Source organism: Thioclava kandeliae, from assembly GCF_040297545.1.
GTDB classification, from domain to species: domain Bacteria; phylum Pseudomonadota; class Alphaproteobacteria; order Rhodobacterales; family Rhodobacteraceae; genus Thioclava; species Thioclava kandeliae.
The window spans coordinates 57,180-112,730 of record NZ_JAYWLC010000012.1 but is presented as its reverse complement, the minus strand read 5'-3'; the positions used below and the strand labels follow the sequence as shown (position 1 = coordinate 112,730).

56 protein-coding genes (2 of these 56 running past the window's edge) are annotated in these 55,551 nt (G+C 62.1%); 37 read left to right on the top strand and 19 right to left on the bottom strand.

Translation table 11 applies throughout. The annotated features are described in order from the left end of the window. A protein-coding gene (locus VSX56_RS14200) for a multidrug effflux MFS transporter (protein ID WP_350938036.1) crosses the window boundary here: on the bottom strand, window positions 1–231 show its start. 1,002 nt of this gene lie to the left of the window's left edge; only the first 231 of its 1,233 coding nucleotides appear in the window; its start codon is at window positions 229–231; its stop codon lies beyond the left edge, outside the window. Between the two features lie 150 nt (window positions 232–381). On the opposite strand from VSX56_RS14200, the gene VSX56_RS14195 reads away from it, so the two are divergent. The 5 genes from VSX56_RS14195 (at window position 382) to VSX56_RS14175 (ending at window position 3,780) form a co-directional block, all read left to right on the top strand. Next, a complete protein-coding gene (locus VSX56_RS14195) occupies window positions 382–963 on the top strand; it encodes a TetR/AcrR family transcriptional regulator (protein WP_350938034.1) in 582 nt (193 codons plus the stop codon). Window positions 964–1,123: 160 nt separating this feature from the next. Then, the gene (locus tag VSX56_RS14190) at window positions 1,124–1,255 is read left to right on the top strand and encodes a hypothetical protein (RefSeq protein ID WP_350938032.1); all 132 of its coding nucleotides are present in this window, start codon (window positions 1,124–1,126) and stop codon (window positions 1,253–1,255) included. Next, window positions 1,252–2,001 carry a metal ABC transporter ATP-binding protein gene (locus VSX56_RS14185; RefSeq protein WP_350938029.1) on the top strand — a complete coding sequence of 250 codons (750 nt, stop codon included), beginning with the start codon at window positions 1,252–1,254 and terminating at the stop codon, window positions 1,999–2,001. Before VSX56_RS14190 ends, VSX56_RS14185 begins: the two co-directional genes overlap by 4 nt. Next, entirely contained in the window at window positions 1,998–2,870 is an 873-nt protein-coding gene (locus VSX56_RS14180; RefSeq protein ID WP_339115351.1) for a metal ABC transporter permease, read from the top strand. The genes VSX56_RS14185 and VSX56_RS14180 overlap by 4 nt, the downstream gene beginning before the upstream one ends. 16 nt (window positions 2,871–2,886) lie before the next feature. Further along, window positions 2,887–3,780: a metal ABC transporter solute-binding protein, Zn/Mn family gene (locus tag VSX56_RS14175; RefSeq protein WP_350938026.1), complete on the top strand. Its 894-nt coding sequence runs from the start codon at window positions 2,887–2,889 to the stop codon at window positions 3,778–3,780. Window positions 3,781–3,812: 32 nt separating this feature from the next. On the opposite strand, the gene VSX56_RS14170 is transcribed toward VSX56_RS14175, so the two are convergent. Next, entirely contained in the window at window positions 3,813–4,289 is a 477-nt protein-coding gene (locus VSX56_RS14170; RefSeq protein ID WP_350938024.1) for an Lrp/AsnC family transcriptional regulator, read from the bottom strand. Between the two features lie 136 nt (window positions 4,290–4,425). On the opposite strand from VSX56_RS14170, the gene VSX56_RS14165 reads away from it, so the two are divergent. The 3 genes from VSX56_RS14165 (at window position 4,426) to VSX56_RS14155 (ending at window position 7,039) form a co-directional block, all read left to right on the top strand. Next, window positions 4,426–5,445: a 1-aminocyclopropane-1-carboxylate deaminase gene (locus VSX56_RS14165; protein WP_350938022.1), complete on the top strand. Its 1,020-nt coding sequence runs from the start codon at window positions 4,426–4,428 to the stop codon at window positions 5,443–5,445. 131 nt (window positions 5,446–5,576) lie between these two features. Then, window positions 5,577–6,497, top strand: coding sequence for an XdhC family protein (locus VSX56_RS14160; RefSeq protein ID WP_350938020.1), 921 nt, complete (start codon window positions 5,577–5,579; stop codon window positions 6,495–6,497). Beyond that, on the top strand, window positions 6,494–7,039 hold the full coding sequence (locus VSX56_RS14155; RefSeq protein ID WP_339115346.1) for a nucleotidyltransferase family protein: 546 nt from the start codon (window positions 6,494–6,496) through the stop codon (window positions 7,037–7,039). The genes VSX56_RS14160 and VSX56_RS14155 overlap by 4 nt, the downstream gene beginning before the upstream one ends. Window positions 7,040–7,079: 40 nt before the next feature. On the opposite strand, the gene VSX56_RS14150 is transcribed toward VSX56_RS14155, so the two are convergent. The 6 genes from VSX56_RS14150 to VSX56_RS14125 form a co-directional block, all read right to left on the bottom strand. Beyond that, window positions 7,080–9,278 carry a molybdopterin cofactor-binding domain-containing protein gene (locus VSX56_RS14150; protein ID WP_350938018.1) on the bottom strand — a complete coding sequence of 733 codons (2,199 nt, stop codon included), beginning with the start codon at window positions 9,276–9,278 and terminating at the stop codon, window positions 7,080–7,082. Continuing rightward, the gene (locus VSX56_RS14145; protein WP_350938015.1) at window positions 9,275–10,294 is read right to left on the bottom strand and encodes an FAD binding domain-containing protein; all 1,020 of its coding nucleotides are present in this window, start codon (window positions 10,292–10,294) and stop codon (window positions 9,275–9,277) included. The genes VSX56_RS14150 and VSX56_RS14145 overlap by 4 nt, the downstream gene beginning before the upstream one ends. After that, a complete protein-coding gene (locus tag VSX56_RS14140) occupies window positions 10,291–10,797 on the bottom strand; it encodes a 2Fe-2S iron-sulfur cluster-binding protein (protein ID WP_350938013.1) in 507 nt (168 codons plus the stop codon). Before VSX56_RS14140 ends, VSX56_RS14145 begins: the two co-directional genes overlap by 4 nt. Window positions 10,798–10,941: 144 nt before the next feature. Beyond that, on the bottom strand, window positions 10,942–12,129 hold the full coding sequence (hpxO, locus tag VSX56_RS14135; protein WP_339115342.1) for an FAD-dependent urate hydroxylase HpxO: 1,188 nt from the start codon (window positions 12,127–12,129) through the stop codon (window positions 10,942–10,944). Between the two features lie 141 nt (window positions 12,130–12,270). Further along, complete coding sequence (locus VSX56_RS14130) at window positions 12,271–13,275, bottom strand: NAD-dependent epimerase/dehydratase family protein (RefSeq protein ID WP_350938010.1); 1,005 nt, start codon at window positions 13,273–13,275, stop codon at window positions 12,271–12,273. 61 nt (window positions 13,276–13,336) lie between these two features. After that, window positions 13,337–15,394 carry a methyl-accepting chemotaxis protein gene (locus tag VSX56_RS14125; protein ID WP_339115340.1) on the bottom strand — a complete coding sequence of 686 codons (2,058 nt, stop codon included), beginning with the start codon at window positions 15,392–15,394 and terminating at the stop codon, window positions 13,337–13,339. A 393-nt stretch (window positions 15,395–15,787) separates the two neighbouring features. On the opposite strand from VSX56_RS14125, the gene VSX56_RS14120 reads away from it, so the two are divergent. Further along, window positions 15,788–17,104: a DEAD/DEAH box helicase gene (locus VSX56_RS14120; protein ID WP_339115339.1), complete on the top strand. Its 1,317-nt coding sequence runs from the start codon at window positions 15,788–15,790 to the stop codon at window positions 17,102–17,104. Between the two features lie 39 nt (window positions 17,105–17,143). On the opposite strand, the gene VSX56_RS14115 is transcribed toward VSX56_RS14120, so the two are convergent. Beyond that, window positions 17,144–17,815: a hypothetical protein gene (locus VSX56_RS14115; protein WP_349295214.1), complete on the bottom strand. Its 672-nt coding sequence runs from the start codon at window positions 17,813–17,815 to the stop codon at window positions 17,144–17,146. 478 nt (window positions 17,816–18,293) lie between these two features. Between VSX56_RS14115 and VSX56_RS14110 the strand changes: the two genes are divergently transcribed. Continuing rightward, complete coding sequence (locus tag VSX56_RS14110; protein WP_350938007.1) at window positions 18,294–19,601, top strand: AAA family ATPase; 1,308 nt, start codon at window positions 18,294–18,296, stop codon at window positions 19,599–19,601. Continuing rightward, on the top strand, window positions 19,598–20,701 hold the full coding sequence (locus VSX56_RS14105) for a ParB/RepB/Spo0J family partition protein (protein WP_350938005.1): 1,104 nt from the start codon (window positions 19,598–19,600) through the stop codon (window positions 20,699–20,701). Before VSX56_RS14110 ends, VSX56_RS14105 begins: the two co-directional genes overlap by 4 nt. A gap of 77 nt (window positions 20,702–20,778) precedes the next feature. Here the strand turns inward: VSX56_RS14105 and VSX56_RS14100 are convergent, their stop codons facing one another. Beyond that, window positions 20,779–21,453 (bottom strand): GntR family transcriptional regulator, encoded by a 675-nt coding sequence (locus tag VSX56_RS14100; protein ID WP_350938003.1) that lies wholly within the window; start codon window positions 21,451–21,453, stop codon window positions 20,779–20,781. A gap of 202 nt (window positions 21,454–21,655) precedes the next feature. Between VSX56_RS14100 and aroQ the strand changes: the two genes are divergently transcribed. From aroQ to VSX56_RS14085, 3 genes are read left to right on the top strand one after another with little or no spacing between them, the layout of a single operon-like run. Beyond that, the gene (gene aroQ, locus VSX56_RS14095; protein ID WP_350938000.1) at window positions 21,656–22,093 is read left to right on the top strand and encodes a type II 3-dehydroquinate dehydratase; all 438 of its coding nucleotides are present in this window, start codon (window positions 21,656–21,658) and stop codon (window positions 22,091–22,093) included. Window positions 22,094–22,096: 3 nt separating this feature from the next. Then, complete coding sequence (locus tag VSX56_RS14090) at window positions 22,097–23,200, top strand: AMP-binding protein (RefSeq protein WP_350937998.1); 1,104 nt, start codon at window positions 22,097–22,099, stop codon at window positions 23,198–23,200. Next, complete coding sequence (locus tag VSX56_RS14085) at window positions 23,197–24,258, top strand: thiolase family protein (protein WP_350937996.1); 1,062 nt, start codon at window positions 23,197–23,199, stop codon at window positions 24,256–24,258. The genes VSX56_RS14090 and VSX56_RS14085 overlap by 4 nt, the downstream gene beginning before the upstream one ends. Here the strand turns inward: VSX56_RS14085 and VSX56_RS14080 are convergent. Genes VSX56_RS14080 through VSX56_RS14065 form a run of 4 tightly spaced genes read right to left on the bottom strand, consistent with a single transcriptional unit; the run spans window position 24,255 to window position 26,848 of the window. After that, the gene (locus VSX56_RS14080; protein ID WP_339115331.1) at window positions 24,255–24,932 is read right to left on the bottom strand and encodes a nitroreductase; all 678 of its coding nucleotides are present in this window, start codon (window positions 24,930–24,932) and stop codon (window positions 24,255–24,257) included. The two genes, VSX56_RS14085 and VSX56_RS14080, sit on opposite strands and share 4 nt — an antisense overlap. Window positions 24,933–24,962: 30 nt before the next feature. Then, on the bottom strand, window positions 24,963–25,508 hold the full coding sequence (locus tag VSX56_RS14075) for a biotin transporter BioY (protein WP_339115330.1): 546 nt from the start codon (window positions 25,506–25,508) through the stop codon (window positions 24,963–24,965). Further along, window positions 25,498–26,145, bottom strand: a complete 648-nt coding sequence (locus VSX56_RS14070) for an energy-coupling factor transporter transmembrane component T family protein (RefSeq protein ID WP_349295209.1) — start codon at window positions 26,143–26,145, stop codon at window positions 25,498–25,500. Before VSX56_RS14070 ends, VSX56_RS14075 begins: the two co-directional genes overlap by 11 nt. Continuing rightward, on the bottom strand, window positions 26,120–26,848 hold the full coding sequence (locus VSX56_RS14065; protein ID WP_350937992.1) for an energy-coupling factor ABC transporter ATP-binding protein: 729 nt from the start codon (window positions 26,846–26,848) through the stop codon (window positions 26,120–26,122). Before VSX56_RS14065 ends, VSX56_RS14070 begins: the two co-directional genes overlap by 26 nt. 318 nt (window positions 26,849–27,166) lie before the next feature. On the opposite strand from VSX56_RS14065, the gene VSX56_RS14060 reads away from it, so the two are divergent. From VSX56_RS14060 to VSX56_RS14050, 3 genes are read left to right on the top strand one after another with little or no spacing between them, the layout of a single operon-like run. Beyond that, window positions 27,167–28,333 (top strand): Gfo/Idh/MocA family protein, encoded by a 1,167-nt coding sequence (locus VSX56_RS14060; RefSeq protein WP_350937990.1) that lies wholly within the window; start codon window positions 27,167–27,169, stop codon window positions 28,331–28,333. 47 nt (window positions 28,334–28,380) lie between these two features. Further along, on the top strand, window positions 28,381–29,412 hold the full coding sequence (locus tag VSX56_RS14055) for a Gfo/Idh/MocA family oxidoreductase (RefSeq protein ID WP_339115327.1): 1,032 nt from the start codon (window positions 28,381–28,383) through the stop codon (window positions 29,410–29,412). A gap of 4 nt (window positions 29,413–29,416) precedes the next feature. Continuing rightward, window positions 29,417–30,340: a TIM barrel protein gene (locus VSX56_RS14050; protein ID WP_350937988.1), complete on the top strand. Its 924-nt coding sequence runs from the start codon at window positions 29,417–29,419 to the stop codon at window positions 30,338–30,340. A gap of 23 nt (window positions 30,341–30,363) precedes the next feature. Here VSX56_RS14050 and VSX56_RS14045 read toward each other — a convergent pair whose 3' ends face one another. Beyond that, the gene (locus VSX56_RS14045; RefSeq protein WP_350937986.1) at window positions 30,364–30,705 is read right to left on the bottom strand and encodes a zinc ribbon domain-containing protein YjdM; all 342 of its coding nucleotides are present in this window, start codon (window positions 30,703–30,705) and stop codon (window positions 30,364–30,366) included. 264 nt (window positions 30,706–30,969) lie between these two features. Here VSX56_RS14045 and queD point away from each other — a divergent pair, with 264 nt between their 5' ends. The 8 genes from queD to glnT all read left to right on the top strand — a co-directional run bounded on the left by queD (window position 30,970) and on the right by glnT (window position 38,600). After that, the gene (gene queD / locus VSX56_RS14040) at window positions 30,970–31,323 is read left to right on the top strand and encodes a 6-carboxytetrahydropterin synthase QueD (RefSeq protein WP_350937984.1); all 354 of its coding nucleotides are present in this window, start codon (window positions 30,970–30,972) and stop codon (window positions 31,321–31,323) included. Next, window positions 31,320–32,045 (top strand): 7-carboxy-7-deazaguanine synthase QueE, encoded by a 726-nt coding sequence (gene queE / locus VSX56_RS14035; RefSeq protein ID WP_350937982.1) that lies wholly within the window; start codon window positions 31,320–31,322, stop codon window positions 32,043–32,045. Before queD ends, queE begins: the two co-directional genes overlap by 4 nt. Before the next feature lie 60 nt (window positions 32,046–32,105). After that, the gene (gene dgt / locus VSX56_RS14030; RefSeq protein ID WP_339115322.1) at window positions 32,106–33,449 is read left to right on the top strand and encodes a dGTP triphosphohydrolase; all 1,344 of its coding nucleotides are present in this window, start codon (window positions 32,106–32,108) and stop codon (window positions 33,447–33,449) included. A gap of 63 nt (window positions 33,450–33,512) precedes the next feature. After that, on the top strand, window positions 33,513–34,148 hold the full coding sequence (locus tag VSX56_RS14025) for a helix-turn-helix domain-containing protein (RefSeq protein WP_350937980.1): 636 nt from the start codon (window positions 33,513–33,515) through the stop codon (window positions 34,146–34,148). 167 nt (window positions 34,149–34,315) lie between these two features. Next, a complete protein-coding gene (locus tag VSX56_RS14020) occupies window positions 34,316–35,203 on the top strand; it encodes a class II glutamine amidotransferase (protein WP_339115320.1) in 888 nt (295 codons plus the stop codon). Window positions 35,204–35,206: 3 nt separating this feature from the next. After that, the gene (locus VSX56_RS14015) at window positions 35,207–35,890 is read left to right on the top strand and encodes a GXGXG domain-containing protein (protein WP_350937978.1); all 684 of its coding nucleotides are present in this window, start codon (window positions 35,207–35,209) and stop codon (window positions 35,888–35,890) included. Window positions 35,891–35,901: 11 nt separating this feature from the next. Then, window positions 35,902–37,227: an FMN-binding glutamate synthase family protein gene (locus VSX56_RS14010; protein WP_339115318.1), complete on the top strand. Its 1,326-nt coding sequence runs from the start codon at window positions 35,902–35,904 to the stop codon at window positions 37,225–37,227. Window positions 37,228–37,295: 68 nt separating this feature from the next. Further along, window positions 37,296–38,600 carry a type III glutamate--ammonia ligase gene (gene glnT / locus VSX56_RS14005; protein ID WP_350937975.1) on the top strand — a complete coding sequence of 435 codons (1,305 nt, stop codon included), beginning with the start codon at window positions 37,296–37,298 and terminating at the stop codon, window positions 38,598–38,600. Window positions 38,601–38,631: 31 nt separating this feature from the next. On the opposite strand, the gene VSX56_RS14000 is transcribed toward glnT, so the two are convergent. Beyond that, window positions 38,632–39,582, bottom strand: a complete 951-nt coding sequence (locus VSX56_RS14000) for a GlxA family transcriptional regulator (protein ID WP_350937973.1) — start codon at window positions 39,580–39,582, stop codon at window positions 38,632–38,634. Window positions 39,583–39,692: 110 nt separating this feature from the next. Between VSX56_RS14000 and VSX56_RS13995 the strand changes: the two genes are divergently transcribed. From VSX56_RS13995 to nrdF, 9 genes are all read left to right on the top strand, one after another. After that, window positions 39,693–40,943 carry a sarcosine oxidase subunit beta family protein gene (locus tag VSX56_RS13995; RefSeq protein WP_339115315.1) on the top strand — a complete coding sequence of 417 codons (1,251 nt, stop codon included), beginning with the start codon at window positions 39,693–39,695 and terminating at the stop codon, window positions 40,941–40,943. Between the two features lie 10 nt (window positions 40,944–40,953). Next, on the top strand, window positions 40,954–41,223 hold the full coding sequence (locus tag VSX56_RS13990) for a sarcosine oxidase subunit delta (RefSeq protein WP_350937971.1): 270 nt from the start codon (window positions 40,954–40,956) through the stop codon (window positions 41,221–41,223). After that, complete coding sequence (locus VSX56_RS13985) at window positions 41,220–44,165, top strand: sarcosine oxidase subunit alpha family protein (RefSeq protein WP_350937969.1); 2,946 nt, start codon at window positions 41,220–41,222, stop codon at window positions 44,163–44,165. The genes VSX56_RS13990 and VSX56_RS13985 overlap by 4 nt, the downstream gene beginning before the upstream one ends. Beyond that, on the top strand, window positions 44,158–44,712 hold the full coding sequence (locus VSX56_RS13980) for a sarcosine oxidase subunit gamma (protein WP_350937967.1): 555 nt from the start codon (window positions 44,158–44,160) through the stop codon (window positions 44,710–44,712). The genes VSX56_RS13985 and VSX56_RS13980 overlap by 8 nt, the downstream gene beginning before the upstream one ends. Window positions 44,713–44,796: 84 nt before the next feature. After that, on the top strand, window positions 44,797–45,681 hold the full coding sequence (gene purU, locus VSX56_RS13975; protein WP_350937965.1) for a formyltetrahydrofolate deformylase: 885 nt from the start codon (window positions 44,797–44,799) through the stop codon (window positions 45,679–45,681). A gap of 630 nt (window positions 45,682–46,311) precedes the next feature. Continuing rightward, complete coding sequence (nrdH, locus tag VSX56_RS13970) at window positions 46,312–46,536, top strand: glutaredoxin-like protein NrdH (RefSeq protein WP_349295193.1); 225 nt, start codon at window positions 46,312–46,314, stop codon at window positions 46,534–46,536. 10 nt (window positions 46,537–46,546) lie between these two features. Then, window positions 46,547–46,969 carry a class Ib ribonucleoside-diphosphate reductase assembly flavoprotein NrdI gene (nrdI, locus tag VSX56_RS13965; RefSeq protein ID WP_339115309.1) on the top strand — a complete coding sequence of 141 codons (423 nt, stop codon included), beginning with the start codon at window positions 46,547–46,549 and terminating at the stop codon, window positions 46,967–46,969. After that, window positions 46,945–49,080 (top strand): class 1b ribonucleoside-diphosphate reductase subunit alpha, encoded by a 2,136-nt coding sequence (gene nrdE, locus VSX56_RS13960; protein ID WP_349295192.1) that lies wholly within the window; start codon window positions 46,945–46,947, stop codon window positions 49,078–49,080. The genes nrdI and nrdE overlap by 25 nt, the downstream gene beginning before the upstream one ends. Before the next feature lie 23 nt (window positions 49,081–49,103). Further along, window positions 49,104–50,072, top strand: a complete 969-nt coding sequence (gene nrdF / locus VSX56_RS13955; protein WP_349295191.1) for a class 1b ribonucleoside-diphosphate reductase subunit beta — start codon at window positions 49,104–49,106, stop codon at window positions 50,070–50,072. Between the two features lie 198 nt (window positions 50,073–50,270). Here the strand turns inward: nrdF and VSX56_RS13950 are convergent, their stop codons facing one another. Then, window positions 50,271–50,531, bottom strand: a complete 261-nt coding sequence (locus VSX56_RS13950) for a hypothetical protein (protein ID WP_339115306.1) — start codon at window positions 50,529–50,531, stop codon at window positions 50,271–50,273. 500 nt (window positions 50,532–51,031) lie between these two features. Here VSX56_RS13950 and VSX56_RS13945 point away from each other — a divergent pair, with 500 nt between their 5' ends. Together VSX56_RS13945 and VSX56_RS13940 are read left to right on the top strand one after the other, a co-directional pair. Then, window positions 51,032–51,556, top strand: a complete 525-nt coding sequence (locus VSX56_RS13945; RefSeq protein WP_339115305.1) for a VOC family protein — start codon at window positions 51,032–51,034, stop codon at window positions 51,554–51,556. 134 nt (window positions 51,557–51,690) lie between these two features. Continuing rightward, complete coding sequence (locus VSX56_RS13940; protein WP_350937960.1) at window positions 51,691–53,577, top strand: PhoX family protein; 1,887 nt, start codon at window positions 51,691–51,693, stop codon at window positions 53,575–53,577. 57 nt (window positions 53,578–53,634) lie between these two features. Here VSX56_RS13940 and VSX56_RS13935 read toward each other — a convergent pair whose 3' ends face one another. Continuing rightward, the gene (locus VSX56_RS13935) at window positions 53,635–53,967 is read right to left on the bottom strand and encodes a DUF2322 family protein (protein ID WP_339115303.1); all 333 of its coding nucleotides are present in this window, start codon (window positions 53,965–53,967) and stop codon (window positions 53,635–53,637) included. Between the two features lie 55 nt (window positions 53,968–54,022). After that, window positions 54,023–54,895, bottom strand: coding sequence for a DMT family transporter (locus VSX56_RS13930; RefSeq protein WP_350937957.1), 873 nt, complete (start codon window positions 54,893–54,895; stop codon window positions 54,023–54,025). A gap of 283 nt (window positions 54,896–55,178) precedes the next feature. Between VSX56_RS13930 and VSX56_RS13925 the strand changes: the two genes are divergently transcribed. Continuing rightward, window positions 55,179–55,551: the 5' end (the start) of a GTP-binding protein gene (locus tag VSX56_RS13925; RefSeq protein WP_350937955.1), read on the top strand. Its footprint extends 842 nt past the window's final position; 373 of the gene's 1,215 nt are visible here — the first part of the coding sequence; it begins with the start codon at window positions 55,179–55,181; its stop codon lies beyond the right edge, outside the window.

The window sequence follows — 55,551 nt, the reverse complement described above, 5'->3', positions numbered from 1 at the left end:
CGGCACCTTGCGGCCATATCCCTCGATCAGCGGTCCCATCATCAGCTGCCCCGCGCATAGCCCGAGAAAGAAGAGCGAGAGCGACATCTCGACCCCGGCTGCAGAGGCGTTCAACACTCCCTCCAGCTCGTGCATCGCCGAGAGATACATATCCGTCGCAAGCGGCGGGAAGATGGTGAGAAGGGCAAGCACGGTGACAAAGACCCAATAGGGGGGATGGCGGTCTGACATGATCTATCCAGTCGGAAGGCGCCACCAACGGGCGGTGCGCCAAAGGGGAGGGACCGATTCCATTTGATCGGCGGGTTTGGAACCGATATTAGGAGACTTGGGTCTCGTATCAATACGAAACTCGCGTCTCTTAAACGATGCAGGGCAGATATGACTCAAACGCCTCCCCCCGCCGGACGGCCACGCAACCGCGATACCGGCCCCGCCCTTCTGGCCGCGGCCCACAGGCTCGTCGCGCAGCACGGCTATGAGGCGGTGTCGATCTCGCAGATCATCGAGGAGGCAGGCGTCTCCCGCCAGAGCCTCTACCGGCGCTGGCCGACCAAGGCCGATCTTGTCCTTGACAGTTTCCATGCGATGTCGGCCCCCCTGCCTCCGCTCGATCCGCATTGCTCGGGGCGCGAGACGCTGGAGCTGTTCCTGACCCAGATCTTCCACAATCTCGCGGATATGGGCAGCGCCCTGACCGCGCTGATTGCCGCCGCCCAGACGGATCTGCAGTTCCGCGCCCATTTCGTGCAGAGCTTCGTGAAGCCCCGCGAAGAGCTGATGCTCGAGATCCTGCGCCACGCGCGGACCCGCGGGGAAATCGGGGGGGGAAGCGACCTGCAGATCCTGTCGGACATGATCCATGGCGCGTTCTGGTATCGGGTGCTCAATGGCGATCCGCTCGACGAGCAGGTCGTCACGCGGTTGGTCGCGACCGTTTTTGCAAGCGCAACCTCTGGCTAGCATCGCGACCCGACCGAACATCGCGGACCTCTTCCACCGGATAGTCCCACCAGAAAGATCCCACCTCAAGCGGACGTGATTTTCTTCCCGAGAGATTTTGCATCATAGGCGTCTTACAAATAAGTTATAGTATAACATATCAACGTAAGCCCGAGTTCCGATGCCCCGAAATGCCCCTATAGAATTGCGCGCCTCGACCCTGTCGATCAGCGCGGCCAGACGTATGGTCTACGCCGTGATCGTGATCGCTCTCCTCTGGGGCCTGATCGCCTGGGCCGTCACCCTGCCATGACCACGCCCATCACATTCGACAATGTCACGCTCAGCTATGACCGGCGTCCGGCAGTCCACCATCTGTCTGGCCGTTTCGCGCAAGGCAGCAAGACCGCCATCGTCGGCCCCAATGGCGCGGGCAAATCCACCCTGATGAAGGCGCTGATGCGTCAGCGTCTGGGCGTCGAGGGCCGGATCGATTTCGGCGGCCTCAGCCCCAATGATTTCGGCTATCTGCCTCAGCTGGCCGAGATCGAGCGCGGCTTCCCGATGACCGTCTCGGATGTGGTGGTCATGGGCGCATGGCGCCGGATCGGGGCTTTCCGCAGCATCGGCAAGGGCTTTGCGCAGAAGGTGGCCGCGGCGCTCGAGGCGGTCGGAATGAGCGGGTTCGAGAGCCGCATGATCTCGTCGCTTTCGGGCGGGCAGATGCAGCGCACGCTTTTTGCGCGGCTGATCGTGCAGGATGCGCAGGTGATCCTGCTCGACGAGCCTTTCACCGCCATCGACGAGGCGACAACCCGCGACCTGCTCGACATCATCGCCCGCTGGCATGGCGAGGGCCGGACGGTGATTGCCGTCCTGCATGACATCCAACAGGTGCGCGCGGCCTTCCCCGAGACGCTTCTGATCGCGCGCAGGATGATCGGCTGGGGCTCAACGCCACAGGTGCTGACCGAGGACAATCTGCGCATCGCCCGTAATACCACCACCGCATGGATGCCCGATGCCGGCCCCTGCGAACCGAAAGATGCCACAAGATGAGCCTCTATTCCGCGGTCCTCCAGCCCTTTGTCGATTATGGCTTCATGCGCCGCGCCCTTGTGGCCTCCATCGCCCTCGGGCTGGGTTCGGGGCCGGTAGGCGTGTTGCTGATGCTGCGCCGGATGAGCCTTGTGGGCGATGCGATGAGCCATGCGGTCCTGCCCGGCGCCGCGATCGGCTTCCTGCTGGCGGGCGGGCTATCGCAGCTCGCGATGGGGGTCGGCGGCGCGGTCGCGGGGCTGAGCGTCGCCGTGCTGGCAGGGCTGGTCACCCGCGGCACCCAGATCAAGGAAGATGCGAGCTTTGCCACCTTCTATCTCACCTCGCTGGCGCTTGGCGTGCTGATCGTCTCGCTTAAAGGCTCCAATATCGACCTTCTCCATGTGCTTTTCGGAACGATCCTGTCGGTCGATGCCAAGGCGCTCTACATGGTGGGCGGGATCACCAGCTTCACGCTGATCGTGCTGACGCTGGTCTATCGCCCGCTGGTGATGGAATGTTTCGACCCGAACTTCCTGCGCTCGGTCGGCGGGCGTGGCAGCCTCTATCATCTGATCTTCCTCTTTCTGCTGGTCATCAACCTCGTGGCGGGCTTTCAGGCACTCGGCACGCTGATGGCCGTGGGGCTGATGATGCTGCCCGCCGCCTGTGCCCAGCTCTGGGCACGCACCCTGCCCGCAATGGTCGCGGTCTCGGCGGCCATCGCCATGGTCTCGGGCTTTCTGGGGCTTCTGGTCTCCTACCATCTGGGCTTTGCCTCCGGCCCCACGATCATCCTCACCGCCAGCTGTTTCTACGCCATCTCCCTTCTGGTCGCGCCGCAAGGCTTTCTGGCCCGAGCCCTTCACCGCCCCCATCTCGCGGGCTAATCAAAGGATAACCGCAATGACACATCTCTTCCGCCCCACGCTTTCGGCGCTGGCCATCACCGTCGCCACCATCGGGGCCGCCCATGCCGATACGATCAATGTCGTCGCCAGTTTCTCGGTTCTGGGCGATGTCGTAAAAAACGTGGGCGGCGCGCATGTGACTGTGCGCAACCTCGTGCCCGCCAATGGCGACCCCCATGACTACTCCCCCACCCCCGAGGATGCGAAGGCGCTCAAAGCGGCACCCGTGACCTTCCTCAGCGGCGAGGGCCTCGAGACATGGTTCAAACGTCTGGCCAAGGCCTCGGGCACCGACAAGGAGCCGGTCATCGTCTCCGAGGGCATCAAAACCCATATGTTTGATGAGGACGGCAAGCAGGTCACCGACCCCCATGTCTGGAACTCGATCCCCAATGTCATGATCTGGGTCGATAATATCGAGATGGCTCTGACATCGGCCGATCCTGCCGATGCCGCTGGTTTCAAGGCCAATGCCGCGAGATACAAGGACCAGCTGCGTGCGCTGGATGGCAAGATCCGCGAGGAGATCGGCGAGACACCCACCGGTAAACGCCAGATCCTGACGAGCCATGACGCCTTCGGCTATTTCGGCGAGGCCTATGGCGTGACCTTCCTTGCGCCGCAGGGCGTATCCACCGAGACCGAAGCCTCCGCCGCAGATGTCGCCCGCATGATCGACCAGATCAAGGCGGATGGTGTGAAGACCTATTTCGTCGAGAACTCGAACGACCCGCGTCTGGTCAAACAGATAGCAGAAGCCACTGGCGCGCAGCCGGGCGGCGAACTCTATCCGGAATCGCTCTCGGGCTCCGACGGCCCGGCGCCAACCTATCTGGATCTGATGCGTTATAATGCGGACCAGATCGCCACGGCGATCTCGCAGAAGTAATCCATCGGGGCGGCGCGCAAGCCGCCCCATTTTCAGAATTTCAGGGCCGCGTCATCCTTCACTTCCTTGATGGCAAAGAAGGTCCGGATCTGGCGCACCCCCGGCAGGGTGATCAGCTCGCGCCCGTGCAGGCGGTTGAAATCGCGCATATCGCCCACGCGGATCTTCATCAGATAATCGAAATCCCCTGCAACGAGGATACAGTCGAGCACCGCAGGCATCTTCTGCACCGCCGCCTCGAATTCGGCAAAACTCTCGGGCGTCGAACGGTCGAGCACCGCGCCCACCATCACCAAGGCCCCGAGCCCCACACAATCGGGCGCGATCCGCGCGCGCACATCCGAGATGACGCCCGTCTCGAACAGCCGCTGCGTCCGCCTGTGGCAGGTGGCGGGCGAGATATTGCACCGCGCCGCCAGCTCCGCATTGCTCAGCCGCCCGTCGGACTGCAATAGCCGCAGGATCGACAGATCGATTCTGTCCAGATCTACTGTGGAAGGATCTTCCAAAATATCACCCTTTATCTTCCTGTTTCACGACAACAGGAGAATTTTGAGAGAGATCCTGCAAATCTGCAAGCCAAGTTAGAGAGCACCTTTCACAGACTTCTCGCTAGCCTGTCTCCATCACCAAACGGAGACCCAGATGAGCCTACTCGACAAATTCCCCCGTTATCCGCTGACCTTCGGCAAGACCCCCATCGAGCAACTGCCCCGCCTGAGCGAGGCGCTTGGCGGCGGCATCGAGATCTATGCCAAGCGGGAGGATTGCAATTCCGGCCTCGCGATGGGTGGCAACAAGTTGCGCAAGCTGGAATATATTGTCCCCGACGCCATCGCCTCGGGTGCCGATACGCTGGTCTCCATCGGCGGCGTGCAATCGAACCACACCCGCATGGTCGCGGCCACGGCCGCCAAGCTCGGCATGGGCTGTGTCGTGGTGCAGGAGAAATGGGTGCCCCATTATGACGCCGTCTATGACCGCGTCGGCAATATCATGATGACCCGCCTGATGGGCGCCGACTCGCGGCTGGTGGAGGACGGCTTCGATATCGGCATCCGCAAGAGCTGGGAGGATGCGATCCAGTCGGTCAAGGATCGTGGCGGGAAACCTTATGCCATCCCCGCCGGAGCCTCGGTCCATAAATATGGCGCGCTCGGCTATATCGGTTTTGCCGAAGAAGTGGCCGAGCAGGAGAAGGAGCTGGGCTTCACCTTTGACTATATCGTTGTTTGCGTGGTGACCGGCTCGACACAGGCGGGGATGATCGTGGGCTTTGCCGCGCAGGACCGCGCCGACCGGGTGATCGGCATTGATGCCTCGGGCACACCCGAGCAGACCCGCGCGCAGGTGCGCGAGATCGCGGATAATGCCGCAAAGCTCGTGGAACTCGGGCGCGGGATCCGCGAGGACGAGATCGTCATCAACGAGGATTACGCCTATCCCGCCTATGGTGTCCCCTCGGAAGAAACCAACGAGGCGATCCGCCTTGCCGCCCGCACCGAGGCCATGATCACCGATCCGGTCTATGAGGGCAAATCCATGCAAGGCCTGATCGACCTGACGAAAAAGGGCTTCTTCCCCGAAGGCTCGAAGGTTCTCTATGCGCATCTGGGCGGTGCGCCCGCGCTCAACGGCTACAGCTATTACTATCGCGAGGGCTGAGCGCCCAAAGATTGCGCCTTCTGCGCGGCCCGACACCGTTATCGGGCCGCAATAGACATTGCGCAATGGTCAGGGCTAGGATTCGCAGCCGCGCGATTTACATGGGAAGCAACACAAAACCGGACCTGACCATGACCACCACCGAACGCACCGCCTCCCAGAGCCGGTCCTTCTCCCTCGCCCAGTCGGACTTCCCGCTCGCACCTCTCGCCAGCGGGCAGGCCGATGTCCTGGCGCTCATCGTTGACACCGAAGGCCCATCCTACCGGCCCAAAGGCGCCGGCATGGCGATCACGCCCGAAGGTCGCCGGACGGGGTCGCTCTCCTCGGGCTGCATCGAGGAGGATGTGGTGCTCCATGCCGCCTCGATCCGCGCCAGCGGCACGCCCCGCGTGATCCGTTATGGCCGCGGCTCGCCCTATCCCGATCTGGCCCTGCCCTGCGGCGGCGGGCTCGATATCCTCCTGATGCCGGTCTCCACGCCCGAAACCCGCGCGCCCTTCATCGCCGCGCAAGCGCAGCTGGCCGCACGCCGCCCCGCCGCACTGCGGCTGCCCCTCCCTGATGCCTCGGGCGAGGTCGCGCTGACCCTCACGCCAGATCTGCGGTTTCTGGTCTTCGGCAAGGGGCCCGAAGCACGGATTTTTGCGGGGCTGACCCATCTGGCAGGCTATCCGACCGAACTCTTCTCACCCAGCGAAGAAACCATTGGCAAGGCCGAGGGCCATCCCGCGCGCCACCTCGTTTCGGCGCGCTGGCCCGAAGGCCTGCAGACCGACCCCTATACCGCCGTCACGCTCTTTTTCCACGATCACGACTGGGAACCCCCGATCCTTACGCACGCGCTGGCCAGCGACGCCTTCTATATCGGGGCGCAGGGCAGCCTGCGCACCCATGAGGCCCGATGCGCCACGCTGGCAGATGCCGGTGTGCCCCCCGAACAGATCGCGCGGATGGACCGCCCCTTCGGGCTGATCCCTTCGGCGCGCGACGCCCGCACATTGGCGGTCTCGGTTCTGGCCGATGTGCTGGCCGAGGCGCGGATCACATGATCACCGGACTTCTTCTGGCCGCAGGCGCCTCGCGCCGCTTCGGGCCCGAGGACAAGCTTCTGGCCGAGTATCGCGGTATGCCTCTGGTGCTGCATATGGCGCGGGCCTTGCGCCAGTTGACCCGCGACACGATCGCCGTAACCTCCAACGAGAGGGTCGCGGACCTTCTGGCCCCGTCGGGCTACCGGATCATCCGCATTGCCGCAGGCCAGCCTCAATCGGAGAGCCTGAAAGCAGGGCTGGCCGCGCTCGGGACGCCCACCCGCAATATCCTCATCACGCTCGGCGATATGCCCGCCCTCACCCGCAAGGATCTGGCGCGGGTGGCAGAGGGCACAGCCCCCGCCTGTGCCTGCGCGGGTTCGGACGACCCGATCATGCCGCCAGTGCTGATCGCACCGCAGGATATTGCCGCATTGAGGGAGGTGACAGGCGATCAGGGCGCAGGACGCCTGCTGCGCCACCGCCCCGATCTCAGGCGGGTCATTCTGCCTGCCGCGCATCTGCGCGATATCGATTTTCTGGCAGATCTGATGGAATAAGGGCGGCCCTGAGGCCGCCCCTATTGTCGTTTTTCTGTCCTTAGCCCTCGAGGGCTTCGAGCCCCGCCACAATCTTGTCGGGCGTGGCTGGCACATCATAGACCCGCACGCCGCAAGCGTTGTGAATGGCGTTCAGGATTGCGGCCCCCGCACCCGAAATCCCCAATTCGCCAATACCCTTGGTCTGGATCGGGTTGGCCTGATCATCGCGCTCCTCCAAAAAGACCACATCCATCTTCCCCGGAATATCGGCATGGGAGGGGACGTGGTAATTGGCAAGATCGCGCGAGACCAGATGACCGGTGCGCGGATCATGGGCAAGCTCTTCGTTGAGCGCCGTGCCCACGCCCCAGATCATGCCACCCACAGCCTGCGAGCGCGCGGTCTTTTCGTTGAGGATCCGCCCCATACCGAAGACCCCGAGCATCCGCCGCACACGGGTCTCGCCGGTCCAGCGATGCACCGCGACTTCGACAAAATGCGCACCGAAGCCCGAGGATAGGAACTCTTCCGAGGTCTTGCCGCCCTCGATGGCCCCCTCTGCCGAGATCTCGCTCTCGATCAGCTCGGAAAGTGGTTTCTCCAGATTGCCGCCCCGCGCGATCCCGTCTTTCAGCGTGAGATCCGCCACATCGCAGCCAAGCTTGCCCGCAACCTCCTCGCGCAGTTTCTTGGCCGCGAGGAATACCGCCGAACCCGCCGAATTGGCCCCGAAAGAGCCGCCCGAGCCCGAGGCCCCCGGCAGGTCGGTATCACCCAGACGCACCTCGACCTTTTCCATCGGCAGACCCAGCATCTCCGCCGCGATCTGTCCCAGGATCGTGTAGCTACCGGTGCCGATATCGGTCATATCGGTCTCGACCACGGCACCATCCCCGCGCAGGATGACACGCGCTGCCGAGGGCACCAACAGGTTCTTGCGCGCGGCAGAGGCCACGCCCATCCCGATATACCAATCGCCCTCCATCCGCGAACGCGGTGCCTGACGCTGGTCCCAGCCGAACTGCTTGGCCCCCTCACGCAGGCTCTCGGCCAGCGACCGCGCCGAGTAGGCAAGCCCGTCCACCGGATCGGCATCGGGGATGTTCTTCAGCCGCAACTCCACCGGATCCATGTCCAGCTTCTCGGCCAGCTCGTCAAAGGCGGCCTCAAAAGGCACCATCCCCACAGCCTCGCCCGGTGCGCGCACCGAGCCCGTGGGCGTGCGATGCACCTGCGCCACCGTCTGCAGGAAATGCAGTGTTTCAGCACCATAGAGGAATTGCGACGCCTGCGAGCACGGCTCGGCAAAGCCCTCATCCGACAGGTTCGTCACCAGATCGTCATGACCGATCGCCAACAGCTTGCCCGATTTATCGGCGGCAAAGCGCAGCCGCTGGACGGTCTGGGTCCGGTGCAGCACCGCGTCAAACACGTTCTGGCGCGTCATCACCACCCGCACGGGGCGCCCGAGCTCCTTGGCGGCCAGACAGGCTGCCACGGCCTCCGCGCCCACGCCGAGCTTGGACCCGAACCCGCCGCCCACATAGGGCGAGAGCACCCGCACATATTTCGGGTCGATCCCAAGCGAATCCGCCAACTCGTTGCGGTTGAAGCGCAGCATCTGCAGCGAACCATGCAGGATCACATGCTCGCCCTTCCACTCGGCCACGGCGGCATGGGGCTCCATCGCGGCCGCCACATGGCCCGCCGTGGTGAAGGTCAGATCGACCGCAGCATCCGCCGCCGCCATCACCTTGTCGATCTCGCCCTTGATGACCGCGCCGTCATTGTCGGGCGCATGACAGGCCTCATCGAGCGGATCGACCGAGACCTCCTCGGCCTCATAGCTGATCTTCAGGTTCAACGCGCCGTCACGGGCCTGCTCGAAGCTCTCGGCCACGACCAGCGCTACCGGCTGACCGTAGTAATCGACCCGCGTATCGGGCTGCGAGGGAGCCTCGTCCGCCATGCCCTGCGCGGGGTTGCGCAGGAATTTCGGGCCGTGGAACACGCCCAGAATCCCCGGAAGATGCGCAATCGAACTCTCGTCGATGCCTGTCACCTTCCCCTTGGTGATCGTGGCGCGCACCAAGACCCCATCGACCCGACCGGGCAGTTTGACCTCGGCGGCATAGGTGGCAAGACCCGAAACCTTCAGCGCGCCCTCGCTCCGGTCGAGCGGTTTTCCCAAAACCCCCTGCTGCATCTCGTCGAGAAGGCGGGGTTGGGCTTTGTCCATACGGAAGACATCATTCATGCGGCAGTCCTCGTTTTATCGGTGCCAGCCGAGGCCGGTGCGAGGCCCGCGGCCTCCCGCAGCACGGCCATCAGGCTGCGTTTGAGAAGGGGAAGTTTGAACTCGGTCTCGGAATGCGGATTGGCATCGCGGCAGAGCGCCTCGGCCACCTTTGCGAAGAGCGCGTCACTTGGCTCCTGCCCCACCAGCATCCCGTCCACGGTGGCGTTCTTCCACGGGCGCACGCCCACACCGCCAAAGGCCAGCGAGGCCTGCGCAATCTTGCCGTTCTCCAGCGTGATCACTGCCGCCACCGACACCAGAGCGAAAGCATAGGATGCGCGGTCGCGCACCTTGCGATAGGCCTGAACCGAGCCTTTGACCGGCGCGGGCAATACCACCGCCGTGATCATCTCGCCCGGCTTGAGCACCGTCTCCACATCCGGGCGATCCCCCGGAAGGGTGTAGAACTCATCCATCGCAACCAGACGCGCGCCATTTTCGCCCGTGACCTCGATCTGTGCCTCGAGCACCCGCATCGCCACGGCCATATCTGACGGATGCGCCGCCATGCAGTCCTCGGAGGTGCCGAAAATCGCCAGCATACGCCCGACACCGCCCTGCGCCGAACAGCCGGTGCCCGCCTCGCGCTTGTTGCAGGCCATCGAGGTATCATAGAAATACGGGCAACGCGTGCGCTGCAGCAGATTGCCGCCCGTGGTGGCCTTATTGCGGATCTGGCCCGAGGCCCCTGCCAGAATGGCGCGAGACAGGACCGGATAAAGCGCGCGGATCTTCGGATCGGCGGCCAGATCGGCATTGGTCACCAGCGCGCCAATCCGCACGCCCCCGTCCTGCGGCTCGACCTTGTCCAGACCTGCCACGCGGGAAATATCCACGAGCGCCTGAGGCACTTCGACCTGAATTTTCATCAGATCCAGCAGGTTGGTCCCGCCCGCAATGGCGCGCGCGCCATTGCCCATCGCCGCGATTGCGGCGGCCTGATCTTCGGCACGGCTATAGGTGAACTCCCTCATTTCTTCACCTCCGCCGCCATTGCGATTGCTTCACGAATAAAGGGATAGGCCGAGCACCGGCACAGGTTGCCGCTCATCCGCTCGGCGATCTCGGCGTCGTCGAGGCTGACCTCGCCCGCCAGATCCGGCGACACATGTGACGGCGCCCCCGCCTTGGCCTCTTCCATCATCCCGGTGGCCGACATGATCTGACCGGGCGTGCAATACCCGCACTGATAGCCGTCCTTCTTTACAAAGGCTGCCTGCAGATCGGACAGGTTCTCGGGATTGCCCAGCCCCTCGATCGTGGTCACCTGATCGCCATCATGCATCGCGACCAGCGACAGGCAGGCATTCACCCGACGCCCGTTTACCAGAACCGTGCAGGCTCCGCATTGTCCATGATCGCAGCCCTTTTTGGAGCCGGTCAGCTCCAGATGGTCGCGCAGCGCGTCGAGTAGTGTCAGGCGAGGATCGTGATCCAGCTTGTGGGTCGTTCCGTTGACCTTCAATTCGGTATGCATGGTGACTCCCGTCGGGGTTGGATAAGCCGACCGGCGCTGCCGGTCCGCGGTCTCTAACTCCCCCAACGAGTCGGGCGCTGGCTGGTTCCAAAGAAATCCTTATAAACCGGCCTGACCCAGTGTCAGCGTGATGCCTGACCTTAGTCAGGCGAATTCCGCATAAACCGGCGAACCTTCGACTGTCTTGGAAATTCCCGACAAAATCGCCTCGCCGGTTTCCTGCCGCAGCTCTGCATACCACGCCTCGGTCACCGCCATATCCACACCATGGGTCACATCACACCGCGCCCGCGCCCTCAGCACCAGATCGGCGCAGCGCTCGGCCCGTGCCGCCTGATAGGCCTGCAGCGCAGCGGGAATATCCGCATGCGCCGCCAGCATATCCTCCAGCACAACCGCATCCTCGATCGCCATGCAGGCCCCCTGCCCCAGATCGGGCGTGGTGTTATGCGCGCTGTCGCCCAGAATACAGATCCGCCCCTTGGCCCATGTCATGAACGGATCGATATCATGGATCTCGACGCGGTTGATTGCCCCGCCATCGGCCGCCGCAATCAGTTTTTGCACAGGCTCGGCCCAACCGGCAAAACTCTCCTGCAACAGCGCCCTGTATTCGGCCCGCTCGGGGGCCACGCCCGACGGCATCGGCTGGTCGAAGAAGAAATAGAACCGCCCCTCGCCGTCATCTCCCGCTCCGATCGGCATGACAGAGGCGCGTTTGCCCTCGGCCACGAAGGTCGTCCAGCGGTCGGCAGGCGCAATCGCCGTATCGACCTCGACAATGCCGTTCCAGTTCACATAGCCCGCATAGCGGCGCGCCTTCGGACCCAGAAGATGCTCACGCACAAGGCTATGCGCCCCATCCGCCCCGATCAGAAAATCGCCCACCACCTCGGTGCCATCTTCGAACCGCGCGACAACCGTCTCGCCCAGATCCTCGACGCCCACCAGCCGCATCCCGAGCGCGATCTCCTCGCGCCCGAATTCGTCCATCAGCATCTCCTGCGTGGCAGCCCGCGCCACCGGATAGCCGCGCTGGCCGGATTTCTCCCACAGCGGCGTCAGCGGAAAGGCACACATCGTCTCGCCGGTCAGCCCGTCGATATAGGCCATATCCTCCATCATCCCGCCAAGCTTGGCGATCTGTTCGCCCAGCCCCAGATGGTTGAGGCACTGGATCCCGTTGGGCCAAAGCGAAAGCCCCGCCCCGACCGGGCGCACCTCGCGCACCTTCTCGAAGATCTTTACGTCAAACCCCTGACGGCGCAGCGCAATTCCCGCGCACAGCCCACCAATCCCTGCTCCGATGATGATGACTGTCTTCTGGGCCATGGCCTGCTCCTCCTTGGAAATCGATTTTCTCGAAGGCTAGCGGCTTGACTACGAGATCGCCAGATGGTTGCGCGGGCCGATGGTGCGAATTTGCGCCGCTGCCGCTTTTCCGTGCAGGCATCGCAGACGCTCTGGCGGATTTCAGAGCTTGTAATAACCGCGATACCAGTCCACAAAGGCCTTTACGCCCTCTCGCACCGAGGTTTTCGGTGCATAACCGGTCAGGGATTTCAACAAACCCGCATCCGCCCATGTCGCAGGCACATCCCCCGCCTGCATCGGCATCAGGTTTTTTTGCGCTATCCGCCCCGTCGCTTCTTCGATTGCCGAAATGAAATCGGTCAGCTGGACGGCGTCATTATTGCCGATATTCACCACGCGGAACGGCGCAACCGGCGAGAGGCTGTCGCCCTCGGGGACCGCGTCCAGCCGCGCGGGAACCGCATCCACCAGTAGCCGGATGCCCTCGACGAGATCCTCGATAAAGGTGAAGTCGCGTTTCATATCGCCATGATTATACACGTCGATCGGCTTGTTGTCGAAAATCGCGCGGGTGAATTTGAACAGCGCCATATCGGGGCGGCCCCACGGACCATAGACCGTGAAGAAGCGGAACATCGTCACCGGCAGACCGAAGAGATGGGCATAGGAATGCGCCATAGACTCGGTCGATTTTTTGGTGGCGGCATAGAAGCTCATCTGGTGATCGGCCCGATCGGTCTCGCGATAGGGCATCTGCGTATTGGCACCATAGGCCGAGGAGGTGGAGGCCAGCAGCATATGTTTTGGCGGATGGGCGCGCGCGGCCTCCAGCAACTCGAAGGTTCCGATGATATTGCCTTCGAGATAGGCGCGCGGGTTGTCGATCGAATAGCGCACACCGGCCTGAGCGGCGAGGTGGATCACCACATCGGGCGTCTCTTCCTCGAACAGCCCCATCAGCAGACCGGGCGTCTCGACCATACCCGTCACTTCACGGAAATTCCCGTCAGGGCGGAGCTGGTCGAGCCGCGCCTCTTTCAGCGTCACATCGTAATAGTCGGTCATGCCGTCAAGGCCGACAACCCGCCAGCCTTCCGACAGGAACCGCTGGCAGACAAAGGACCCGATAAAGCCGGCAGCGCCGGTGACGAGAATGGTGGGCATGATCAACCTCCGCTTTTACGGGCTCGTTATTGCCCCTAAGGCGGCGCGGGGGCAAGCCTTGTCAGCTTGCCATCCGGTCCTCGGATGCCGTGGGTACAGCCTCGCCACAACGGAAATACCCCACATTCTCGCTCATCGTGTCGATCCCTTTCTGCAGCATCTGTACGGCTGCGGAGCTCTGTTCGGCCATGGCTGCGTTCTGCTGCACCGCGCGGTCAAGATCGCTGACGGCGGTATTCATTTCGTTCAGGCCGTTGCTCTGCTCCTGCGCCGAGGACGCGATCTGCTGGATCGAATCGCGAATGCCGGTGATCGATTCGTCGATGGATTGCAGCGCCTCCCCCGCCTGACCGACAAGCTCGACGCCGCGCCCGACCTGACGGGTCGAGGCCTCGATCAGATTGGCAATCTCGCGCGCCGCATCCGAGGAGCGCTGTGCCAGCCCGCGCACCTCGGAGGCCACGACGGCGAAGCCGCGTCCCGCATCGCCTGCCCGCGCGGCCTCGACACCCGCGTTCAGCGCCAGAAGATTGGTCTGGAAAGCGATATCGTCAATCACCGAGGTGATCCGCGAAATCGACTGCGAACTGGCCGCGATCTCGTTCATCGCGGTCACCGCATCATTCACCACTACACTCGAGCGGTCGGATTGCTCCTTCGCCTTCTCGGCCTTGGAACGCGCGGTCAGCGTCATCTCGGCGGCGCCCCGCACCGAGGTCGTCAGCTCTTCAAGCGCTGCGGCACTCTGCTCGAGTGTTGCCGCCTGCCGCTCGGAACGGCGCGACAATTCGGTGGTGCCCGCGGTGATCGAGGCCGCTTCCTGCGCGATCTGTGCGGTCTGTTCGAGGACGCTGACCACCACCTGTTCGATCCGGCCGACCGCCTCGTTGAACTGCACGCGCAGATTGTCGAACTCGCCCAGATCGGTATCGATCCGCGTTCCCAGATCGCCCTCGGACAGCCGCTCGAGACAGCTCTCCATCGCATTGTTCATACGCATGTAAGGGGTCGTATCAACGGCGAATTTCACGACCTTCACGACCTTGCCCGCCGCATTGCGAATCGGGTTGTAGCTTGCGCGGATATGGACTTCCTTCCCGCCCTTTCCAATGCGGATGAAATCGCCCTCGATCGTCTCGCCCGCGCGCAGACGCTTCCAGTGGGTGCTATACTCCGCACCATTCACCTGATCGGCCGGCATGAACATGCTATGGGGTTTGTTGAGGATCTCGGAACGCTCGTAACCCATAGCTTTGCAGAACAGGTCATTGGCCGACGTGATCGTGCCTTGCGGATCGAATTCGATCACCGCCTGCACCTTCTGGATCGCTGCAATCTGGCCCTCGGCATCCGCAGCCATATTGCGCGCATCCGTGATATCGAACGCATATTTCACAACCTTGAACGGCCGTCCCTCCGGATCGATCAGCGTCTCGTATGCCGCCTCGAGCCAGAGGATCTCTCCGTGTTTGTTCACCCGCCGCACGCGGCCCGCTTCCGAGGAACCCAGTTCCAACCTATGCCAGAAGTCACGATATTCCTGGCTATCGGCCTCACCTTTCGGCATGAAGATCCGGTGCGGCTTACCTCGGATCTCGTCGATCTTGTAATCCGTCGCGGTCAGGAACCGTTCATTCGCATCAAGAATATTGCCCTTCAGGTCGAATTCGATCACCGCCATCGAACGTTTGAGCGCATCGACTTGACTGCGGTTATCCCTGCGCCGCAGATGCATCGTCGTGATCTCGCGCGCGGCAATCAGCACATGCTCGGTGACCCCGTCCTTGCTGCTGATCGGCGAATAGGTCGTATCGAGCCAGATTTCCTCGCCCCTTGCATTCAGGCGCGGCACGATCCGGTTGACGGGTGTCCCGAGTTTCAGGATGCGCCAGATATCGTTGAAATCCTCCTGATGCAGATCCTTATCACGCACCAGTTTGTCATAGGGCTGCCCTAGGACATCTGTCGTCTTGAATCCGAACATAGTGGCGAATATTTCATTAATATACAAGAATTTACGGTCAATACTAACCCGCGCGACCGCATGGGAGTTCTCGAATGCATTCACTTCGCGACGCAGGTCTTCTAGCTCTTGGCGAAGTTTTTTTGAATTGAACATAGATGCTCCATAGCCGGCGGAATCATATCACTTTCCCGACCCTAGCCTGCACAGGTTAATCCGAGGTTTCTCTGTCTGGTTATCATGAGCATGACCCAAATCCGGCGCTTCTCCGCAGAACCTTCCCTGCGGGGAAGACGCGAATAGACCGAATTGACAAATGCAGAAATATGGCTCATATATAGAGTAATACTGCGCTGCCGCGTGAGCAAGCCGCGTCCCGTTTGACGCAGCAGTATGACACCCACCCGTTCCCCATCACGCAGGGTTCGTATCGTCCGGCCAAGGCCTGCGGGATGCGCCCGTGGCTTTCGAGGTTGCGGCGTCACACCCCTCAGGCCGCCTCCCCGCGGTCGCGCCCAGCCATGATGGTTACGGGCACAAAGGATATTCATGTTCGATTTCGATATGCTGGGGCTTTCCCCCGCACTTAAAGACGCGCTGAGCGCGCAAGGGTTCAAAGAACCGACCCCCATCCAGAACAAGGCCATTCCGCTGGCCATGCAGGGCCATGACATTCTGGGCCTTGCCCAGACCGGCACCGGCAAGACGCTGGCCTTCGGCCTGCCGCTGATCGACCAGCTGCTGCAGGCGCCCTCCAAACCCGCGCCCAAAACCGCCAAATCGCTCATCCTCGCACCCACCCGTGAGCTGGTGAACCAGATCGCCGACGGGCTGCGCACGCTGACCAAAGGCACCAAGATCCACATCATCACCGTCGTCGGCGGCCAGTCGATCAACCGCCAGATCGGCGCGCTGCATCGGGGCTGCGATATCCTCGTCGCCACCCCTGGCCGTCTCATCGACCTGATGGACCGCGGCTCGGTCGATCTGTCGCAGACCAAGCATCTCGTGCTCGACGAGGCCGACCAGATGCTCGATCTCGGCTTCATCCACGCGCTGCGCAAGATCGCACCGCGTCTGGGCACGCCGCGCCAGACCATGCTGTTCTCGGCGACCATGCCCAAGCAGATGGAAGAGCTGTCCAAGGCCTATCTCAACAATCCCCAGCGCGTTCAGGTGAGCCCGCCCGGCAAAGCGGCCGATAAAGTCAGCCAGTCGGTGCAGTTCATGGACAAGGCCGAAAAGCCCAACCGACTGCGCAAGATCCTCTCGCAGGACGAGGGCGCGCTGACTCTGGTCTTCTGCCGCACCAAGCACGGTGCCGAGAAACTGATGCGCTCGCTCGAGAAAGACGGCTTCCCCGCCGCCTCGATCCACGGCAACAAAAGCCAGAACCAGCGCGACCGCGCCATCGAGGGCTTCCGTGCCGGCACGACCACCATTCTGGTCGCCACCGACGTGGCCGCCCGCGGTATCGACATTCCGGGCGTGGCCTATGTGATCAACTTCGACCTCCCCGAAGTGCCTGATAGCTATGTACACCGCATCGGCCGGACCGCGCGTGCGGGCCGCGAGGGTCAGGCCATCGCCTTCTGCTGCGAGGAAGAGGTCGAGCTTCTCGACCAGATCGAGAAGCTGATGAAGATCGAGATCCCCGTGGCCGCGGGCTCGCGCCCTGCCGGTGTCTCCCCTGCCCCGCGTGGCCGTCGTCGGGGTGGCCCGCCGAAATCGGGCGCCGTGCGGGCGTTCAAACCTGCGGGTGAGGGCAAACCGAATGGCCAGAACCGCCGCCGCAAACCGCAAGGCTCGGGCAAACGGGGTCCCGCCGATGCCGGGCCCGCAAAGCGCCGCGCGCCACAGCACTGACCAGATACACGCCCTGCCGGTCTTCCGGCGGGGTGCTTTTTAATGCGCGACAATCTGCACGCGCGTAATTTCGGGCGCCACGCTGCGGATCACCGCCTCGAGCGTGCTGCGCAGATGCGTCTCGATATAGCTGGCCTGAAATTCCGATCCCGCCCGCAGAACGAGGCTCTCGCGGGTTTCTGAGACCACTGTCAGCTGTGCGAACCACGCCCCCCAGAAGGTCGGGTGATGGCTCTGCAAACGGCGCGCCACGTCCGGCCAGATCCCGTTGCTCGGCAGATCGGCGGCCCTGAGTGGCACCACATTCGTTTCCGGCGCTGCAGGTTCGCTCGGAGCGAGCCGCTCGACCAGATCGGGTCCGATCTTTGCCCAACCCTCCCGTGTATCCTCGAGGATCTGTGCCACGTTCAGACCATAAAGGGCCACCCTGCCCCGCGCCGCAGGACGCTTTTCGATCAGCCAGCGACGTTGGCGTAGCGCCGCCATCTCGCGCTTGACCGTGCGCACATCGACAGACCACAGCTTCGATATCTCGGCCTGCCCCATCGATAGCTCGTCATTTTGCCAATTATATCGCGCTGTTATCAGGCAGATCAGCCGGAGCGCCTGCTTCTGGATATACTTGTCCTGTGAAAGTGCATAGCTTCCAAGGACGGACAGCAAATCGTATTTACGCGCGGCCGCACCGCGACCCACTGCCTTTTTCATCATGCCACTGCTCCGGCGCATTTGAGCGCTTCATTGTTCGGGCGTCATTTCGCGCCTCATTTGCCGAGAGTATCACGGTTAGCCACATCAAGCCAACGCTTTCCTCTCGATGTTGGCCATTTGCGTCCGGAAATTCGATTCTGTCAAGCAGATGGGTTTTTCACCCTTCTTCCAATCCTCTTTTGATCAGAAAAAATGGTAATCATAGGTTAAGGGGGACATATAGGCTGTCACCCTAATTGGGTGGAAATGTCACCCTAATTGCCCGGAATGGCCCGATATTGTCCCCTCAAGGAATCGCCCGCGACTCGGTCCACATGGGAGAATCACTGGCAGGTCGATTCGGTCTCGAGACCCTTTAATTCATTGGCGCCGGACGCTGTTCGAACTTTCCGCTATATTTATAACTTTCTTTTTGCGTCAAAGGCAAATCCGGCGTATTTCTGGGTTCAGAGATAATCAACGTCCGAAAGAGGCAGATATGTTCACTCACGAAAGTCTGGAGGAGCTGCATTCCCGCTCGCTCAAGATGCAGGCAGCCATCCGCAAGCAGACCTTCTCGCCCGAGCACGAGAAGACATTGCGCCGCTTCTCCAGCTGGGAGGTCTCCGAGCTGATCCTGAAGATCAACCAATCGACCTTCCGTGGCCGCTTGGCCGCCGATCTTGACCTTCCCGGCGGGGAAGTCGAGGAGGAGGGCCGCCAGCGCTGGTTCACCCTTCCGGAGATCAACGAGATGCGGCGCAAGATGAAGATCAACCGCCGCTCCCTGCAGCCGCCGCGACCGCATAAGAAGCGCGCGATCCGCGTGGCCATCTCCAACTTCAAGGGCGGCGCCGGTAAATCGACCGTGGCACTCCATATGGCGCATGCGGCGGCCCTCGATGGCTATCGCGTCCTGCTCGTCGATTTCGACCCGCAGGCCACGCTGACCCATTCGATGGGCCTCACCGATGTCTCCGAGGAGTTGACCGTCTGGGGGATCATCGCGCGCGACCTCATCCGCGAGACCGAGCGGATGAACAATGCGCCCCGCGCAGCCGAATCCGGCACGGCCCTGCCCCATCGCAGGCTTCCCGGCTCGATCCTTGATCTGGGGCTCGACAGCCTGCGCATCACCGATTTCATCCGCACCACCGCGTGGCCTACGATCGACATGATCCCTTCCTGCGCCAACGCGGCCTTCGTCGAGTTCGCCTCCGCGCAATACCGCCATCTCAATCCTGACTGGTCATTCTTCGCCGCGGTCGCCCGCTATCTCGATGCGGTGCCCCATGACAGCTATGATGTCATCGTGTTCGATTGCCCGCCGGCCATTGGATACCAGTCGATGAACGCGGTCTTCGCGGCCGATGTCCTCTATATTCCCTCGGGGCCGGGCTATTGGGAATACGACTCGACCACCTCTTTCATCGGACAGCTTTCGGAAGCCCTGGGCGATCTCTCCCACGGGTTCGAGGGGACCTTCCCCGCGGGGAATATGACCCTGCCGAAGGAATTCCTCGACATCCGTTTCCTGATGACGCGGTTCGAGCCGGGCAACGATCTGCACCGTGCGATGTTCGAAGCCTTCCGTAATGTGTTTGGTGAACGCTTGGCCGATAACCCCATCGAGATGACGCGGGCGGTCGAGCAGTCGGGGCGTTTCCTGTCATCTGTTTACGAGATAGACTACCGCACGATGACCCGAGAGACCTGGCGCAGGGCGCGCGCCTCCTTTGACCGCGCCTATGATGAGTTCCGTGCGACCTTCCTGAACGCATGGGAGAAACTGGAGGAGATTGAATGAAGAAGCGCCGGACCTTCGCCATCGACCTTCCCGAGGACGATGAAACAGGCACCTTCCCTGCGGGGAAGGTCGAGCCCGAGGCCCCTGCGCCGCAGAACCGCCGCTCGCCCATGGCCGCCGCCATCAGCGAGAACGCGGCCAGCCTGCGCGACCGGACAGCTCTCGAGGCAAAGATCCGCGCCGAGAATGACGCGCTGGCCGCAGAGCATGTGCGGATGAAAAAGCTCGGCCTGATGGTCGACATGATCCCGCTCGACCAGATCGAGACGTGGAAGCTGATCCGCGACCGTGCCAAGGACGATGATTTCGAGCTCACCGAGCTGATCAAGTCCATTCGCGAATTGGGGCTGTCCAATCCGATCCGTGTCGAAGCGCGTGATGATGGGAAATTCGAGCTAATTCAAGGGTTTAGGAGGCTTTCGGCCTATAAGTCCCTGCTCGAGGAGACCGGTGATGCCGAGCGTTGGGGGGCAATCCCCGCTGGCATTCTTCCCCGCGGGGAAGGTCTTGAGGGTCTTTACCGCCGCATGGTCGACGAGAACCTCGTGCGTAAGGACATCTCCTTCGGAGAGATGGCCGGGCTCGCGTTGAACTATGCCAAGGATCCCGGCACCGCGCAGATGGATCCCGACAAGGCGGTGGCCGAGCTCTTCGCAAGCGCGGGCTACCAGAAACGCAGCTATATCCGCAGCTTCATCAAGCTGGTGGACCGTTTGGGCGAGGATCTGAAGTTCATCCAGCATGTGCCCCGTTCGCTGGGGCTCAAATTCGTCTCTGAAATGGAGGACCGGCCCGAGATCGTGGCGCAGGTGCGTGAGGCTCTGAAAGACTGGGATAACCATTCCGCCAGTGACGAACTGGATGTGTTGCGGCAGGCGATCGGCGAGGACACCGCTCGCCCGGCTCTCGTGCCGAAACCCGCCGCCAAGCCGCGGAGCGGTAAGGCGCGCACCGTGTTCCAGGTCCAGACCCGTACCGGAGCCGCCAAATGTACGGCCTCGAATGGCCGGCTGGAGATCCGGCTTGATCGCGATTTCTCGACTGTGGATCGCACCAGTCTGGAACGTGCCCTGAAAGATCTTCTAGACGGGCTTTCATGAAAACCTTCCCCGTGGGGAAGAAAAAGCGGCGGGGAAACCCGCCGCTTTTTTATATGGAGTGTCGTCAGAGGCAGGCTCTATTGCGCGGCGATATCTCCCGCGCGCTCACGCTCGAAATAGCCATGGAGCAACAGTGTCATCTCCTGCTCGACGCTGGAGATGTGCTGGCGCATGATCTCGCAGCCGCGCTCGGCATCCCGCGCAAGAGCTGCCTCGGCGAGCTGGATGTGATCTGCAGATCGGTCGCTCAGCGCATGGGCGTCAATCAGCCCGCGGTAGCGCCTCTGGGCAATGGCGATCTGTTCGATGATGGCATGGATACGCGGCATCTTGCAGGCCGAAACGAGGGTCCGATGGAAGTCCCGATGAGCGATCTCCCATTCAGGGGAGCGCAGATTGGCCTCGGTGTTGCGCAGGCGGTAAAGGGCCGCGGTGATGTCGCTTTCCCATTGCAGGTCACCCTGTTCAATGGCGCAGGTCAGCGCGAAGCATTCGCTATTGCGGCAGATCTCCATTACCTCGTGGAAATCAACGAGCGAGACCTCCGACACGGTATAACCGCGCTGGTCCTCGAACTGAATGAGGCGCGTGCCGGTCAGGCGGGATACAGCCTCGCGCAAGGGGCTGATCGAAACACCGAGTTCGGCGCGGAGCCGGTCGAGATTGATCTTTTCGCCCGGCTTCAACTGATTGCTCAGAAGACGGTCCAGTAACGCATCATAGAGCGTAGAGACGAGGGTTGCTTTGCGCATGATAACCTGAAGATGGGACTCATATTAACTTAAGCCGATCTATACGCTGTAAATAGTATACATGGCTATAAAAATCGACGAAGTGTAATAACATCGATTATATGCCTCAAACCCATGAGAAAAGCGGCGCCTTCAGGTCCTGTCCTTTGACGCAGATGCCGCGTCACGATAGATCGGTGGCATGGAGTCAAAGGATGCACCAATGTCTAAGTTAATCTATATCCTGAACGGACCAAACCTGAATCTTCTCGGCAAGCGCCAACCGGAGATTTACGGCCGCGATACTCTGGATGATATCGAGAAAAACTGCCGTGCCGTCGCCGAGGCGGGCGGTGCCGAGGTCGCGCTGTTCCAGTCCAACCATGAGGGCGTGATCATCGATACGATCCACGAGGCGCGTGAGAAAGCCTGCGCGATCGTGATCAATCCGGGCGCCTATAGTCATACCTCGGTCGCCATCCTTGACGCGCTCAACGCCTATGAAGGGCCGGTCCTCGAAGTGCATATCTCGAACATCCACAAACGCGAGGCCTTCCGCCATCATTCCTATGTTTCGGGACGTGCGGATGGCGTGATCTGCGGCTGCGGGATCGAGGGCTACGAATTTGCCGTCCGCCATATCCTGAGCCTTCTGGGCTGAGTGATGGTGGCCTGTATCGATTGGCAGGGGCCGATCCTTTTCGACCCTCGGGGCACATTCGGCCATTTGCGCGGGATGGTCGCCGCCGGACAGGGCGTGCGCGTCGGGCCGGACGGGATCACCGCTATCGATGCGGGCCATATCGAATGCACCACCTCCGGCAGTAGCGGGGCGCCCAAACGCATCCGCCGGAGTCTCGAGAGCTGGACGCGCAGCTTTGTCCGCAACGGGGCGATCTTCGGCTTGCAGGATGCGGTGATCGGGCTCCCCGGAACGATGGCGCAATCGCTGACGCTCTATGCTGCGCTCGAGGCGGCATGGGCGGGGGCAGGGCTTGTCGATCTGTCGGGGTTGCGGGCGGACCGGCAGCTTGGCCAGCTGGTCGCGCACGGGGTCAGTCATGTCTATGCCACGCCCGCGCAGGCCGAGATGATCCTGATGGGCGAGGGCAACGCGCCCTCTCTGCGGCAATGGATTATCGGCGGCGGTCGCTTGTCGGCCGATCTGCGGCAGCGTCTGGCACATCGGTTTCCACAGGCGCGGGTGGCGCAATTCTACGGCGCCTCCGAGACGAGTTTCATTACACTGGATCCGGGGGATGCGCCTGAAGGTTCGGTCGGACGCGCTTATCCGGAGGTCGAGATCCGGACCGACGGGGCGGGGGAGTTATGGGTGAGGAGCCCTTATCTTTTCGAGGGTTACGGGCTCGGCGGGAGCCCAGAGACGCGCTGGTCCGATGATGGGTTTCTGTCCGTGGGGGAGATCGGCCAGATCGATGCCGACGGGTATGTCTATGTGCAAGGGCGCAAGGGGCGGGTGGTGCAGGTGCTGGACCATCTTGTGAGCCCCGAACCGGCGGAGGTCTTTTTGTCGGAAAGGCTGGGCTGTCCGGTTGCGGTGGTGGCGCGGCGTGACGCTCTGCGCGGGGCGCGTCTCTGGGCGATGGTCGGGCAGGGGCCACAGGGCGCGCAGGTCGAGGAGGCGCTGGCGGCCTTCCGTCACAGGGTCGGTCCGACTGCGGCCCCGCATGGCTGGCAACGGGTCGATCCGTTGCCGCTGCTGCCCAGCGGCAAGCCCGATCTGCAACGGCTCGAGGCGATGATATGACGGTGCGCATCATCTCCGCACGTCGTTCGGCCGTTGTGCCGCGCGGGGGGGGCTTTGCCGGGCTCGACCCGCACGAGATCGCCGCGCCGGTGATTGCCGCCTGTCTGGCGGATGCGGGGATCGGACCGGAGGATGTGGACGAGGTGATCTGTTCCAATGCGATCGGTCCGGGGGGAAATGTCGCGCGGGTCGTGGCCTTGGGCGCGGGGCTGCCCGAGCGCGTGGCGGGGCTGAGCCTTGACCGGCAATGCGCGGGCGGGCTTGATGCGATCATGCTCGGGCAGGCGCTGATTGCCAGCGGTCAGGCACGGGTCGTGATTGCCGGTGGGGTAGAGAGTTATTCGCGCCGCCCGCTGCGGGCGTTTCAACGGGCGGAGGGGCCGGAGTTCTATACTCAAGCACCGTTTACCCCTTGGCCGGAGCGCGATCCCGATATGGCTGAGGCGGCGGACCAGCTTGGCCGTCTCTGCGGGATATCACGCCAGGAAGCCGATGCGTGGGCTGTTGAAAGCCATTTGAAAACAGTTTGTTCTGAGTTTCCTGAAATTGTGGAAATTAATGAAATCCGCCGTGATCCTTTCGCGCGCAAGGCCAGTGCCAAGCTGATGGCGCGCAGTCCGGTGATTGCGGGCGATGTGACGGCGGGCAATGCGGCGGTGGCCGCCGACGGCGCGGCGTTTTGCGTGCTGATGGCCGGGGCGCAGGCGCAAGGGCGCGGTGTGCGCATTGGGCGGGGCCGCACGCTGGGCGCCACACCCGATCTGCCGGGTCTCGCGCCAGTCGCCGCTATCGAGGCGATTGACGGGGCAGGGGCGGATCGCGTGGAGATCATGGAAGCCTATGCGGTGCAGGCGCTGGCCTGCCTTCGCAAGGCGGGGATCGATCCGGATCGTGTCAACCTGAAAGGCGGTGCCTTGGCGCGGGGCCATCCGATCGGCGCTTCGGGGGCGATACTGGTGGTGCGGCTTTTCCATGACCTCGCCAGGGGCGAGACCGGACTGGCCGCCATTGCGGCAGCAGGCGGTATCGGCACCGCCTTGCTGTTCCATCGGGATTAGTCGAAGCCGCGAAGGGTGGCGTAGCTCTCCAGCGGTTCGCGCTCGGTGCGGAAGCTGTTGATCACAGCGCTCTCGTCAGGGGTGCCGATGGCGATGCCGCAAAGCACCATCTCGTCCTCGGGCAGGCCCAGCGTCTCATGGACGACATCGGCATAATTGGCCAATGCCCCGATCCCTACCGTGCCCAGACCCTTGTCCTGCGCGGCCAGCATCAGCGCCATGATCGACATGCCCAGATCCATATAGCCACCTTCGCCCATACGCCGGTCGATGGCGACCACGATCCCGAGAGGCGCGTCGAAGAAGCGGTAATTGGCCTTGAACTGGCTGCGGCGTCCGTCGATATCGCGGCGTTCGATGCCGAGGCTCTGGTAAAGCGCATAGCCCGCCGCCCGTTGCCGCGCTTTCAGATGCGCGGGGATCGGGCGGGGAAACCATTCGTATTCCGCCACTTGCGGGCGATGGTCGTCGATGGCGCGGGTCATATTGGTGACAAGCGTGGCCAAGGCGTCGCCGGTCAGCGCATGGAAGCTGCCCGGTTGCAGATTGGCCCCCGAGGGCGCGCGGCGCGCGGCCCATAGCAGATGTTCGACCGTCTCGCGCGAGACGGGGTCGGGCAGGAAGGCGCGGGTGGATTGGCGCGCCTTCAGCAGGTTTTCCACGCTTGTCGACATGCGGTGGGGTCGTCCTTGTCTAGTCGTCGGTCAGTGTCTGGTGAGGACGCTTTGCGGGCGGGCTTTGGCGAGCCCCTGTGTGATGAAGCCCGCCAGCACTGCCTTCACAACATCGCCCGGAATGAAAGCAGTGACCAGCCATGTGGCCTCGATCAGGGTTTTGTCCAGCACAATCGACATACCGATGACGCCGCACAGATACACGATCCCGATACCACCGATGACTGCGCCGATAATGGCGGAGACCGACAGTGGCAGCTGGCGGGTTTTGTCGGTGATCAGGCCGGTGACAAAGGCCCCCAGAGGCCAGCCCAGCAGGAAGCCTGCGGTGGGGCTGGTGAAAATGCCGAGGCCGCCACGGCCACCGGCCAGAAGCGGCAGGCCGAGCGCCACGAGCACCACGATCAGCAGGGCGGCCAGCGCCCCGCGTTTGGCGCCCAGCACGGTGCCCGCCAGCATGACGCCCAGCGTCTGCGCGGTGATCGGCACGCCGAAGCCCAGCGTAAGGCTCGGCACGAGACCAAGGGCGGCGATCAGCGCGGCAAAGAGCGCCACCATCGTTAGATTACGTTCCATTTGTCGGGTCTCCTCCCTTGGGAGCCGAGGGCGGCGCGGGGTTTACTCCCCCCCTCGCGCGCAGCGCTTCGGCCACATGTTCTGCATCGTCTAATGCCAGAATCCCCAAGGGGAGCACAAGATGCCAGTTGGCGCGCTTGGCCGAACGTGCGCGCCAGCTTTGGGCCAGCATCTGGCCTTTCTGGGCAAGGATCGGTGTGAAGCGAATGGTGAGCGCGATGGCCAGCTCGCCCGCGCGGGTATTGACCCCGAGTGCCGCCAAGGGCCGTGTCAGCCAGTGGAGTGTGTCGAGCATATCGGCAAGTCGGGTGGTCATCGTCACCAGATTGGCCAGAGCCACGGCGGTGGTGAAGCGCAGCACAATACGCGCGCCTTCCGCCCAATCGGCGGTCAGCCCGTGCCAGAGGGCGAGCACGAGCGCGATAGGCCAGAGTGGACGCAGCGCTTTTGCTCCGGCTTTGGCAAAGCGCAGGCCGGGGAGCAGGTAGAGAAGCGCGATGATGGCGAAGGCCGCAAGTTGCAGCGGCAGCGAGGGCAGGGCGAACAGCAAGGCGGTTGCCAGACACAGTCCCGCCAGTTTCGGCCCCGCGGGCCAGCGATGGGCGCGGGTCTCAATCGGTGAGGTCAGAGAGATCATCGCCCAGCCCCGCTTGGTTCATATAGTCGAGATAGTCGGGCAGGACGGTCTCGGGTGTGCCTGACTGCCGGATTTCGCCCTCGTGGATCCAGAGCGCGTGGTCATATCCCCGCAGGCAGTCCGGATCATGGGTGATATGGATAAGGGCCTGCGGCAGGCTTTCGAAGAGCCGTGTCAGCTGGCCACGGATCGCCAGATCGAGGCCGGAGAAGGGTTCATCAAGCACGATCAGCTGCGGCTGCATCAGCAGGATCGCCATCAGGCAGACCAGCTGTTTCTGGCCCTGCGAGAGCGTCGAGACGGGTGCATCGATCCAGTGGGATTTACCGAACCGCGCGAGCATGCGGCCGATCAGGCTCTGGGTCTCGGCCTTGCCGTGCCCCTGCTGGCGCAGACCGAAGGCCAGTTCCTCGCACACGGTCGGGAAGATGATCTGGTGGTCGGGGTTCTGGAACAGGATGCCGATGCGGTTGAGGGCGGCGTGACGGTCGCGGGCGGGGATGATCCCGTCGAGGGTGAGCGTGCCGGAGGAGGGCTCGATCAGCCCGGCCACCACGCGGGCAAGGGTGGATTTTCCCGAGCCGTTGCGCCCGACGATTCCGAGGCGGCGGATCTCGTGGTCGAAGACCAGATCCTTCAGCACCGGCTTTCCGGCAAGGTCGAGTGTCAGATGGTCGAGTGTCAGGCGGGGGCTGTGGGCCATGGGGTTCCTGCGGACAAGGCGTGCGGGCCTCATCCTCCTGCCGGAAAGTGGGCGGATTTGCAAGAAACCGGTCCCTGACCAAGGTCAGGCATATGGTGCAGCCATGGAATTGTCTCGCCATTGCACAGGCATGCTCTCACGAATGAAACAAAATCGCGGCGCGCCCCTTTGCGGCATCTGCCACCACTTTACCGCGAAATTTCCGGCGCTAACATCACCCGTATGCCCAAGGAGGCCCGCATTGGCGGGAGGGTGGAGGAGAGGCGGATTAACCGCTTGCGGGGCGCGCGCAGGCGTGCTTCGCGCGGGGAGCGCCGGATGAAAATCGGGGGGATGATGATCAACGGAGAATTGCAACTGGCTCGGCCTTTGCGCTGGGGCATGGTGGGCGGTGGCCGCACCGGTCAGGTAGGTTACAAGCACCGCACAGGCGCGTTGCGCGACGGGACCTATCATCTGGTCTGCGGGGCCTTCGATGTGGATGCCGCGCGCGGGCGCGATTTCGGGATGCGCGTCGGGGTGGCCGAGGAGCGCTGTTACGACAGCTATCAGGCGCTGATCGCGGCCGAAACCGCGCGAGCGGACGGGGTCGAGGTGGTATCTGTCGCCACGCCCAATTTCACCCATTACGAGATCACCAAGGCGCTGCTGAGCGCGGGGATCCATGTGATCTGCGAAAAGCCTCTGTTCTTCAGCGTGGCCGAATGCGACGAGATCGCCGCACTGGCCCGCGAGAAAGGGCTGATTGTGGGCGTCACCTATGGCTATACCGGCCATCCGATGGTGGCGCAGATGGCGGCGATGGTGGCCAAGGGGATGCTGGGCGAGATCCGTATCGTCGATATGCAATATACCCACGGCTTCAACGCGGGCGATGATACGGGCGCCTCCGAGGCGCAGCAATGGCGGGTCGATCCGGCGCGTTCGGGGGGCACCTTTGTGCTGGGTGATATCGGCACCCATCTGCAATATCTCTCGGAAATCGTGCTGCCGCATCTGAAGATCGAGAAGCTTCTGTGTGATCGCACGGCCTTTATCCCCTCGCGCGCGCCGCTCGAGGATCATGCTACGGTGCTGATGCATTATGACAATGGCGCACGGGCGCGGCTCTGGGTGAGTTCGGTCGATGCGGGGCAGATGGATGCGCAGCGCTACCGCTTTGTGGGCGCGAAGGCCTCGGTCGAATGGCACGCGGCGCGGCCCGACGAGCTGCTTTACGAGGTGCAGGGCGAGCCGTCGCGCATCCTGCATCACGGGATGCCCTATCTGGAGGAGGAGGGGCACGAATATGACCGGATGGGGGCGCTGCACACCGAGGGTCTGGGCGATTCATGGGCCAATATCTATCTCTGGATCGCGCAGGCGATCGCCGGAAACCCGCCCGCGCGCTATCCCGATATGGCGGCTGGCACCTCTGGCGTGCGTTGGCTTGAAAACTGCATCCGCTCGGCCGAAGCTGGCGGGGCTTGGGTGGATTACGCCTGAGCGCCACGCGGCAACAGGTGAAAATGATTGAGGATCAGGAGACGATTATGCGATTTGGAGTTGTAGGTTACGGCACGGGCGGTCAGCATTTCCACGCCCCCTATATTCAGGCGGCCAAGGGCTGCGAGCTGACGGGGATCGTGGCGCGGGCACCGGCGACCATTGCCAAGGTGCGCGCCGATTTCCCCGATGTGGCGATATTCTCCAGCCTGACCGAGATGCTGGACAGTGGGACGGTTGATGCGGTCACCATCACCACCCCGCCTGCCACCCGCGATGCGCTGGTGCGCGAGGCAGCGGCCAAGGGCGTGCATGTGGTGGCCGACAAGCCCTTCGCGCCCTCGGCGGAGGCCGCACGTTCGCTCGCGGCGCTGGCGCGGGAGACGGGGATTACGCTGGGGGTCTATCACAACCGTCGGTGGGACGCCGATTTCCGCACGCTGATGGCGGTGAAGGCGGCGGGCAAGCTGGGCAACCTCTGGCGCTTCCATTCGCGTATCGAGCAGGACAGCCCCGAGACGGTCGAGGCCGGTCCCGAGGGTGGGCTGTTGCGCGATCTGGGCAGCCATATGGTCGATCAGGCGCTGGCGCTGCTGGGGCCGGTGGTCTCGGTCGATGCGCAGCTCGATATTGCCGAGCTGGAGGGGGGCGCGACCGATGCGGGTTACACGATCACCCTGCGCCACGAGAGCGGGGTGCATTCGCATCTCTCGGCCAGCAAGATGAACGCTGTGGTGATGAAGGAATTCCGGCTTTATGGCGCGAATGGCAGCTATATCTCGCAAGGCCAGGATATTCAGGCCAAGCAGATCTTCTCGGGCGAACGCCCTGTCGATGATCTGGCGGGCTGGGGCTATGAGGCCGAGGAAGACTGGGGTGTGCTGCGCCTGCGCGGGCAAGGCGATGAGGTGATCCCCTCCGAACAGGGCGCCTATCACGCCTATTACGAGGCCTTTGCCAAATCCGCCGCAGCCGGTGGACCGGCGCCCGTGACGCCCGATGAGGCGGTGGCGGTGCTGGCGGTGCTCGATGCCGCGCGGCTGAGCGCCGAAGAGGGGCGCAGCGTTTCGCTGCGGTGAGAGCATGGATGTGACCGTGACCTGTGCGCCCTGCTGCTGGGGGGTGGATGATGTGAGAAATCCGCATCTTCCGCCTTGGCAGAAGGTGCTTGATGAAGCGCGTGATGCCGGTTTCGGTGGGCTGGAGCTGGGGCCTTATGGCTATATGCCCCTCGATGTTACTCTGGTGGGCGAGGCGCTTGTTTCACGCGGGCTGAGCATCGTGGCGGGCACGATCTTCGATGATCTGGTGACGCCCGCCAATCGCGAGAACCTGCTGCGCCAGACCCGCGAGATCTGCGCGCTGATCACGGCACTGCCCCAGCCGCCTGCGCATGGGGGCCAGCGTTTCCCCGCGCCCTACCTGACGGTGATGGATTGGGGCCATGACGCGCGTGATTATGCCGCCGGTCACAGTGACCGCGCGCTGCGCCTGCCCGACGCGGCATGGGCGGGGATGATGGAGACCCTGTGCCAGATTGCCGATGTGGCCAGAGGCTATGGCGTGCGGGCGGTGATCCATCCGCATGCGGGCGGGCATATCGAGTTTGCCGACGAGATCGAACGGCCGGTGGCGGATATTCCGCCCGAGGTGGCGGGGCTCTGTCTGGATACGGGCCATACGCTCTATGCGGGGATGGATCCTGTGGCCACGCTTGAAAAATACTGGGACCGGCTCGATTACATCCATTTCAAGGATATCGATGCGGAGGTGTTTGCCGATGTGATGGGCCGCAAGATCCGGTTCTTCGATGCCTGCGGCGAAGGGGTGATGTGCCCGATCGGGCGCGGGGTGATCGATTATCCGGCCATCCATGCGCTTTTGGAAGCGAAGGGCTATGGCGGCTATATCACCATCGAGCAGGAGCGCGATCCACGTAATACCGGCTCGATCCTCGAGGATCTGGCGGCCTCGCGCAGCTATCTGCGCGAGACGGGATTTGTCTGAGAGAAACGGGTAAGGGTGCGCCCTTACTCGTTCACCTTTTTCACGAATTGCGATTTCAGCCCCATCTGGCCGATGCCGGGGACCTTGCAGTCGATGTCGTGATCGCCGCTAACCAGACGGATGCCGCGCACCTTGGTGCCGACCTTGACCACCGAGGAACTGCCCTTGACCTTGAGATCCTTGATCACGGTCACGGTGTCGCCATCGGCCAGAATATTGCCAACAGCATCGCGGATGACCTCGGCATCGTCGCCAGCGGCTTGCGCCGACCATTCATGCCCGCATTCGGGGCAGGTGAGCAGCGCGTCGACCTCGTAGGTATAGGCGGAGGCGCAATTGGGGCAGGGGGGCAATGTATCCATCATGGCGCCTGCGATAGGGGGCACCTCTCCATTTGGCAAGAAAATTCGATAGGTTTGCGCTGATAATCAGATGTGATGTGGCGGCATTTTCCATATCCCCGCCTATGTCTTGCAAGAGCCCATCAGAAACGGTATCGGAAAAATCACCGGTCGCAGCCTACCCGGTTATCAAAACAAGGACTGAGCTATGAGGAGTATCCTACAGGGGCCATGCCCCTTTGATGTTGCATTATGGTGTGTCCTGCCCGTTGCCAAGGAGATGCCCTGATGTTCCGCATCACGAAAGAATTCCATTTTTCAGCGTCGCACCAGCTGATCCATCTGCCCGCCGACCATCAATGCGCGCGGATGCACGGGCATAATTATGTCGTGGTGGTCGAGCTGTCGGCCAGCGAGCTGAATGCCGACGGGTTCGTGCGCGATTATCACGAGCTGAAGGATCTGAAGGACTATATCGACACCCGCTTCGATCACCGCCATCTCAATGATGTGCTCGATTGCCCCTCGACGGCCGAGCATATGGCGCATCACTTCTATCAATGGTGCAAGGCGCGCTGGCCCGAGGTCACGGCGGTGAAGGTGTCGGAGACGCCCAAGACCTGGGCGGAGTTCCGGCCATGAGTGCGGATCGCATCGAGACACTGCGCATCTCGGAGATCTTCGGCCCCACCATTCAGGGTGAGGGCGTGCTGATCGGCGAGCCCACGGTCTTCGTGCGCACCGGCGGCTGCGATTACCGCTGTAGCTGGTGTGACAGCCTGCATGCCGTGGATAGCCAGTATCGCCACACATGGCAGAAGATGACACCCGCCGAGATCTGGGACGAGGTGCAGCATCTCTCGGGCAACCGTCCGCTGACGGTATCGCTTTCGGGCGGCAATCCGGCGATCCAGAATCTGGGGCCGGTAATCTCGATGGGGCAGGCGGCGGGCTACCGCTTTGCCTGCGAGACCCAGGGCTCGATCCCCGCGCCGTGGTTCGGGATGCTCGACACGCTGGTGCTGAGCCCCAAGCCCCCTTCGAGTGGCGAGCGCGTGGTCTGGGAGCGGTTCGACGACTGTGTGAAGGCCGCAGGGCCGCATACGCAGGTGGTGATGAAGATCGTCATTTTCGACGAGGAGGATTTCGCCTTTGCCCGTGCGGCGGCGGCGAGCTATCCCGAACTTCCCCTTTATCTGCAACCGGGCAATCCGGAGGTGGACCCCGCTCTGCCCGTCGATCTGGATCAGGCGGCCAAGCGGCTCGAATGGCTGGTTGACCTGACCATTGCGGCGAAATGGTTCCGCCCGCGCGTGCTGCCGCAGCTGCATGTAATGATCTGGGGCAATAAACGCGGCGTGTGATCGCGTCTCGCCTTTGCTGTCTTCGGGCGCTAGAAGGAGACGGCCCCAACGGAGATGAGCATGGACTGGACGAGCCTTCTGTCGAACGAACGCCTGCGCGACCGGAAATATTCGGAAGCCCGCAACCGGTCGATCTTCACGCAGGATTACGACCGGATCGTCTTCTCCGAGCCGTTCCGCCGTCTGGCCAACAAGACGCAGGTGCAGCCGCTTTACGAGCATGACCATGTCCATCACCGGCTGATCCATTCGATCGAGGTGGGGTCGGTGGGCCGGTCTCTGGCGATGTCCATCGGGCAATGGCTGGTGGAGGAAGACGAGATCGCAGCGGGTGAGGAAAACGCGATTGCCAATATCGTGCAGGCGGCCTGCGCGGCCCATGATATCGGAAATCCGCCTTTCGGTCATTCGGGCGAGGCCTCGATCGGGGCGTGGTTTGCCCGTGCCTTTGACGAGGCCCGCGGGGTCTGCGGTGATCTGGACCCCGAGCTACACCCGCAATTTTGCCATTTCGAGGGGAATGCCCAAGGCTTCCGGATCATCGCGCGCAAGGAGATGTATCGCAATGATGGCGGTATGCGCCTGTCGAAGGCGGTGCTGGGCGCGTTCATGAAATACCCGCTCTCGGCGGCAACACATGCGGGGCTGAGCGATTACCGCTCGGCGGGCTATTTCGGAGCCAAGAAATTCGGCATTTTCAATTCCGATCTGGGGCTCTTTGCCGAGGCGGCATCCAGCCTTGGTCTGCCGCAGATTGCCGTGGGCCCCTATCAATGGTGGCGCAGGCATCCGCTGGTCTATGTCGTCGAGGCGGCCGATGATATTTGCTATAATATCGTCGATCTGGAGGATGCCTTCACCACCGGCGAGCTGCCCTTTGATGTGGTGCGCGAGGCGCTGTTCAATCTGGCCGAGAAACCCAATCGTGGGGCTCAGGGCATGACGCAGGCCGAGGAGATTGCTTTGCTGCGCGCGCTCAGCATCGGGCGGGCGATTGACAGCTGCCTCGAGGCATTCAAACAGAATTACGGCGAGATCATGGGCGGCACCTTCGGCCAGGGGCTGGTGGAGGCGGGGCGTCTGGGCGCGCAGTTCGCGGCGATCCGTGCGCTGGCCAAGGCGCGTATCTTTACCGCCCCGCGCAAGACCGAGCTGGAGGTGTCGGGTTACCGGATCATCGGCAATGTGCTCGATGGTATCGCGCCGATCTATGACAGGCTTGGCGCGAAAGGCTGGGATGCGGAAGCACTCGATGCGCATTCGGCGCAGGTGGTGCGGGTGCTGGGGCTCGATCTGCGTGATGTGCGCAGCCCCGAGACGGCGCTGCATGCGATGGGGGATTTCGTCTCGGGCATGACCGACCGCTATGCGCTGCGGATTTCGCGGATGCTGTCGGGGATCTGAAGTCTTTCCTGAGAGGAAAATTTCTTGCAAGATGGCCCTTCGAGGATAGCGAAGGAGCCAGAGGTGCCACAGACCAAGAAGGGGTTGCAACAGAACCCCCATGCCGTGCGCGAGATCCGCGAGAAGAATCTCGAGGTGGCGATTGGCCGTCAGGTGCGCGAGCTGCGCAAGCGCCAGCGGATGACGGTGGCCGATCTTGCAGGGCAGGCGGGGCTTTCGGTGGGGATGTTGTCCAAGATCGAGAATGGCGTGACCTCGCCTTCGCTCTCGACGATTTCCACATTGGCCCATGCGCTGCGCGTGCCGCTGGTGCAGCTGTTCTCGGGCTACGAGGAAGCGCGCGGCTGCATGCATGTGAAGGCCGGCGATGGCGTGGAGATCGAGCGCGAGGGCACGCGGGCCGGTCATCAATACCAGCTGCTGGGCCATATCGGCTCGAATAATTCGGGCGTGGTGGTCGAGCCCTATATGATCACGCTTGAAAGCCCGTCGGACAAATTCCCCATCTTCCAGCATGAGGGGATTGAGCTTCTCTATATGATCGATGGTACGATGACCTATCGCCATGGCGACCAGCGCTATGTGCTGGAACCGGGCGACTCGCTTCTGTTCGATGCGGATGCGCCGCATGGGCCGGAGGATCTCTCGGACCTGCCGATCCGTTATCTGTCGGTCATCACCTATCCGCAATCGCGTTGACCGGGCGCCCAACGCGTGACCATCAATGCGCGAGGGCGGCTAAATTCTAGGCAATGGCGGGGCGGTGATCGGGATCGTAATTATTTTCCTATTAGGAATAAAAAATTCTCCTTAGTGATGTTGAGGAAGGCGCGCTGGCGCCGGTCTCGATGTCTGGGAGATGACCTATGTGTGGGATTGTTGGCCTTTTTCTGAAGAAGGACGATCTGCGCCCGAAGCTGGGCGATATGCTGACCGATATGCTGATCACCATGACCGAACGCGGCCCCGATAGTGCGGGGATCGCGATCTATGGCGATGAGAGCGATGGTGTGAAGATCACCGTGCAATCGGATACGCCGGATGTGGATTTTGCGGGTCTGGAAGACGATCTGTCCAAGGCCGCAGGCGTTGGGGTGTCGGTGAAGGTTGTGTCCACCCATGCCGTGATCAAGGCGCCGATGGAAGCCGAGGCTGCCCTTCTGGCGGCCGTCGAGGCCAAGGGGCTGCGCGTGATGGGCGTGGGCGAAAGCATGGAGATCTACAAGGAGATCGGCCTGCCCAAGGATGTGGCGGCACGCTTCGGTATCCGTGAAATGGGCGGCAGCCACGGCATCGGCCATACCCGTATGGCGACCGAATCCGCCGTGACAACGCAAGGTGCGCACCCGTTCTCGACCGCCGATGACCAATGTCTGGTGCATAACGGCTCGCTCTCGAACCACAATTCGATGCGCCGCAAGCTGGCCAAGAAGGGTGTCTTCACCAAGACCGAGAATGATACCGAAGTGGGGGCGGCCTATATCTCCTCGCGCATTGCCGAGGGCGCGAGCCTTGGCGAGGCGCTGGAAGGCACGCTGAAGGATCTCGACGGGTTCTTCACCTTTGTCACCGGCACCAAGAACGGCTTTGGCGTGGTGCGTGACCCGATCGCCTGCAAGCCCGCGATCATGGCCGAGACCGAGGATTATGTGGCCTTTGCCTCCGAATACCGCGCCTTCGCCGATTTGCCGGGGATCGAGGCGGCCCGTGTCTGGGAGCCCGAACCCGCCACTGTCTATTTCTGGGAGCGTTGATCCATGACCGTTCTGGATATGTCGCAGATGGAGCTGCGCGAGCTGAACTCCACCCTGCAAGCGGCAGCAAAAGACCGCAAGAACGAAGCTTTTGACATCGCCAATCCGCGCGGCTCCCATGCGGTGGCCGTGGGGCTTGATGGCCCGCTGAGCGTGACCATCAAGGGCTCGACGGGCTATTACTGCGCGGGCATGAACAAGGAAGCCACGGTGACGGTCGAGGGCTCGACCGGTCCGGGGGTGGCCGAGAATATGATGTCGGGCATGGTCACCATCGAGGGCGATGCCAGCCAATATGCCGGTGCCACTGGTCGTGGTGGGCTCCTGAACATCAAGGGCAATGCGTCGTCGCGCTGCGGGATCTCGATGAAGGGGATCGATATCGTGGTGCATGGCAATATCGGCCATATGTCGGCCTTCATGGCGCAGCGCGGCAATCTGGTCGTGCTGGGGGATGCGGGCGATGCCTTGGGCGACAGCCTTTATGAGGCGCGTCTGTTTGTGCGCGGCAAAGTGAAATCGCTGGGCGCCGATTGCGTCGAGAAGGAGATGCGCCCCGAGCATATCGCCTTCCTGAAGGATATTCTCGAGAAGACCGGCGCCGATGCCAAACCCGAAGAGTTCAAACGCTACGGCTCGTCGCGCAAGCTCTACAATTTCAACATCGACCACGCAGACGAATATTGAGGAGCGCGTAGATGGAAAAGACACCGCAGACCGAACCGCGCCAGAGCTGGACCTTCTCCAAGGAGGTCAATTCCGAGATCCGCCGTGCCGCGGCGACCGGTATCTATGATATCCGCGGGGGCGGCGCAAAACGCCGTGTGCCGCATTTCGACGACCTGTTGTTCCTCGGCGCGTCAATGTCGCGCTACCCGCTGGAAGGTTATCGCGAGAAATGCGACACCTCGGTGACTCTGGGCACACGTTTTGCCAAGAAGCCGATTGAGCTCAAGATCCCGATCACCATTGCGGGCATGTCTTTTGGCGCGCTGTCGGGCCATGCGAAAGAGGCTCTGGGGCGCGGGGCCAGCCTCGCGGGCACCTCGACCACCACCGGCGATGGCGGCATGACCGAGGAAGAACGCGGCCATTCCGAGAAGCTCGTCTATCAATATCTGCCCTCGCGTTACGGGATGAACCCCGATGACCTGCGCCGCGCCGATGCGATTGAAATCGTGGTGGGGCAGGGCGCCAAACCGGGCGGTGGCGGGATGCTGCTGGGTCAGAAGATCACCGAACGGGTTGCGGGGATGCGCGATCTGCCGGTGGGGATCGACCAGCGTTCGGCCTGCCGTCACCCCGACTGGACCGGCCCCGATGATCTGGAGATCAAGATCTTGGAGCTGCGCGAGATCACCAATTGGGAGAAGCCGATCTATATCAAGGTGGGGGGTGCGCGCCCCTATTACGACACGGCGCTTGCGGTGAAAGCCGGTGCCGATGTGGTGGTGCTTGATGGCATGCAGGGCGGCACGGCCGCCACGCAGGATGTGTTCATTGAAAACGTTGGCCAGCCGACGCTGGCCTGTATCCGCCCCGCCGTGCAGGCGCTGCAGGATCTCGGCATGCACCGCGAGGTGCAGCTGGTGGTCTCGGGCGGTATCCGCTCGGGGGCTGATGTGGCAAAGGCCTTGGCCCTTGGCGCGGATGCGGTGGCGATCGGGACGGCCGCGCTGATCGCGCTTGGCGATAACGACCCGCGCTGGGAGGCCGAATATAACGCGCTCGGCACCACGGCGGGCGCCTATGACGACTGGCATGAGGGCCGCGACCCTGCGGGCATCACCACGCAGGACCCCGAGCTGATGAAGCGGCTCGATCCGGTCGCGGCGGGGCGGCGTCTGCGCAACTACCTCAACGTGATGACGCTCGAATGCCAGACCATCGCGCGGGCCTGTGGCCATAACCATGTCCATAATCTCGAGCCCGAGGATCTGTGCGCGCTGACGATGGAAGCGGCCGCGATGGCGCAGGTGCCGCTGGCGGGCACCAACTGGTGGCCGGGCAAGGGCGGCTTCTGAGCCAGCCGGAAGACAGGGCGAGGGCGGCAAACGCCCCGCCCCATGCAACAGGGATAAGAGGTGTTCAGATGGCAGGATTGGCCGCGTTTGCCCGCGAGAAGGGCGTCAAATATTTCATGGTCTCCTATACGGATCTCTTCGGGGGCCAGCGCGCGAAGCTGGTGCCCGCGCAGGCGATCACCGATATGGAAGAAGACGGCGCGGGATTTGCGGGTTTTGCCACATGGCTCGATCTGACGCCTGCCCATCCCGATATGCTGGCGGTCCCCGATAGCGCCTGCGCGATCCAGCTGCCATGGAAGCCCGAGGTGGCTTGGGTTCCGGCCAATTGCGTGATGGAAGGCGAGCCGGTGGATCAGGCACCGCGCAATGTGCTCAAGAAACTGGTCGATGAGGCGGCGGCCGAGGGGCTGCGGGTAAAGACCGGTATCGAGGCCGAGTTCTTCCTGCTGACGCCTGAGGGCGATCAGATCTCGGACCCCTATGATACCGCGGCCAAACCCTGCTACGACCAGCAGGCCGTGATGCGGCGCTATGATATCATTGCCGAAATCAGCGATTATATGCTGGAGCTCGGCTGGGGTGCCTATCAGAACGACCATGAGGATGCCAATGGCCAGTTCGAGATGAACTGGGGCTTTGATGATGCGATGGTCACCGCCGACCGCCACAGCTTCTTCAAGTTCATGGTGAAGTCGATCGCCGAGAAACACGGTATGCGCGCCACCTTCATGCCCAAACCCATCGAGGGGCTGACGGGCAATGGCTGCCACGCGCATATCTCGGTCTGGGATCTGGAGGGCAAGGTCAATGCCTTTGCCGATAAGTCCAAAGAGCTGGGCCTCTCGGATCAGGGCCGCACCTTCCTGGGCGGCATCATGAAGCACGCGGAAGCCTTGGCCGCGATCACCAACCCTACGGTCAATAGCTATAAGCGGATCAATGCGCCACGCACGACCTCTGGTGCGACATGGGCGCCCAATACGGTCACTTGGACCGGCAATAACCGCACCCATATGGTCCGCGTTCCCGGTCCGGGCCGGTTCGAGCTGCGCCTGCCCGATGGGGCGGTGAACCCCTATCTGTTGCAGGCGGTGATCATCGCGGCGGGGCTTTCGGGCATCCGCTCCAAGGCCGATCCGGGGCCGCGCCATGACATCGACATGTATGCCGAAGGCTACAAGGTGAAGGATGCGCCGCGCCTGCCGCTGAACCTGCTCGATGCGTTGCGCAATTTTGACGCCGATGAGGGGCTGAAAGCCGCGATGGGGTCGGAGTTCTCGGCCTCCTATATCAAGATGAAGATGCAGGAATGGACGTCCTTCGTGTCGCATTTCTCGCAATGGGAAAAGGACAATACGCTCGATATCTGAGCGCGGAATTACCCCTCCTGATGCCCGGCGCTCACTCTCGTGACGTCGGGCTTTTTTTGTCGCGCAGGCTGCGCGGCGCATGACCATAGGCCTCGCGGAAGCGGTCGGTAAAATGCGACTGCGTGGCGAAACCCGTCAGATGCGCGATTTCCGAGAGCGGCAGCCGCGTGTTCACGATCAGCTCGCGTGCCTTCTCCAGACGGATCTGGCGATAGACCTCCATCATTGTCCGGTCCATGGCCGATTTGAACTGCCGCTGCACCTGCCTGAGCGAGGCACCTGCAAGGCTTGCCAACTGGCTCTGGTCGAGCGGATCGGCGATATGGCTTTCCATCAGCTCGATACAGGCGGTCACCACAGGCGGCATCACCCCGTATCGCGCCTCGATCGAGGCGATTTGCGGGGCCTCGGGCCCGCGCACCTCGGTCTGCATGAACCAGTCCGCGATCCGCCGTGCGAAGCCCGTGCCGAAATCACGTGTAATCAGCGCATACATCATATCCAGAGGCGCTGTGCCGCCTGCGCAGGTATAGCGGTTGCGGTCGATCACAAAGAGCCGCCGTTCCAGCAGCCAGTCGCCGCCCATCGCCTCGATATCCTCATAATGATGCCAATGGACGGTAAAACGCCGCCCTTCCAGCAACCCCGCCCGTGCAAGGACCAGCGCCCCGCCCGAGATGCCGCCCAAGGCCACGCCCTTCCGGTCGGCCTCACGCAGCCATGCCATCAGGGCAGGGTCGCTCACGCGGGCCGGATCGCCGCCCGCCACCACGAAGACCAGATCGAACTCGGGCGGGGTCGTGCGGAAGGGGCGTGCCGGAAATTCCGACCCGATCGAGGAGACCGCACGCTCCTGGCCCGCGAGAATCGTGATCTCGTAGCTGCCCGGGCGGAACTGGTTGGCCGCGCGCAATGGCTCGAGGGCCGAGGCCGTGGACATTAGCGCATAGCCGTCCAGAAGCAGAAAGGCGATATGTTGCATAGGCTTGCCCGATTAATCCTAATGGCATTTTTACGATAGTATATGGCGTATATAAAGAAGTTTATTCATCTGATCCCGCATAGCCTGAGCCAGATAAAGGAGCGCAGGTCATGAAGTTTTCAGGGTTCAGGGTGCTGAAAGAGGCGCTGACGGGGCATAAGGGATGGGGGCCTTTGTGGCGCGATCCCGAGCCCAAACCGGCCTATGATGTGATCATCGTCGGCGGCGGTGGTCATGGTCTCTCGACGGCCTTTTATCTCTCGAAAAACTTCGGCCATCTGAAGATCGCGGTTTTGGAAAAGGGCTGGCTCGGCTCGGGCAATATCGGGAGGAACACCACGATTATCCGCTCGAACTACCTCTTGCCCGGAAACCAGCCCTTCTACGAGCTGTCGATGAAGTTGTGGGAAAACCTCGAGCAGGAGACCAATTTCAACTCGATGGTCAGCCAGCGCGGGATCTACAACCTGTTCCATAGCGACGGACAGCGTGATGCCTATCGTCGGCGCGGCAATGCGATGATGCTCTCGGAGGCTGGCGCGAAACTGGTGGATGCGGCCGATCTGCGGGGCATGCTCCCCTATCTCAATTTCGACAATGCCCGCTTCCCGATCAAGGGGGCGCTGATCCAGCCCCGCGCGGGCACGGCGCGCCATGATGGCGTGGTCTGGGGCTATGCGCGCGGCGCCGACCAGCGTGGCGTCGATATCATCCAGAATTGCGAGGTCACGGGTTTCCGTATCAATAATGGCCGTGTCGAGGGGGTCGAGACCTCGCGCGGCTTTATCGGGGCGAAGAAGGTCGGTGTGGCGGTGGCCGGATCCACGAGCCGTGTTATGGAAAAGGCGGGGATGCGCCTGCCGATCGAGAGCCATGTGCTGCAGGCCTTTGTATCCGAAGGGCTGAAACCGCTGATCGACAATGTGATCACCTTTGGCGCGGGGCATTTCTATATCAGCCAGTCCGATAAGGGCGGGCTGGTCTTTGGCGGCGATATCGACGGCTATAATTCCTATGCACAGCGCGGTAATCTTCCGGTGGTCGAGGATGTGCTCGAAGGCGGCATGGCCTTGATGCCGATGATCGGGCGCGCGCGGCTGTTGCGCAATTGGGGCGGCATCATGGATATGTCGATGGATGGCTCGCCCATCATCGACGAGACGCCGGTCTCGGGGCTCTACCTGAATGCGGGCTGGTGCTATGGCGGGTTCAAGGCGACGCCGGCCTCGGGCTTCTGCTTTGCCCATCTTCTGGCCACGGGGCAAAGCCACGAGGTCACCGCGAAGATGCGGCTCGACCGCTTCGCACGTGGCTATGTCATTGATGAAAAGGGCGTTGGTGCCCAACCGAACCTGCACTGAGGCCCAGATCATGCTGATACCCCATCCTCTTCTTGGCCTGCGGGACGCGCAGGAGTTTACTTATCTGGGCGATGTCTCCCTGATGGCGCGGCCTGCGCCTGATGCGGGCGAGGCGGCCTTTGCCGAGTATGTTTTCCTGCGCGACAATCCGGCAGGTGTGCATCGCGAGCTCTGGTATCACGAGCAGGGCGACCGCTCGTGGCTGATCGTCACCCGCAACACGCTGACCCACGAGATCTTGGGCGCCGAGCTTGCAATGAACGCGGAGGGCGCGAAATGAGCCGTTTGTCTGGCGGTCTGGTGGACCGCAATGCGCCGCTGAATTTCCGCTTTGACGGGGCCGATTATTCGGGGTTTCAGGGCGATACGCTGGCCTCGGCGCTTCTGGCCAATGGTGTGCAGCTTATGGGGCGCTCGTTCAAATATCACCGCCCGCGCGGTGTGGTGGCGGCAGGTTCGGAGGAACCCAATGCGCTGGTGACCCTGCGCACCGGCGCCTATGCCGAGCCCAATACCCGCGCCACCGTGGCAGAGCTTTATGATGGGCTGGAAGCGTCCTCGCAGAATTATGCAGGCGCGCTCGAGCGCGACTGGCTGGCGGTGAATGATCTCCTGTCGCCCTTCTTTGCGGCGGGGTTCTACTACAAGACCTTCATGTGGCCGCGCGCCTTCTGGGAGAAACTCTACGAGCCGATGATCCGCAAGGCGGCGGGGCTCGGGGCGCTGTCGGGCCTGCCCGACCCTGATGCCTATGATCGCGGATACCTGCATTGCGACCTCCTGGTGGTCGGTGGTGGTGCAGCGGGCCTGATGGCGGCGCTGACCGCGGGCCGTGCGGGGGCCAAGGTCATTCTGGCCGATGAGGATTTCGCTTTGGGCGGGCGGCTTCTGGCCGAAAGCCATACGCTGGATGACGCGCCCGCGACCGATTGGCTGCGCGCCACCGAGGCCGAGTTGCGCGCGATGCCCAATGTGCGGGTGATGACGCGGATGACGGTGTTCGGCACCTATGATCACGGCGTTTACGGCGCGGTCGAACGCGTGTCGGACCATCTGGCGGAGGCGGGCGGGAAAGTCCGCCAGACGCTCTGGCGGATCACCGCGCGGCGCACCGTGCTGGCCGCAGGTGCTACCGAGCGGCATATTCCCTTTGCCGATAATGACCGTCCGGGCATCATGCTGGCGGGCGCGATGCGCGCCTATGCCAACCGTTGGGCGGTGGCGCCCGTGCGGCAGGCGGGCGACGGGATCGCGATCTTCACAAATAATGACGATGGTCACCGGACGGCGCTCGATCTTCTGGCCAGAGGTGCCAAGGTGGCGGGCGTGGTGGATGTGCGCACCGATGCCAAGGCTCTGGGTGACTATCGCCTTTATGCCGGATCGGTGGTGACGGGCAGCAAGGGGCGGCTCGGGCTCCAGAAGATCGAGATCCGCTCGGGGCATAAGGCCGAGTGGCTCGATTGCGGCGCTTTGGGCGTGTCGGGCGGCTGGAACCCCAATGTGCATCTGGCCTCGCATCATCGCGGGCGTCCGGTCTGGAACGAGGATCTGCTGGCCTTCGTGCCGGGTGAGGGCGGGCCTGCGGGGCTGATCCCCGCAGGGGCCTGCAATAGCGAGGGCTCGACCGCGCAGGCGATGGCGTCTGGCGCGCGGGCGGCGGCGCGCGCGCTCCGCGATCTCGGGATCGCGGCTTCTGTGCCCGATCTGCCCAAGGCCGAGGATATACCGCTGGAGCAGGCGGCCTTCTGGCATGTGCCGGGCAAAAAACGGGCCTGGGTCGATTTCCAGAATGATGTGACGGTGAAGGACATCGCGCTGGCCCATAAGGAGAATATGCGCCCCGTCGAGCATCTCAAACGTTGGACGACGCTTGGCATGGCCACCGATCAGGGCAAGACGGCCAATGTCTCGGCGCTGGCGGTCATGGCTGAACTTACCGGCAAACCGATCCCAGAGACCGGCACCACCATCTTCCGCCCGCCCTATACCGGCGTGTCTCTGGGGGTGCTCGGCGGAGGCGATACGGGGCCGCATTTCCGCCCGACGCGGCTGACGCCCACGCATGAATGGGCCAAGGCGCGCGGGGCGAAATTTGTCGAGGTCGGGCAATGGATGCGCGCGCAATATTTCCCGCAAGGCGCGGAGACAAACTGGCGCGAGAGTGTGGACCGTGAAGTGCTGGCCGTGCGTGCGGGCGTTGGGCTATGCGACGTGACCACGCTCGGCAAGGTCGATGTGCAGGGTGCGGACGCGGGCGAGTTTTTGAACCGGATCTATGCCAATATGATGGGCACGCTGCCGGTGGGCCGTGTGCGATACGGGATCATGTTGCGCGAGGATGGCCATATCTATGATGACGGCACCTGCGCGCGGCTGGCCGAAGACCATTATGTTGTCACCACCACCACCGCCAATGCGGGGCTGTGCTACCGGCAGATGGAATTCGCGCGGCAATGTCTGTGGCCCGATCTGGATGTGCAACTGATCTCCACCACCGAGGCTTGGGCGCAGATTGCCGTGGCGGGGCCGAAATCGCGTGAGCTTCTGTCGCGGATCGTCGACGGGTTCGACCTGTCGAACGAGGCGTTTCCCTTCATGGCCTGTGCAGAGCTGACCATTTGCGGCGGCCTGCGGGCGCGGCTCTTCCGGATCTCTTTCTCGGGCGAGCTGGCCTATGAGATCGCGGTGCCGGCACGTTTCGGCCATGCGCTGATGGAGCGGTTGATGGAGACGGGCGCCGATCTTGGTGTAACGCCTTACGGGACAGAAACACTGGCTGTGCTGCGGATCGAGAAGGGTCATGCCGCGGGAGCGGAGCTGAACGGCCAGACCACGGCGCAGATGCTGGGTCTGGGCAGGATGGTCTCCGCTAAAAAGGACTCGATCGGAGCGGTGATGTCGCGCCGCGAGGGACTGGCGGCTGACAGGCGCCGGCTTGTGGGGCTGCAACCGCTGGATCCGGCAGAACGGATCATGGCGGGGTCGCATCTGTTTACCCGTGGGGACCGGCGCGACATGGAGACCGATCAGGGCTGGGTGACCTCGGCCTGCTATTCGCCCCATATCGGGAGCCATATCGCGCTTGGCTTTGTGGAAAACGGCGAGACGCGGATGGGCGAGGTGATTGTCGCCTATAACCCGCTGGAAAATCAGGGCTGTGATTGCCGCATCGTCCCTGCCCATTTCGTTGATCCTGAGGGGGAGCGCCTCCGTGACTAAGACTGTAACCAATCTGATTGCACTGACCGCTTTGGGTGGCGATGCGCCGAGATCCGAAACTCTGGGGGCGCTGACCCTGACCGAACGCCCCGATATCGCATTGGCCTCGCTGGCTGTGCGGCGCGGGCAGAGCCTGAGCGAGCTGGCGGGGCTGGCCTTGCCCGAACCCGGTCAACTCGCGCAAGGCGCGGGGCTGACCGCCTTCTGGGCGGGGCAGGGGCAATGGATGATCGAGGCCGAGGCGCGTGCCGAGGAGGACGTCGCCGCATGGGTCAAAGCGCAGGCCCCGGGCGCCTCGGTCACCGAGCAGACCGATGGCTGGGTGGCGTTCGACATAACGGGGGCGGGCCTCGATGCGCTGCTCGAGCGGCTGGTCAACCTGCCCGATACCGCCAAAGCCACCGGCATGGCAACCCGCACCGGCCTGCACCATATGTCGGTCTTTCTGTTGCGGCTTGCGCCCGATCACTGCCGGATCTGGGGTATGCGCTCCTATGCCGGCAGTCTCTGGCATACGCTTCTTGAGGCCGCTGCGCGCCTTGGCTGATGTTTTAGGGTAGTGTCCCTGCCTCTTCTCTTCCTGCGGCCGATCGGTCATACCTGATCGGGCGAAAGATTTCTGGATATAGTCATGACCAAATATTGCCTGACCGTCACCTGCCCCACCAAGCGCGGGATTGTCGCTGCCATTTCCGGTTTTCTGGCCGATAAAGGGTGTAATATCACCGATAGCGCCCAGTTCGACGATCTGGAGACGGGCAATTTCTTCATGCGGGTGAGCTTTGCCTCGGAGACCGGCAATGACGTCGAAAGCCTGCGCGCCGAGTTTGACCCTGTTGCGGCTGGCTTCGACATGAATTTTGCTTTCCATGACGAGGCGGCCAAGATGAAGGTCGTCATCATGGTCTCGCGCTTCGGGCATTGCCTGAACGATCTGCTCTATCGCGCCCGTATCGGGGCGCTGCCGGTGGAGATCGTGGCCGTGATCTCGAACCATATGGATTACCAGAAGGTCGTGGTGAACCACGATATTCCCTTCCATTGCATCAAGGTGACCAAAGAAAACAAGCCCGAGGCCGAGGCCCGCATCATGCAGGTGGTCGAGGAGGCAGGCGCCGAGCTGATCGTTCTGGCACGCTACATGCAGATCCTCTCGGACGAGATGTGCCAGAAGATGTCGGGGCGGATCATCAATATCCACCATTCCTTCCTGCCGTCGTTCAAGGGCGCGAACCCCTATAAGCAGGCCTTTGCCCGCGGGGTGAAGCTGATCGGGGCGACCTCGCATTATGTGACCGCCGATCTCGATGAAGGGCCGATCATCGAGCAGGACACGGTGCGCGTGACCCACGCGCAATCGCCCGAGGATTATGTCTCGCTGGGGCGCGATGTGGAAAGCGCGGTTCTGGCGCGGGCGATCCATGCCCATGCCCATCGCAGGGTCTTCATCAACGGCTCGAAAACGGTGGTCTTCCCCGCCTCTCCGGGCTCGTTCTCCTCCGAGCGTATGGGCTGAGCGGTAAGAGCTTCCTCCTAGATATAGTGGTGTGCATCTTCCATGGCCGTCCCCCGGGGCGGCCATCGGGCATTTGAGGCGTGATGTTGACGTAGGGGACAGGCGAGCGGATCCGTGCTAGGCTTGTGCTCTGGGCGACCGGTCCTGTGGACGAATCCGCGCCCGCGATTCGAGTGGCAGAACCCCCGTCTTTCGTCCAGCCCAACAATTATTTTTTTCGGTCTTTGCTTCCGGCGGTCTTCTTTGTAGCCAGAGCTCCAACGATTCAGGCGGTTGCGCGCTGTCGGGGATGCGGGGTCTTCCGCCCCTAAGGAAGCGCGGGGAATGGCTAAAAACCTCTGGACTTCAGACGCAATTCAGCTACTATATATAGCGCATCAGATGGAACCGGATACCATATCCGCTCCGTGTAGAGGTTCGGAAGTTGAGTCGGACCCTCCGTAGGGTAAGTTGCTTTTCAGGTCCTGGGGGACTGTTGTGGCGCTAGACGGAGAATAGAGCGGGCCTTATGGGCGCCTCCTGCGGATCTGATGAGTGATAATGTCCACGGGCGGTATGTCCGGGGGGAGTTTGGCAGAAATGCGATCCACCTTCCGAATGTCCGCCCCTTTGCTTCGGGGTCGAGAGCCTATGTCTATTACGGTTTATTCCAAACCTGCCTGCGTCCAATGCACTGCCACCATTCGCGCGCTCAATGCCCGCGGGATCGAGCATGATGTGATCGACCTGACGCTGGATGCGGAGGCGATGGAAAAAGTGACCGGCCTTGGCTACCGTCAGGCCCCAGTTGTGGTGACCGACGCTGATCATTGGGCAGGTTTCCGTCCGGATCGTATCGCGACCCTCGTCGCCTGATCGCAAGCCGATGACCGGACTGGCCTATTTTTCCTCGGCCACCGGAAACACGCATCGCTTCGTCACACGGCTCGGTCTGCCTGCTATACGCATCGGGGGCACCGAAGATCGCTCGGCCAGTTTGGCCGAGCTGCCTTTTGTGCTGATATGCCCGTCTTATAGCGATGGCGAGGGCCGGGGAGCGGTTCCCAAACCCGTGATCCATGCTTTGAACAACCCCGAGATACGCAAGAATATCAGGGGTGTGATCGGCACTGGAAACACCAATTTCGGGATCTACTATGGCTATGCGGGCAAAGTGATCGCCGAGAAATGCAAGATCCCGCTGCTCTACCGGTTCGAGTTGAGCGGCACCGACCTAGATATTGCCCGCGTCAGAGACGGGCTCGAGAAATTCTGGAGAGCACAATGCTTGACAAAGCAGACGCCGTAAAAGGGCTCGATCACCACGCGCTGAACGCGCTGTTGAACCTTTACGATGCGGATGGGAAAATCCGTTTCGAGGCAGACCGTCAGGCCGCGCGCGCCTATTTCCTCAACCATGTGAACCAGAACACCGTGTTCTTCCATTCGCTGGACGAGAAGCTCGATTACCTCGTTGACGAGGGCTATTACGATGCCGCCGTGCTGGAGCTCTATGATCGCGACTTCTGCCGCCAGATCTGGGATGCCGCCTATAAGAAGAAGTTCCGCTTCCCGACCTTCCTTGGCGCATTCAAATATTACACCGCCTATACGCTGAAGACCCGCGACGGCCAGCGCTACCTCGAGCGTTACGAGGACCGTGTGGTGATGGTCGCGCTAGCGCTGGCGCGCGGTGACCGCAAGATGGCGCTGTCGCTGACCGAAGAGATGCTGGCGGGCCGCTTCCAGCCGGCAACGCCGACCTTCCTCAACGCGGGCAAGAAGAGCCGCGGCGAGCTGGTGTCCTGCTTCCTGCTGCGCCTCGAAGACAACATGGAATCGATCGGCCGGTCGATCAATTCGGCGCTGCAGCTGTCGAAGCGCGGCGGTGGTGTGGCCTTGATGCTCACCAACCTGCGCGAAGCGGGCGCGCCGATCAAGGGCATCGAGAACCAGTCCTCGGGCGTCATTCCGGTGATGAAACTGCTCGAAGACAGCTTCTCCTATGCCAATCAGTTGGGCGCGCGTCAGGGGGCAGGGGCCGTTTACCTCAACGCCCACCACCCGGACATCCTGAAATTCCTCGACACCAAGCGCGAGAATGCCGACGAGAAGATCCGCATCAAGACGCTGTCGCTGGGCGTGGTGATCCCCGATATCACCTTCGAGCTGGCCAAGCGCGATGCCGAGATGTATCTCTTCTCGCCGCATGATATCCAGAAAGTCTATGGCTGCGCCTTCTCCGAGATCTCGGTTACCGAGAAATATGACGAGCTGGTGGCCGATGCCCGTATCCGCAAGACCAAGATGCGTGCACGCCGCTTCTTCGAGATTCTCGCCGAGATCCAGTTCGAATCCGGCTATCCCTATCTGATGTTCGAAGACACGGTGAACCGCGCCAACCCGATCGACGGGCGCATCACCATGTCGAACCTCTGCTCCGAGATCCTGCAGGTGGCCGAGCCCTCGACTTTCCACGAGGATCTGAGCTACGACCATATGGGCACCGATATCTCGTGCAACCTCGGCTCGCTCAACATCGCGCGCGCGATGGATGGCGGCGATCTGGGCGCGACCGTCGAGGCCGCGATCCGCGCGCTGACGGCTGTGTCGGAAATGTCGGCGATTGATGCAGTGCCCTCGATCCGCAAGGGCAATGACCAGAGCCACGCCATCGGTCTGGGCCAGATGAACCTGCACGGGTTCCTCGCGCGCGAGCGCATCCATTACGGCTCGGAAGAGGGGATCGATTTCACCTCGGCCTATTTCGCGGCTGTGGCCTATCACGCACTGCGGGCCTCGAACCTGATCGCCCGCGAGAAGGGCGAGAGCTTCGTGAATTTCGAGAAGTCGGATTATGCCAATGGCAGCTTCTTCGAGAAATATGTGACCCGTGACTGGCTGCCGGAAACCGAGACCGTCACGGCGCTCTTCGAGAAATTCGGCATCACCCTGCCGACCCGCGCCGATTGGGCCGAGCTGCGTGAGGCGGTGATGGCACATGGGCTCTATAACCGTAACCTGCAGGCCGTGCCGCCGACCGGTTCGATCAGCTATATCAACAATGCGACCGCCTCGATCCACCCGATCACCGCGCGCATCGAGATCCGCAAAGAAGGCAAGATCGGCCGCGTCTACTATCCGGCGCCCTATATGTCGAATGACAACCTTGAATATTACAAGGATGCCTACGAGATCGGTCCCGAAAAGCTGATCGACACCTATGCGGCGGCCACCGAGCATGTCGATCAGGGCCTGTCGCTCACGCTGTTCTTCCCCGATAGCGCGACGACCCGCGATATCAACCGTGCACAGATCCGTGCATGGAAATCTGGGATCAAGACCATCTACTACATCCGGCTCCGCCAAGCCGTGCTCGAAGGCACGGAAGTGCAGGGCTGCGTCTCCTGCAGCCTGTAACTGTCGGGAAAGGAAAGAGTTTCATGCTTGACCAAATGAAAAAAGCGCCGCTCAAGGCGGTGAACTGGAACCGGCTTCAGGATGATAAGGATCTTGAGGTCTGGAACCGTCTGACGTCGAATTTCTGGCTGCCGGAAAAGGTGCCGCTGTCCAATGACGTGCCCTCCTGGGCCAATCTGACGCAACATGAGCGCCAGCTGACAATCCGTGTGTTCACGGGTCTGACGCTTCTGGATACCGTCCAGAACACCGTCGGTGCGCCGACGCTGATGGAAGATGCGGTCACGCCCCATGAAGAGGCGGTTCTGTCGAATATCGCCTTCATGGAAGCCGTGCATGCGCGGAGCTATTCCTCGATCTTCTCGACGCTGTGCATGACCGCAGAGGTGGACGAGGCCTTCCGCTGGGCTGAGGAAAACCCGCATCTGCAGCGCAAGGCAAACCTGATCCTCAAGGAATACAAGGCCGAGGATCCGTTGCGCAAGAAAGTGGCCTCGGTCTTCCTCGAGAGCTTCCTGTTCTATTCGGGCTTCTATCTGCCGATGTGGTGGTCGAGCCGCGCCAAGCTGACCAACACCGCCGATATGATCCGCCTGATCATCCGCGACGAGGCGGTGCATGGTTATTACATCGGCTACAAGTTCCAGCGCGCTCTGGAGAAGGTCTCCGAAGAGGAACGTGCGGCCGTCAAGGATTTCGCCTTCGCGCTGATGTTCGACCTCTACGAGGTGGAAACGCAGTATACGGCGGAGCTTTATGACGATATCGGCCTGACCGAGGATGTCCGCCACTTCCTGCATTACAACGCCAATAAGGCGCTGATGAATCTGGGATACGAGCCGCTCTTCCCGCCGGAAGCCTGTGAGGTGAACCCCGCGATCATGGCGGCCCTCTCGCCCGATAGCGAGAACCACGACTTCTTCTCGGGCTCCGGTTCAAGCTATGTCATCGGCAAGGCCGTGGCCACCGAAGACGAAGACTGGGATTTCTGATCCTCGCGCCTCGCTCCACCAGAGCGGGGCGTTTTTATAGACCCCGCGTAAAACAAAGCCCCTGACGACCTGTCGGGGGCTGATGCGTTTGAAGGTAGGGGAGGGGTGATCCCGACCAGGGCCCGAGCCAGAGGCGCAATCGCCATATGCCGGGGCCGGTCGTATCATCTGCCCGATCCGGAGGCCGGATCGTGGCGATCAGATCGCGCCGAAGCGCTGGAATTGACGGTATTTTGCCGTCGCCGCATAAGCATAGGAACGGATCCGGTCCGCCATTCCCTTGCGGGTAGATACGGGGGCCACGAAGGTATCCGCCAAGGTCCAGTCATGACCGGCTGCGGCGTTTTCGGGTTTGATCCGCACATAATACTGGCCGTTTTCGACGGTCAGGTGGAAAGGTTGGCCATCAAGCTCGCCTGTGGCGTGATGGTTCGTCAGTTCAGTCAGTTTAAGTCCCATTCGGGTATCCTTTATTCTTGTGAGACACGGGGCATTGTGTCAGTCAGGTGCGCCCCTGGGTTGCGTTCATCATGTGAACTTCACGGAGTATGCGCCGGGAATCTTTCCAACTCGGAAACAGATCCATGACATTTCCATGAAATTTCCAGCCCGATCGGCACAGGGCCGACCTGCATATCAGGCAAAAACCGGATATGCGGCACCACCTACAGGAGCAGCTGTAGCGTGGTAGGTCACTTCTGACCGGAAATCGTAACGCCGTTCGGTGGGCGTGATCGGGGATATCCCCGATGGATCGAGAGCAGCCATAGGCTTCCCACGATCCTCTCTAGCATCTGGTATTCTTGATCCTTAAGTCAAGATTTATCTCCGAAATATTCACGATTATCCTGCTCACGGCAAAATTTTGAAAAATCCCGAAACCCAAGCGGAGGCAGACGCGTTGACCGGGTATACCCGCGGGTCGCGGGAAGTTTTCTTATATTATAAGAGGTTGTAGCATGACAGATGATGTGTTTCTGGGGCTTGAACATGTGGCGCTGACCGTTCCCGATATTACCGAAGCCGAGGTGTTTTTCGAGAAGGCCTTTGGCGCGACAATCCTGTTCCGTGCCAAAACCAAAGACGAGGATCCGATTACCGGTCCTGAAATGAACCCGATCAACGATCTGGCGATGGAAAGTGCCGTGAAGGCGATCACCATGATTCGGATTGGATCCGGTCCGAATATCGAGCTGTTCGAGGTAGAGAATACCGGCCGTAAGGACCAGCCTCGCTTCGAGGATCAGGGCTATCATCATATCTGCATCTATTGCCGTGACATGCAGGAGGCGATTGCCAAATTGAAGGCCGCTGGTGCCGAGATCCTGAAAGGCCCGATTGACGGGGGAGGGCCGGAAGAGGGGCCCGGAAACCAGTCCCAATTCTGCAAAACGCCTTGGGGATTGATCATCGAGTTCAATCACATGCCGTCGCCGATGCACTACGCGAAAGAAGCGACGCAGACCCGCTATTTCCCGGACTAAAAAAGAAAGATATCAATGCTCCCTTTCCAATCACAGGAAAGGGAGCATGTCGTGATTTCTTAAGGCAAACGTCACAAAACCTTTTCATTGGCTCATTAACTCCTCGCTCATCAAGTGAAACGAGGAACGCCAAAATGACGAAGCTGCCTCCGCATAAGATGCCCGCCGATGAGTGGGATGAGCTGCATTTTCCCCGCCCCGAAGAGAACGAATTCGACCGTGTGGTCGAGCGCGCCATCTCGCGCCGTGGCTTCCTGAGTGGCCTCGTGGCCTTCGGTTCCGGCGCGGTTGCAATGGGCACCGGCCTTCTGAACTCGACCTCGGCGCAGGCCCAGGCCGCCTCGCGTTTCCCCTTCACCCCGATCGACGCACAGACCGATATGACGGTGCATGTGCCCGAGGGCTGGAACTGGAAAACCATGGTCAGCTGGGGCGACCCGCTCTTCGATAATGTGGCCGATTTCGATGCCACCAACGGTGTGACCGCGGCGGATTCGGACAAGGTCTTCGGCGAGAATACCGACGGGATGGAGACGTTCCAGATCGGATCGCACGAGATCATCGCGATCAACAATGAATATGTGAATTCCGAGATCAACCTTCCCCATACTCCCGATGGCGTTCCGCAATCAGCCGAGGATGTGCGCACGCTCCAGAACTTCCAGGGCGTGACGGTGATGGAGATCGCCGAGGGCGAGAACGGTTATGCGCCGGTGAAGAACTCGCGCTTTAACCGCCGCCTGCACCATAATGCGGAGATGGCGATCTCGGGTCCGGCCGCAGGCCATGCGCTGATGCAGACCTCGGCAGACAGCACCGGCACCAAGGTATTGGGCACGATGGGCAATTGCGGCGCGGGCAAGACTCCGTGGGGCACTTATCTGACCTGCGAGGAAAACTTCAACGGCTATTTCGGCGGCACGGCGACCGGTATCTCCGATACGGTCAAGGCGGGGTATGACCGCTATGGTCTGGGCGACGAGAGCCAGTATGGCTACGAGAAATTCGATCCGCGCTTCGATCTGGGCCAGAACCCCAACGAGCCGCACCGCTTCGGCTGGGTGGTCGAGATCGACCCGACCAACCCCGAGAGCACGCCGGTCAAACGCACCGCTCTGGGCCGTTTCAAACACGAGAATGCCGAAGTCACGCTGGCGCCCGACGGGCGTGTGGTGGTCTATCTGGGCGATGACGAGCGCGGCGAGTTCCTCTACCGCTATGTCTCGACCAACCCCTATGTCGCGGGTCAGCCGACGGACGGTCTTCTGGATGACGGCATCCTTTATGTGGCCAAGTTCCACGATGACCAGACCGGCGAGTGGCTCGCCATGACCCCCGAGACCACCGGCATGGAGATGGCAGAGATGCTGATCTTCGCCCGTCAGGCGGCCTCGAAACTGGGCGCGACCACGATGGACCGCCCCGAATGGATTGCCGTAAACCCCTATGCGGTCGAGGCCTATTGCTGCCTGACCAATAACAAGAACCGCGGCGTGAAGCCGAATGCCGGTGGCGATGACACCGCCGTCAACGGTCCGAACCCGCGCAATGCCAATAATTACGGCCAGATCGTGCGCTGGTATCCGAGCGACGACAACCATGCCGGAGAGACGTTCAAATGGGATCTCTTCGTGATGGCGGGCAATCCGGAGGTGCATTCGGATGCCTATGCAGGCTCGAAGAATGTCACCGGTGGCAATATGTTCAACTCGCCCGATGGCATGACCTTCGATAGCGCGGGCCTGTTGTGGATCCAGACCGATGGCGAGGATAGCAACGAGGGCGATTATGCCGGTATGGGCAATAACCAGCAGCTCGCGGGCGACCCGACCACCGGCGAGATCGCGCGCTTCCTGACCGGCCCTAATGGCTGCGAGATCACCGGCCTTTGCTGGTCGGCGGACCGCCGCACCATGTTCGTGGGCATCCAGCACCCGGGCGGGAGCTGGCCTGCCGAGAGCGGTCTGCCGCGCTCGAGCGTGATCGCGGTGAAACGCGATGACGGTCAGCTGGTCGGCTGAGCCACCCGCTCAATACCGAACCCTCCGGCCTGCGCCGGAGGGTTTTTCCATGGCCGATCAGGCCGCCAGAACGGGGCGCAGCGCAAGTGCGGGGGCACCGCCAATGATATCGAGCAGGCGGTCGATATTGGGGTGCGAGCCGCGATGGGATTTCGCCTCCTCGCCATGTTCGGCAAACACAGCCACCGCATGTGCCGCCGCCTTGGCATCCAGCGCCTCGAAGGTGCCTGCGATATAGTTGTAGACGGCCAGAGAGCCTTTCCGGCCCGCTTCGTTCTCGATCGTGTCCACCACCGTGCCGGTAGCATCGAGCAGCTCGATCCGTGCGAGTGCGTCGATCGGCGGCAGCTGTTGCAGATTGTCTTTGAAGGAGGCGCTTGGCTGGATCATGGGGTCATCCTTTCGGGTTGGTTTGCGCGGGCTTAGCAGGTTGGCGCGCGCGCGCCTAGAGACCCGAAAGCAAGATCACACCCGCCACCAGAATAGCGCAGCCCGCAAGCCGCCCCGCGCCCACCGGCTCCTTCAGGAGCACCATGCCCAGAAGTGCGCCCACCATCATCGAGCTTTCGCGCAACGGCGCCACATGGCTGAGCGGCGCGCCCTGCGAGATGGCGGTCAGCACCAGAATATAGGCCAGCGGAGAAAATAGCCCGATCAGGGCGGCGCGCCCCCAATGCCCCTGCATACTCGCCCGCATATGGTCGGGGTGGCGCAGCACGGCCGGTGCCAGAAGCCCCACCCGCATCAGGTTACACACCCAGTCGAGCATCACGGGCGCAATGCCCAATAGCTTCACGGCAGAGGCATCGGTCACGGTATAACAGGCGATCAGACTTCCGGTCGCCAGCCCCCAGAGGAGACCGGTCTTGCCGCCGGGTCTCGTGAAGACCGCGAGACGGCCTTGGGTGGCGATCAGGAAGATCCCCGCGACCACACAGAGCATTCCCGCGACCCCTCCTGCCGTAGGTTGCTCCCCTAGCAGCAAGAACGCCCCGAGCACCGACAGGAGCGGGCCTGTGCCGCGCGCCACCGGATAGACGACCGAGAGATCGGCCTTCGCATAGCCCTGTTGCAGGCAGAGATTATAGCCCAGATGGATAACGCCGCTTGCGACCATCACGGCAAGCCCCAAGGCGCTCCATGTGAAGGTGCCATCGGCCATGACCCAGAACACCCATGGCGCATAGAAAAGGCAGGCAAAGCCCGAGTAGACAAACACGAAAACCGGCCCGACTTTGGCGCTTCGTTTGGCAATCAGGTTCCAGCTGGCATGGAGGAGGGCGGCGCAAAGCACCATCAGGACGGAAGATACAGTCATAGAGACCCCCTTTGAGCGCCCCGGAACGGGACGTTGGTTGATCTCGACGTCTCCTCCTCTGGGATTTTCCCCCTCGGGTGCAGCCAAGGAAGGAAGCCCGTGGTCTCTGCAACGCTCGGTCGCTGGCAGCGCGATACGCCCGGAATCCTAGTTGCCACTCTGTCGATCGCGCCGAGGCTATCGCGGTTACATTTGGGTGACAAGAGGGGGCTTGCGTCCTTGGTTGGAGTATGATCGTTATAGTATAACATAACTGGATATGGCACAAAAGGAATGACCCATCATGTCAGTCGAAGACAGCCGCTTGCCGGTCACCGTGCTCTCGGGATTTCTGGGGGCCGGAAAAACCACCTTGCTGAATTCCATCCTTAATAATCGCGAGGGCCGCCGCGTTGCGGTGATCGTTAATGATATGTCCGAGGTGAATATCGATGCCGATCTCGTCCGTTCTGGCGGGGCCGCGCTGAGCCATGCCGAGGAAAAACTGGTCGAGATGACCAATGGCTGCATCTGCTGCACCCTGCGCGACGACCTGCTGGCCGAGGTGCGCCGTCTGGCGGCCGAGAAGCGCTTCGATTATCTGCTGATCGAGGGCATGGGCATTGCCGAGCCGCTTCCGGTGGCCGCGACCTTCGAGTTCCGCGACGAGGACGGGC

Bases quoted from the DNA above. Each gene is read 5' to 3' on its own strand.
- VSX56_RS14150 (WP_350938018.1), bottom strand. From the start codon at position 9,278: ATGAATGATGTCTTCCGTATGGACAAAGCCCAACCCCGCCTTCTCGAC.
- VSX56_RS13995 (WP_339115315.1), top strand. From the start codon at position 39,693: ATGAAGTTTTCAGGGTTCAGGGTGCTGAAAGAGGCGCTGACGGGGCAT.
- VSX56_RS14160 (WP_350938020.1), top strand. From the start codon at position 5,577: ATGACCACCACCGAACGCACCGCCTCCCAGAGCCGGTCCTTCTCCCTC.
- VSX56_RS14085 (WP_350937996.1), top strand. From the start codon at position 23,197: ATGACGGTGCGCATCATCTCCGCACGTCGTTCGGCCGTTGTGCCGCGC.
- VSX56_RS13990 (WP_350937971.1), top strand. From the start codon at position 40,954: ATGCTGATACCCCATCCTCTTCTTGGCCTGCGGGACGCGCAGGAGTTT.
- VSX56_RS14190 (WP_350938032.1), top strand. From the start codon at position 1,124: ATGCCCCGAAATGCCCCTATAGAATTGCGCGCCTCGACCCTGTCGATC.
- VSX56_RS14110 (WP_350938007.1), top strand. From the start codon at position 18,294: ATGTTCACTCACGAAAGTCTGGAGGAGCTGCATTCCCGCTCGCTCAAG.
- VSX56_RS14180 (WP_339115351.1), top strand. From the start codon at position 1,998: ATGAGCCTCTATTCCGCGGTCCTCCAGCCCTTTGTCGATTATGGCTTC.
- nrdI (WP_339115309.1), top strand. From the start codon at position 46,547: ATGACCGGACTGGCCTATTTTTCCTCGGCCACCGGAAACACGCATCGC.
- VSX56_RS13945 (WP_339115305.1), top strand. From the start codon at position 51,032: ATGACAGATGATGTGTTTCTGGGGCTTGAACATGTGGCGCTGACCGTT.
- nrdH (WP_349295193.1), top strand. From the start codon at position 46,312: ATGTCTATTACGGTTTATTCCAAACCTGCCTGCGTCCAATGCACTGCC.
- VSX56_RS14050 (WP_350937988.1), top strand. From the start codon at position 29,417: ATGGATGTGACCGTGACCTGTGCGCCCTGCTGCTGGGGGGTGGATGAT.
- VSX56_RS14045 (WP_350937986.1), bottom strand. From the start codon at position 30,705: ATGATGGATACATTGCCCCCCTGCCCCAATTGCGCCTCCGCCTATACC.
- VSX56_RS14120 (WP_339115339.1), top strand. From the start codon at position 15,788: ATGTTCGATTTCGATATGCTGGGGCTTTCCCCCGCACTTAAAGACGCG.
- VSX56_RS14075 (WP_339115330.1), bottom strand. From the start codon at position 25,508: ATGGAACGTAATCTAACGATGGTGGCGCTCTTTGCCGCGCTGATCGCC.
- VSX56_RS13930 (WP_350937957.1), bottom strand. From the start codon at position 54,895: ATGACTGTATCTTCCGTCCTGATGGTGCTTTGCGCCGCCCTCCTCCAT.
- hpxO (WP_339115342.1), bottom strand. From the start codon at position 12,129: ATGGCCCAGAAGACAGTCATCATCATCGGAGCAGGGATTGGTGGGCTG.
- VSX56_RS13950 (WP_339115306.1), bottom strand. From the start codon at position 50,531: ATGGGACTTAAACTGACTGAACTGACGAACCATCACGCCACAGGCGAG.
- VSX56_RS14105 (WP_350938005.1), top strand. From the start codon at position 19,598: ATGAAGAAGCGCCGGACCTTCGCCATCGACCTTCCCGAGGACGATGAA.
- VSX56_RS14175 (WP_350938026.1), top strand. From the start codon at position 2,887: ATGACACATCTCTTCCGCCCCACGCTTTCGGCGCTGGCCATCACCGTC.
- VSX56_RS14070 (WP_349295209.1), bottom strand. From the start codon at position 26,145: ATGATCTCTCTGACCTCACCGATTGAGACCCGCGCCCATCGCTGGCCC.
- VSX56_RS13985 (WP_350937969.1), top strand. From the start codon at position 41,220: ATGAGCCGTTTGTCTGGCGGTCTGGTGGACCGCAATGCGCCGCTGAAT.
- VSX56_RS14090 (WP_350937998.1), top strand. From the start codon at position 22,097: ATGGTGGCCTGTATCGATTGGCAGGGGCCGATCCTTTTCGACCCTCGG.
- VSX56_RS13935 (WP_339115303.1), bottom strand. From the start codon at position 53,967: ATGATCCAGCCAAGCGCCTCCTTCAAAGACAATCTGCAACAGCTGCCG.
- VSX56_RS14125 (WP_339115340.1), bottom strand. From the start codon at position 15,394: ATGTTCAATTCAAAAAAACTTCGCCAAGAGCTAGAAGACCTGCGTCGC.
- VSX56_RS14145 (WP_350938015.1), bottom strand. From the start codon at position 10,294: ATGAGGGAGTTCACCTATAGCCGTGCCGAAGATCAGGCCGCCGCAATC.
- dgt (WP_339115322.1), top strand. From the start codon at position 32,106: ATGGACTGGACGAGCCTTCTGTCGAACGAACGCCTGCGCGACCGGAAA.
- VSX56_RS14060 (WP_350937990.1), top strand. From the start codon at position 27,167: ATGAAAATCGGGGGGATGATGATCAACGGAGAATTGCAACTGGCTCGG.
- VSX56_RS14130 (WP_350938010.1), bottom strand. From the start codon at position 13,275: ATGCCCACCATTCTCGTCACCGGCGCTGCCGGCTTTATCGGGTCCTTT.
- VSX56_RS14195 (WP_350938034.1), top strand. From the start codon at position 382: ATGACTCAAACGCCTCCCCCCGCCGGACGGCCACGCAACCGCGATACC.
- queE (WP_350937982.1), top strand. From the start codon at position 31,320: ATGAGTGCGGATCGCATCGAGACACTGCGCATCTCGGAGATCTTCGGC.
- VSX56_RS14015 (WP_350937978.1), top strand. From the start codon at position 35,207: ATGACCGTTCTGGATATGTCGCAGATGGAGCTGCGCGAGCTGAACTCC.
- VSX56_RS14155 (WP_339115346.1), top strand. From the start codon at position 6,494: ATGATCACCGGACTTCTTCTGGCCGCAGGCGCCTCGCGCCGCTTCGGG.
- glnT (WP_350937975.1), top strand. From the start codon at position 37,296: ATGGCAGGATTGGCCGCGTTTGCCCGCGAGAAGGGCGTCAAATATTTC.
- VSX56_RS13940 (WP_350937960.1), top strand. From the start codon at position 51,691: ATGACGAAGCTGCCTCCGCATAAGATGCCCGCCGATGAGTGGGATGAG.
- VSX56_RS14000 (WP_350937973.1), bottom strand. From the start codon at position 39,582: ATGCAACATATCGCCTTTCTGCTTCTGGACGGCTATGCGCTAATGTCC.
- VSX56_RS14115 (WP_349295214.1), bottom strand. From the start codon at position 17,815: ATGATGAAAAAGGCAGTGGGTCGCGGTGCGGCCGCGCGTAAATACGAT.
- VSX56_RS14080 (WP_339115331.1), bottom strand. From the start codon at position 24,932: ATGTCGACAAGCGTGGAAAACCTGCTGAAGGCGCGCCAATCCACCCGC.
- aroQ (WP_350938000.1), top strand. From the start codon at position 21,656: ATGTCTAAGTTAATCTATATCCTGAACGGACCAAACCTGAATCTTCTC.
- VSX56_RS14010 (WP_339115318.1), top strand. From the start codon at position 35,902: ATGGAAAAGACACCGCAGACCGAACCGCGCCAGAGCTGGACCTTCTCC.
- nrdE (WP_349295192.1), top strand. From the start codon at position 46,945: ATGCTTGACAAAGCAGACGCCGTAAAAGGGCTCGATCACCACGCGCTG.
- VSX56_RS14065 (WP_350937992.1), bottom strand. From the start codon at position 26,848: ATGGCCCACAGCCCCCGCCTGACACTCGACCATCTGACACTCGACCTT.
- nrdF (WP_349295191.1), top strand. From the start codon at position 49,104: ATGCTTGACCAAATGAAAAAAGCGCCGCTCAAGGCGGTGAACTGGAAC.
- purU (WP_350937965.1), top strand. From the start codon at position 44,797: ATGACCAAATATTGCCTGACCGTCACCTGCCCCACCAAGCGCGGGATT.
- VSX56_RS14140 (WP_350938013.1), bottom strand. From the start codon at position 10,797: ATGCATACCGAATTGAAGGTCAACGGAACGACCCACAAGCTGGATCAC.
- VSX56_RS14055 (WP_339115327.1), top strand. From the start codon at position 28,381: ATGCGATTTGGAGTTGTAGGTTACGGCACGGGCGGTCAGCATTTCCAC.
- VSX56_RS14020 (WP_339115320.1), top strand. From the start codon at position 34,316: ATGTGTGGGATTGTTGGCCTTTTTCTGAAGAAGGACGATCTGCGCCCG.
- VSX56_RS14100 (WP_350938003.1), bottom strand. From the start codon at position 21,453: ATGCGCAAAGCAACCCTCGTCTCTACGCTCTATGATGCGTTACTGGAC.
- VSX56_RS14165 (WP_350938022.1), top strand. From the start codon at position 4,426: ATGAGCCTACTCGACAAATTCCCCCGTTATCCGCTGACCTTCGGCAAG.
- VSX56_RS14185 (WP_350938029.1), top strand. From the start codon at position 1,252: ATGACCACGCCCATCACATTCGACAATGTCACGCTCAGCTATGACCGG.
- queD (WP_350937984.1), top strand. From the start codon at position 30,970: ATGTTCCGCATCACGAAAGAATTCCATTTTTCAGCGTCGCACCAGCTG.